47 protein-coding genes (2 of these 47 cut by a window edge) are annotated in these 57,361 nt (G+C 70.7%); 19 read left to right on the top strand and 28 right to left on the bottom strand.

Annotation, left to right across the window (positions count from 1 at the left end; all coding sequences use genetic code 11):
* From IF78_RS0126130 to IF78_RS0126145, 4 genes are all read left to right on the top strand, one after another.
* Nucleotides 1-2,098, top strand: the 3' portion of a protein-coding gene (locus IF78_RS0126130) for a sensor histidine kinase (RefSeq protein ID WP_031485212.1). Its footprint begins 1,169 nt before the window's first position; only the last 2,098 of its 3,267 coding nucleotides appear in the window; the start codon falls outside the window, past its left edge; the stop codon is at nt 2,096-2,098.
* Between the two features lie 10 nt (nt 2,099-2,108).
* A complete protein-coding gene (locus IF78_RS0126135; RefSeq protein WP_004983065.1) occupies nt 2,109-2,522 on the top strand; it encodes a roadblock/LC7 domain-containing protein in 414 nt (137 codons plus the stop codon).
* 93 nt (nt 2,523-2,615) lie between these two features.
* A complete protein-coding gene (locus IF78_RS0126140) occupies nt 2,616-3,188 on the top strand; it encodes a DUF742 domain-containing protein (protein ID WP_031485215.1) in 573 nt (190 codons plus the stop codon).
* Nucleotides 3,169-3,750: a GTP-binding protein gene (locus IF78_RS0126145; protein ID WP_026248371.1), complete on the top strand. Its 582-nt coding sequence runs from the start codon at nt 3,169-3,171 to the stop codon at nt 3,748-3,750. The genes IF78_RS0126140 and IF78_RS0126145 overlap by 20 nt, the downstream gene beginning before the upstream one ends.
* Nucleotides 3,751-4,106: 356 nt before the next feature.
* Here IF78_RS0126145 and IF78_RS0126150 read toward each other — a convergent pair whose 3' ends face one another.
* From IF78_RS0126150 to IF78_RS0126160, 3 genes are all read right to left on the bottom strand, one after another.
* Complete coding sequence (locus IF78_RS0126150) at nt 4,107-4,298, bottom strand: acyl-CoA carboxylase subunit epsilon (RefSeq protein ID WP_031485219.1); 192 nt, start codon at nt 4,296-4,298, stop codon at nt 4,107-4,109.
* 46 nt (nt 4,299-4,344) lie between these two features.
* On the bottom strand, nt 4,345-5,928 hold the full coding sequence (locus IF78_RS0126155; protein ID WP_031485221.1) for an acyl-CoA carboxylase subunit beta: 1,584 nt from the start codon (nt 5,926-5,928) through the stop codon (nt 4,345-4,347).
* Between the two features lie 154 nt (nt 5,929-6,082).
* Nucleotides 6,083-8,410: a polysaccharide lyase 8 family protein gene (locus IF78_RS0126160; protein ID WP_031485223.1), complete on the bottom strand. Its 2,328-nt coding sequence runs from the start codon at nt 8,408-8,410 to the stop codon at nt 6,083-6,085.
* 141 nt (nt 8,411-8,551) lie between these two features.
* Between IF78_RS0126160 and IF78_RS0126165 the strand changes: the two genes are divergently transcribed.
* Nucleotides 8,552-9,106 carry a YceI family protein gene (locus IF78_RS0126165; protein WP_031485226.1) on the top strand — a complete coding sequence of 185 codons (555 nt, stop codon included), beginning with the start codon at nt 8,552-8,554 and terminating at the stop codon, nt 9,104-9,106.
* Between the two features lie 43 nt (nt 9,107-9,149).
* Here IF78_RS0126165 and IF78_RS0126170 read toward each other — a convergent pair whose 3' ends face one another.
* Complete coding sequence (locus IF78_RS0126170) at nt 9,150-9,725, bottom strand: YdeI/OmpD-associated family protein (RefSeq protein ID WP_031485228.1); 576 nt, start codon at nt 9,723-9,725, stop codon at nt 9,150-9,152.
* 398 nt (nt 9,726-10,123) lie between these two features.
* Here IF78_RS0126170 and IF78_RS0126175 point away from each other — a divergent pair, with 398 nt between their 5' ends.
* Together IF78_RS0126175 and IF78_RS0126180 are read left to right on the top strand one after the other, a co-directional pair.
* On the top strand, nt 10,124-11,314 hold the full coding sequence (locus IF78_RS0126175; RefSeq protein ID WP_037641244.1) for a Cmx/CmrA family chloramphenicol efflux MFS transporter: 1,191 nt from the start codon (nt 10,124-10,126) through the stop codon (nt 11,312-11,314).
* A 143-nt stretch (nt 11,315-11,457) separates the two neighbouring features.
* Complete coding sequence (locus IF78_RS0126180) at nt 11,458-11,688, top strand: hypothetical protein (protein ID WP_031485232.1); 231 nt, start codon at nt 11,458-11,460, stop codon at nt 11,686-11,688.
* Between the two features lie 89 nt (nt 11,689-11,777).
* Here the strand turns inward: IF78_RS0126180 and IF78_RS0126185 are convergent, their stop codons facing one another.
* Together IF78_RS0126185 and IF78_RS0126190 are read right to left on the bottom strand one after the other, a co-directional pair.
* Nucleotides 11,778-13,376, bottom strand: coding sequence for a solute symporter family protein (locus IF78_RS0126185; protein ID WP_031485235.1), 1,599 nt, complete (start codon nt 13,374-13,376; stop codon nt 11,778-11,780).
* Nucleotides 13,377-13,393: 17 nt separating this feature from the next.
* The gene (locus IF78_RS0126190; protein ID WP_234439895.1) at nt 13,394-13,723 is read right to left on the bottom strand and encodes a DUF485 domain-containing protein; all 330 of its coding nucleotides are present in this window, start codon (nt 13,721-13,723) and stop codon (nt 13,394-13,396) included.
* 509 nt (nt 13,724-14,232) lie between these two features.
* Between IF78_RS0126190 and IF78_RS0126195 the strand changes: the two genes are divergently transcribed.
* Complete coding sequence (locus tag IF78_RS0126195) at nt 14,233-15,015, top strand: serine protease (RefSeq protein ID WP_031485239.1); 783 nt, start codon at nt 14,233-14,235, stop codon at nt 15,013-15,015.
* Between the two features lie 296 nt (nt 15,016-15,311).
* Nucleotides 15,312-15,485 (top strand): hypothetical protein, encoded by a 174-nt coding sequence (locus IF78_RS48555; RefSeq protein ID WP_158751508.1) that lies wholly within the window; start codon nt 15,312-15,314, stop codon nt 15,483-15,485.
* Nucleotides 15,486-15,862: 377 nt separating this feature from the next.
* On the opposite strand, the gene IF78_RS0126205 is transcribed toward IF78_RS48555, so the two are convergent.
* The 9 genes from IF78_RS0126205 to ureA form a co-directional block, all read right to left on the bottom strand.
* The gene (locus IF78_RS0126205; RefSeq protein WP_031485241.1) at nt 15,863-17,209 is read right to left on the bottom strand and encodes a hypothetical protein; all 1,347 of its coding nucleotides are present in this window, start codon (nt 17,207-17,209) and stop codon (nt 15,863-15,865) included.
* 102 nt (nt 17,210-17,311) lie between these two features.
* Nucleotides 17,312-20,335, bottom strand: a complete 3,024-nt coding sequence (locus tag IF78_RS0126210) for a glycoside hydrolase family 3 protein (protein WP_031485243.1) — start codon at nt 20,333-20,335, stop codon at nt 17,312-17,314.
* 195 nt (nt 20,336-20,530) lie between these two features.
* Nucleotides 20,531-22,135: a citramalate synthase gene (gene cimA / locus IF78_RS0126215; RefSeq protein WP_031485245.1), complete on the bottom strand. Its 1,605-nt coding sequence runs from the start codon at nt 22,133-22,135 to the stop codon at nt 20,531-20,533.
* A 309-nt stretch (nt 22,136-22,444) separates the two neighbouring features.
* Complete coding sequence (locus tag IF78_RS0126220) at nt 22,445-23,710, bottom strand: TolB family protein (RefSeq protein WP_031485247.1); 1,266 nt, start codon at nt 23,708-23,710, stop codon at nt 22,445-22,447.
* 290 nt (nt 23,711-24,000) lie between these two features.
* On the bottom strand, nt 24,001-24,549 hold the full coding sequence (locus IF78_RS0126225) for a TetR/AcrR family transcriptional regulator (RefSeq protein WP_051828187.1): 549 nt from the start codon (nt 24,547-24,549) through the stop codon (nt 24,001-24,003).
* Between the two features lie 53 nt (nt 24,550-24,602).
* On the bottom strand, nt 24,603-25,097 hold the full coding sequence (locus tag IF78_RS0126230) for a hypothetical protein (RefSeq protein WP_031485251.1): 495 nt from the start codon (nt 25,095-25,097) through the stop codon (nt 24,603-24,605).
* A gap of 9 nt (nt 25,098-25,106) precedes the next feature.
* The gene (locus tag IF78_RS0126235) at nt 25,107-26,189 is read right to left on the bottom strand and encodes an agmatine deiminase family protein (RefSeq protein ID WP_031485253.1); all 1,083 of its coding nucleotides are present in this window, start codon (nt 26,187-26,189) and stop codon (nt 25,107-25,109) included.
* An 11-nt stretch (nt 26,190-26,200) separates the two neighbouring features.
* Nucleotides 26,201-27,913, bottom strand: coding sequence for an urease subunit alpha (locus IF78_RS0126240; RefSeq protein WP_031485256.1), 1,713 nt, complete (start codon nt 27,911-27,913; stop codon nt 26,201-26,203).
* Complete coding sequence (gene ureA / locus IF78_RS0126245; RefSeq protein ID WP_031485258.1) at nt 27,910-28,614, bottom strand: urease subunit gamma; 705 nt, start codon at nt 28,612-28,614, stop codon at nt 27,910-27,912. Before ureA ends, IF78_RS0126240 begins: the two co-directional genes overlap by 4 nt.
* Before the next feature lie 137 nt (nt 28,615-28,751).
* Between ureA and IF78_RS0126250 the strand changes: the two genes are divergently transcribed.
* Entirely contained in the window at nt 28,752-30,194 is a 1,443-nt protein-coding gene (locus IF78_RS0126250) for a cytosine permease (protein ID WP_031485260.1), read from the top strand.
* A gap of 80 nt (nt 30,195-30,274) precedes the next feature.
* On the opposite strand, the gene IF78_RS0126255 is transcribed toward IF78_RS0126250, so the two are convergent.
* Nucleotides 30,275-31,363: a branched-chain amino acid aminotransferase gene (locus IF78_RS0126255; RefSeq protein ID WP_031485261.1), complete on the bottom strand. Its 1,089-nt coding sequence runs from the start codon at nt 31,361-31,363 to the stop codon at nt 30,275-30,277.
* Nucleotides 31,364-31,666: 303 nt separating this feature from the next.
* A complete protein-coding gene (locus IF78_RS0126260; protein WP_031485263.1) occupies nt 31,667-32,710 on the bottom strand; it encodes a 3-isopropylmalate dehydrogenase in 1,044 nt (347 codons plus the stop codon).
* Between the two features lie 142 nt (nt 32,711-32,852).
* On the opposite strand from IF78_RS0126260, the gene IF78_RS0126265 reads away from it, so the two are divergent.
* Entirely contained in the window at nt 32,853-34,445 is a 1,593-nt protein-coding gene (locus IF78_RS0126265) for a purple acid phosphatase family protein (protein WP_031485265.1), read from the top strand.
* Between the two features lie 70 nt (nt 34,446-34,515).
* Here IF78_RS0126265 and IF78_RS50475 read toward each other — a convergent pair whose 3' ends face one another.
* Together IF78_RS50475 and IF78_RS0126275 are read right to left on the bottom strand one after the other, a co-directional pair.
* Nucleotides 34,516-34,647 carry a hypothetical protein gene (locus IF78_RS50475; RefSeq protein WP_107050015.1) on the bottom strand — a complete coding sequence of 44 codons (132 nt, stop codon included), beginning with the start codon at nt 34,645-34,647 and terminating at the stop codon, nt 34,516-34,518.
* A gap of 279 nt (nt 34,648-34,926) precedes the next feature.
* The gene (locus IF78_RS0126275; RefSeq protein ID WP_031485267.1) at nt 34,927-35,484 is read right to left on the bottom strand and encodes a GNAT family N-acetyltransferase; all 558 of its coding nucleotides are present in this window, start codon (nt 35,482-35,484) and stop codon (nt 34,927-34,929) included.
* A gap of 107 nt (nt 35,485-35,591) precedes the next feature.
* Between IF78_RS0126275 and IF78_RS0126280 the strand changes: the two genes are divergently transcribed.
* Nucleotides 35,592-35,798: a DUF5988 family protein gene (locus IF78_RS0126280; protein WP_031485270.1), complete on the top strand. Its 207-nt coding sequence runs from the start codon at nt 35,592-35,594 to the stop codon at nt 35,796-35,798.
* Between the two features lie 59 nt (nt 35,799-35,857).
* Here the strand turns inward: IF78_RS0126280 and pruA are convergent, their stop codons facing one another.
* Together pruA and IF78_RS0126290 are read right to left on the bottom strand one after the other, a co-directional pair.
* A complete protein-coding gene (gene pruA, locus IF78_RS0126285; protein ID WP_031485272.1) occupies nt 35,858-37,489 on the bottom strand; it encodes an L-glutamate gamma-semialdehyde dehydrogenase in 1,632 nt (543 codons plus the stop codon).
* Between the two features lie 37 nt (nt 37,490-37,526).
* On the bottom strand, nt 37,527-38,453 hold the full coding sequence (locus tag IF78_RS0126290; protein ID WP_031485273.1) for a proline dehydrogenase family protein: 927 nt from the start codon (nt 38,451-38,453) through the stop codon (nt 37,527-37,529).
* A gap of 142 nt (nt 38,454-38,595) precedes the next feature.
* Between IF78_RS0126290 and IF78_RS0126295 the strand changes: the two genes are divergently transcribed.
* The 5 genes from IF78_RS0126295 to IF78_RS0126315 all read left to right on the top strand — a co-directional run bounded on the left by IF78_RS0126295 (nt 38,596) and on the right by IF78_RS0126315 (nt 44,874).
* Nucleotides 38,596-39,837 carry a PucR family transcriptional regulator gene (locus tag IF78_RS0126295; RefSeq protein ID WP_425314630.1) on the top strand — a complete coding sequence of 414 codons (1,242 nt, stop codon included), beginning with the start codon at nt 38,596-38,598 and terminating at the stop codon, nt 39,835-39,837.
* A 113-nt stretch (nt 39,838-39,950) separates the two neighbouring features.
* Nucleotides 39,951-41,441 (top strand): ABC transporter substrate-binding protein, encoded by a 1,491-nt coding sequence (locus IF78_RS0126300; RefSeq protein WP_031485278.1) that lies wholly within the window; start codon nt 39,951-39,953, stop codon nt 41,439-41,441.
* A complete protein-coding gene (locus tag IF78_RS0126305) occupies nt 41,438-43,231 on the top strand; it encodes an ABC transporter permease subunit (RefSeq protein WP_051828173.1) in 1,794 nt (597 codons plus the stop codon). The genes IF78_RS0126300 and IF78_RS0126305 overlap by 4 nt, the downstream gene beginning before the upstream one ends.
* Nucleotides 43,221-44,210 (top strand): ABC transporter ATP-binding protein, encoded by a 990-nt coding sequence (locus IF78_RS0126310; protein ID WP_234439896.1) that lies wholly within the window; start codon nt 43,221-43,223, stop codon nt 44,208-44,210. The genes IF78_RS0126305 and IF78_RS0126310 overlap by 11 nt, the downstream gene beginning before the upstream one ends.
* Nucleotides 44,203-44,874, top strand: coding sequence for an ATP-binding cassette domain-containing protein (locus IF78_RS0126315; RefSeq protein ID WP_031485285.1), 672 nt, complete (start codon nt 44,203-44,205; stop codon nt 44,872-44,874). The genes IF78_RS0126310 and IF78_RS0126315 overlap by 8 nt, the downstream gene beginning before the upstream one ends.
* Here the strand turns inward: IF78_RS0126315 and IF78_RS0126320 are convergent.
* Entirely contained in the window at nt 44,861-45,445 is a 585-nt protein-coding gene (locus IF78_RS0126320) for a TetR/AcrR family transcriptional regulator (protein ID WP_031485286.1), read from the bottom strand. The genes IF78_RS0126315 and IF78_RS0126320 overlap by 14 nt on opposite strands.
* Nucleotides 45,446-45,530: 85 nt before the next feature.
* On the opposite strand from IF78_RS0126320, the gene IF78_RS0126325 reads away from it, so the two are divergent.
* Nucleotides 45,531-47,084 carry an MFS transporter gene (locus IF78_RS0126325; protein ID WP_031485288.1) on the top strand — a complete coding sequence of 518 codons (1,554 nt, stop codon included), beginning with the start codon at nt 45,531-45,533 and terminating at the stop codon, nt 47,082-47,084.
* Nucleotides 47,085-47,149: 65 nt separating this feature from the next.
* On the opposite strand, the gene serA is transcribed toward IF78_RS0126325, so the two are convergent.
* The 6 genes from serA to IF78_RS0126355 all read right to left on the bottom strand — a co-directional run bounded on the left by serA (nt 47,150) and on the right by IF78_RS0126355 (nt 57,199).
* Complete coding sequence (gene serA, locus IF78_RS0126330) at nt 47,150-48,739, bottom strand: phosphoglycerate dehydrogenase (protein WP_031485290.1); 1,590 nt, start codon at nt 48,737-48,739, stop codon at nt 47,150-47,152.
* Nucleotides 48,740-48,969: 230 nt separating this feature from the next.
* Entirely contained in the window at nt 48,970-49,968 is a 999-nt protein-coding gene (ilvC, locus tag IF78_RS0126335) for a ketol-acid reductoisomerase (RefSeq protein WP_031485291.1), read from the bottom strand.
* A gap of 129 nt (nt 49,969-50,097) precedes the next feature.
* Nucleotides 50,098-50,622, bottom strand: a complete 525-nt coding sequence (ilvN, locus tag IF78_RS0126340; protein ID WP_031485293.1) for an acetolactate synthase small subunit — start codon at nt 50,620-50,622, stop codon at nt 50,098-50,100.
* Nucleotides 50,623-50,644: 22 nt separating this feature from the next.
* Nucleotides 50,645-52,501, bottom strand: a complete 1,857-nt coding sequence (locus tag IF78_RS0126345) for an acetolactate synthase large subunit (protein WP_031485296.1) — start codon at nt 52,499-52,501, stop codon at nt 50,645-50,647.
* A 237-nt stretch (nt 52,502-52,738) separates the two neighbouring features.
* Nucleotides 52,739-55,801 carry a putative bifunctional diguanylate cyclase/phosphodiesterase gene (locus IF78_RS0126350; RefSeq protein ID WP_031485297.1) on the bottom strand — a complete coding sequence of 1,021 codons (3,063 nt, stop codon included), beginning with the start codon at nt 55,799-55,801 and terminating at the stop codon, nt 52,739-52,741.
* A 447-nt stretch (nt 55,802-56,248) separates the two neighbouring features.
* Nucleotides 56,249-57,199, bottom strand: coding sequence for a 2-hydroxyacid dehydrogenase (locus IF78_RS0126355; RefSeq protein WP_031485299.1), 951 nt, complete (start codon nt 57,197-57,199; stop codon nt 56,249-56,251).
* A gap of 76 nt (nt 57,200-57,275) precedes the next feature.
* On the opposite strand from IF78_RS0126355, the gene IF78_RS0126360 reads away from it, so the two are divergent.
* Nucleotides 57,276-57,361 carry the 5' end (the start) of an aldo/keto reductase gene (locus IF78_RS0126360; RefSeq protein ID WP_031485301.1) on the top strand. It continues 913 nt past the right edge of the window, so 86 of the gene's 999 nt are visible here — the first part of the coding sequence; its start codon is at nt 57,276-57,278; the stop codon falls past the right edge of the window.

Raw genomic sequence — 57,361 nt, forward strand, 5'->3', positions numbered from 1 at the left:
GCTGCTCGCCGCGTTCATCCTGGCCGGCATGGTGGCCCGCCAGATGTCCCGCTCGATGCGCCAGCTGCGCAACGCCGCCTTCGGCATCGCCGAGCAGCGTCTGCCGATGCTGGTCGACCAGCTCTCGCGCACCGACCCCGGCCGCGTGGACACCCGGGTCGCGCCCATCCCGATCAACACCCGGGACGAGATCGGCGAAGTCGCCCGCGCCTTCGACCAGGTCCACCGCGAAGCCGTCCGGCTCGCCGCCGAGCAGGCCCTGCTGCGGGGCAACATCAACGCGATCTTCACCAACCTCTCCCGCCGCAACCAGTCGCTGATCGAGGGCCAGCTGACCCTGATCACCGACCTGGAGAACAACGAGGCCGACCCGGACCAGCTGGAGAACCTCTTCCGCCTGGACCACCTCGCGACCCGTATGCGCCGCAACGGCGAGAACCTCCTCGTCCTCGCCGGCGAGGAGCCCGGCCGCCGCTGGGACCAGCCGGTCCCGCTGGTCGACGTCCTGCGCGCCGCCTCCTCCGAGGTGGAGCAGTACGAGCGCATCGAGCTCTCCGGCGTCCCGGAGGCCGAGATCCACGGCCGCGCCGTGACCGACCTCGTGCACCTGCTGGCCGAGCTGCTGGAGAACGCGACGACGTTCTCCTCCCCGCAGACCAAGGTTCGCGTGACCGCCACCCGTCTCCCCGACGGTCGGGTCATGATCGAGATCCACGACAAGGGCATCGGCCTCACCGCCGAGGACTTCGCCGACATCAACCACAAGCTGGCCAACCCGCCGACGGTGGACGCCGCGATCTCGCAGCGCATGGGCCTGTTCGTGGTCGGCCGGCTGTCCGACCGGCACGGCATCCGCGTCCAGCTCCGCCCCTCCGGCGAGCAGGCCGGCACCACCTCGCTGGTCATGCTGCCGGACGCGATCACGCACGGCGGTGGCGGCGAGCAGCAGCCGGCCCAGGACGAGTTCACCGTCTCGCAGATCATCCCGGAGCAGAACTTCCAGGGTGAGAACTTCAACCAGCAGCCGATGCGTACGGCCGCGGAGCTCGGCTTCGACGACAGCCGCTACACCGAGGTCCCGGACGACATCCGCGAGCTGGACCCCGTCGGCCGCTCCCTGATGCGCGAGGAGCGCCGTGCGGCCCTGGAGGCCCAGGCGCACGGACAGCAGCCCGGCCAGGAGGCCTCTGAGAGGTCCGGGTACGACGAGTTCACGGGTCAGCCCGGCTACGACGGCCAGAACGGCTTCCCCGAGCAGCCCGGCGGGTACGACCCGCAGCCGGCGTACGAGGAGCAGCGGCAGACGTCGTACGAGGAGCAGCAGGCGGCGTACGAGGAGCAGCAGCGGGCCGCATACGACGAGCCGCAGCGGCAGTCGTACGACGACCAGTACTTCGCGCCGAACGGCGGCCAGCCGCGCAACGACACCTTCTCGTCCGGCGGCGGCTACCCCGAGCCCTCGTATCCGGAGCCGGCCCGCGAGGAGCCGACGGCCGCGAGTGCCTCCGCGCCGGAGAGCTTCCCGGCCTTCGAACAGCGGCGTCAGCAGGACGACTGGCCGCAGTCGAACGGCTACCGCAACGGGTACCCGGACCAGTACGCTCCGGAAACGGAATCCGCGCAGGCCGATGACGCGAACGAGCGGGACCGCGTAGGCTTCGACCGTCCGGGACCGGCTCCCTCCGCCGGCCACGCGCTGACCGACGCCGGTCTTCCGCGTCGCGGGTCCGTCGCGAACGGCACCAACGGCGCACGGCCCACGCGGCAGGAAGCGCCGGCCCCCACACCGGACAGCAACGGCGACAGCAGCTGGCGTTCGCAGAACGACGACCGCTGGCAGCAGGCCGCGCAGCTCCGGAAGCCCAAGGCAGGCGGGGTGACCTCCTCCGGTCTGCCGCGGCGGGTTCCCAAGGCCAACCTGGTCGAGGGAGCCGCCGCAGCCACCCCACAGGGCGGCCCACAGGTCTCCCGCGCTCCCGAGGACGTCCGGGGCAGGCTGAGCAACCTGCGCCGGGGTGTCCAGCGGGGTCGCAGTGCGGGAAGTGAAACGAACGGCCAGGGCTTCGGTCCTGACAGCACCTACAACCAGGAGCGTTAGTGTGAGCCCGATGAGCCAGGCGGCACAGAACCTGAACTGGTTGATCACCAATTTCGTGGACAACACCCCCGGGGTGTCGCACACGGTGGTGGTCTCCGCCGACGGACTCCTTCTGGCGATGTCCGAAGGCTTTCCCCGCGACCGCGCCGACCAGCTCGCGGCCGTCGCCTCCGGTCTGACGTCTCTGACGGCAGGCGCCTCCCGCATCTTCGAGGGTGGCAGCGTGAACCAGACGGTTGTGGAGATGGAGCGGGGATTCCTCTTCATCATGTCCATCTCCGACGGTTCGTCGCTCGCGGTCCTCGCACATCCCGAGGCGGACATCGGCCTCATTGGGTACGAGATGGCGCTTCTGGTCGACCGTGCCGGTACGGTCCTGACACCGGATCTGCGGGCGGAGCTCCAGGGCAGCCTGCTCAACTAACAGACAGTCGGTGCGTTTTGGCGTCCCGGGGCCGTAAGGTTTCGGGACGCGGCTCCACATGATGGGTGCCAGGCACAGTCGGAGGAGGAGAAAGTGGCAACACCCCCAGACGGTTCGTCAGCGGGCAACTGGTCGTACGGCCCTGCCCAGGGGCACGGCGACGGTTCCCAGAACCGGTACAACTTCCCCTCCACGCCGAGCCAGCGGCAGCCGTACGCCCCTCAGGGCCCCGGGCCCTCGCCGTACGACCAGCCGTCGGCCCCGCGCATCCAGCCGGTGCAGCCGCAGCGACGCGCCCCTGAGCCGGCGCCCGCCGGGGCGTCGAACAACCCACTGGTGCGCCCGTACGCCATGACCGGCGGCCGGACGCGCCCGCGCTACCAGCTCGCCATCGAGGCGCTGGTGCACACCACCGCGCAGCCGCACCAGATGCAGGGCCAGCTGCCCGAGCATCAGCGGATCTGCAACCTCTGCCGGGAAATCAAGTCGGTAGCCGAGATCTCCGCGCTCCTGACGATCCCTCTCGGCGTGGCCAGGATCCTCGTCGCCGACTTGGCGGAGGCGGGACTGGTCGCCATCCATCAGCCCGGCGGCGACGAGAACGCCGGCGGCCAGCCAGACGTGACACTGCTCGAAAGGGTGCTCAGTGGACTTCGCAAGCTCTAGCGGAGGGCCTTCCCGCTCCACCACGTCCGCGAAGATCGTGGTGGCTGGCGGCTTCGGCGTGGGCAAGACCACGTTCGTCGGCGCCGTCTCGGAGATCAACCCGCTGCGCACCGAGGCCGTCATGACGTCCGCTTCGGCGGGCATCGACGACCTCACCCACACCGGAGACAAGACCACGACGACCGTGGCCATGGACTTCGGCCGTATCACCCTGGACCAGGACCTGATCCTGTACCTCTTCGGTACGCCCGGCCAGGACCGCTTCTGGTTCATGTGGGACGACCTGGTACGCGGCGCCATCGGCGCGATCGTCCTGGTGGACACCCGCCGACTCGCCGACTGCTTCCCCGCGGTCGACTACTTCGAGAACAGCGGCCTGCCCTTCGTGATCGCCCTCAACGGCTTCGACGGCAACCAGCCGTACAACCCGGACGAGGTCCGTGAAGCCCTGCAGATCGGCCCCGACACCCCGATCATCACGACGGACGCCCGCCACCGCGCGGACGCGAAGTCGGCACTGATCACGCTGGTCGAGCACGCCCTGATGGCACGCCTGCGGTAGGTAATCGCTTATTCGGCCACTGGGCTGCCACGGACGGTTTTCTGCCGTCTGCGGCAGCCCAGTGGCTTGTCCCACCTAGGCCCTGTCGTTTGGATCAGCTCGGCTGCGAGGATCGGTTCCGCTCGGCCGACCCGAGCGGGGCGATGGGGGTGCCCCCGCGCGAGCCGGTTCGAGCGTGGGGGAGCACACCGGGATGATCCAAACGACAGGGCCTAAGGGGCGCGGGGAACTGCGCGAACGGCCCCCGACTACCCGCAGCCGCCCCCGAGACCGCACCCCCCGAGCTCTCGCGCGCAAAAAACCGACGGCCCCGCCCTCCCCCTCGGGAGAACGGGGCCGTACAAGCGCCGCAGGCCTCAGCGCCAGCTGTGCGGGGCCCGGAAGCCCGGCTCGCGCTCCAGGCGGCGCCAGCCCGCCTTCGCGCGGCCGCGGTGAGTCGGGGTCGTGGAGGGCTGGGCGGCGGCACGGGCCAGGAGGATCGCGGTGATGGCCGCGACTTCCTCGGGCTCGGCGTGGCCCTTCTCGACGCGAATATCAGGGAGGTTCATGGGTGTCAGTCTCCGTGAGAGAGGTTTCCGCAGCGGTACCGGTGGGTTACTGCGGGGGGTTGCCGTGCTTGCGGGACGGCAGGTCGGCGTGCTTGGTCTGGAGCATCGCCAGGGAGCGGACGAGGACCTCGCGGGTCTCCGCGGGGTCGATGACGTCGTCCACGAGGCCACGCTCGGCCGCGTAGTAGGGGTGCATGAGCTCGGACTTGTACTCCTTGACCATGCGGGCCCGCATGGCCTCGGGGTCCTCGGCATCGGCGATCTGCCGGCGGAAGATGACGTTCGCCGCACCCTCCGCGCCCATCACGGCGATCTCGTTCGTCGGCCAGGCATAGGTGAGGTCGGCGCCGATGGACTGGCTGTCCATCACGATGTAGGCACCTCCGTACGCCTTGCGCAGGATCAGCGAGATCCGCGGCACGGTCGCGTTGCAGTAGGCGTAGAGGAGCTTCGCGCCGTGCCGGATGATTCCGCCGTGCTCCTGGTCGACGCCCGGGAGGAACCCGGGGACGTCCAGGAAGGTGATGATCGGGATGTTAAAAGCGTCACACATCTGGACAAAGCGCGCAGCTTTTTCCGACGCCTCGATGTCCAGGACACCGGCGAGCACCTGCGGCTGGTTGGCGATGATGCCGACCACCTGGCCGTCCAGGCGGGCCAGCGCGCAGATGATGTTCCGCGCCCAGCGCTCGTGGACCTCCAGGTACTCGCCGTCGTCGACGATCTCCTCGATGACCTTCGCCATGTCGTACGGCCGGTTGCCGTCCGCCGGGACCAGGTCCAGCAGCACCTCGCTGCGGCGGTCCGGCGCGTCCGTGGAGTCCACGCGGGGCGGGTTCTCGCGGTTGTTCTGCGGGAGGAGGGAGAGGAGGTAGCGCACCTCGGCGATGCAGGTCTCCTCGTCGTCGTACGCGAAGTGGCACACACCGGAGGTCTCCGCGTGCACGTCCGCGCCGCCGAGCCCGTTCTGGGTGATCTCCTCGCCGGTCACCGCCTTGACCACGTCCGGGCCGGTGATGAACATCTGCGAGGTCTCACGGACCATGAAGACGAAGTCCGTCAGCGCCGGGCTGTACGCCGCGCCGCCCGCGCACGGGCCCAGCATGACGCTGATCTGCGGGATCACCCCGCTCGCCTTGGTGTTGCGCTGGAAGATGCCGCCGTAGCCGGCGAGGGCCGAGACGCCCTCCTGGATACGGGCGCCAGCACCGTCGTTCAGGGAGACCAGCGGCGCGCCGGCCGCGATGGCCATGTCCATGATCTTGTGGATCTTGGTGGCGTGGGCCTCGCCCAGCGCGCCGCCGAAGATGCGGAAGTCATGGGCGTAGACGAAGACCGTACGGCCCTCCACCGTGCCCCAACCGGTGATGACACCGTCGGTGTACGGCTTCTTGGCCTCCAGGCCGAACCCGACCGCCCGGTGCCGGCGCAGCTGCTCGACCTCCCGGAAGGACCCCGGGTCCAGCAGCAGCTCGATCCGCTCCCGGGCGGTCAGCTTGCCCTTGGCGTGCTGCGCCGCGGTCGCCTTCTCGCTCGGGCCGGCCAACGCCTGCGCACGGATCTCGTGCAGCTCGGCGGTCCGCCCGCGCGCGTCGATCGGCTCACCCGGTGCCTCTTCCAAAACGGTCATGTAGCGACCTTACGAAGGACACCAAGGAAAGCGAGCCGTTGACTCCGTACAGTCCTCCGACCGATTTCCTGGTGCCCCTGAACAGAACCATGGCGGCGTGCAGCCCTTCCGACTGCTCAGAGGGCCTGCGCGTTGTGGGGGTCGTACAAAGCCGTCACCAGAGAGCCACCTCACAACGGTGGCTCTCGCATACCATCCCCGGAGTGACGCGGAGGTGCAGTCGGCGGCCTGTGGAGAGGACCTCGACCGAGTTGTCGGCGCGCAGGATCCGTCGGACGGGGCGGTCCCAGACGATGTCCAGCGGCTCGCCGGTGCGCGGCGGCTCGCTCACGCAGAGGGTAGCGGTACCGCCCCGGCGGCGGAGCAGCACACTCGCCCCGGCGGAGGCGGTGAGCGGGCCCGCCGTGCCCGGCTGCCAGAAGTTGGCGGCGGTCATGCCCAGGGAGGGGACGCGGACGGCCTGGCAGGCGGTGTCGTTGGCGAGGACCGAAAGCCACCTCGGGTCGGCGGCACGGGCGGCCACCTCGTCGCGGTGGGCGCCGGGCATGAGCAGGTAGACGTAGGTCGCGTCGGTGGGGTCCGTGCCGTGGTCCAGCCAGAGGGTCTGCCAGCGGCGGGTGCGGCGCTCCGTCGTACCACCGGTGTTGATGTCGGCCCAGGCTCCGGTGCGGTCCTCGCGCAGGGTGTGCAGCTCGCCGTACGGCACCACCCAGCCGCCGTGGCCCTCCAGGTGCGCCCAGCCTCCGCCGCGTACGAAGGCCTGGTCGCCACCCTCCCCCAGGTTGCGGTTGTCGATGACCGTCTCGACGGGGACTCCGTCGGAGCAGCTGATCCCGGCCCCGAGGCAGATCACCGCGTCCGCGGCGCAGAACCACGACTTACGGGCTTCGAGCGTCGACCCCAGCCCCTTCAGGTGCTGCCCGATCGCCGCGTACTCGCCGTCGGTCGCGCCGCCGACCCACCGCACGTCCGGCTTGGGGGCGCCCCACTCGCCCCCGGCCCGGTCGGGAAGGCGGAGGGACGAGACCGTCGTGCCCGGGAGGCGGTACCAGTCCACGGTGGGCCAGTACCAGTCGGTGTACTGGTCGCCGAGGCCGTCCGCCCACCAGGAGAGCATCCCGGCGCCGGTGTGCCAGCCTCGCGGGTTCTCGCCGTTGCCGCACTCGTAGTGGGCGATGCGGTCGCCGGCCATGGCGATGTTCGCCACGAAGCGTGGGCGGCGGTGGACGGCGCGGTCCATGGCGGCGAAGAGGTGGTGGCCGATGGGTTCGGGAGCGGCGGTGGCCGGTGATGCGGCGACGGTGTGCAGTCGGGCGAGGTCGGCGACGTCGAACTGACGCGACGTCAGGATCGGTGTGACGGTGTCCCGTTCGATCCACCCCTTGATACGGCCGTACCAGCGCTCCCGTTCCGCCGCGCCCGCGCCGCCCGCGAGGAGAGCGATCGCGGCGATGATCGCGTGCCCGTGGTAGTGGTCGCCGCGCATGACCTGCCGGTCGTCGCTCTTGAGATAACCCCGGCTGATGGCACGGCCGTTGACGCTGTCCATGACCAACCCGTCGTGGATGAGGGGCGCGTAGGCGCGCTCGACGCTGTCGAGGACGATCTGCTTGTTCGGGTCGGTCACCTCCCACTCGGATCCGGCGAGCAGGGCGAAGAGGCGGCCGAGGCCGTCGAGGAGGACCTGGCCGTAGGTGCCGGAGTAGGCGACCCAGGTGTGCTGGACGAAGGAGCCGTCGGCGTAGAGGCCGTCGCCCTTCGTGACGTACGGGAAGACCGGGGAGAGCGCGTCACGGGCGAGGGTGATCTTCGCCGGGGACCGGCCGAGGATGCCGCGCAGGGCGACGCTGCGGCACAGGTCGACGCGGTTGGCACCGGTGGAGGTGCCGGAGTAGTCGGTGAGCATCGCGTCCGGGACGAAGTGGTCCACGGCCGCGCAGGCGGCGGCTCGCTGGACGTCGGTGAGCTGGTCGTGGAGGGCGGCCGTGATGTCCATCAGGAGGCGGGGGCTGCCGATCTGCCATTCCCACCAGTTGCCGTAGCGGGAGGTGGAGGGGTTGTAGACGGTGGCGGACAGGTGGTCGAGGCCGCGCAGGACGTCGGCGAGCAGGGCCGGGTCGGCGGTGGAGCCGGTGCCGGGCTGGACGTAGGCCTGGGTCATGGTCCACAGGCGGCTGTAGCTCCGGGTGATGCCGGCGGGTGGGTCGTAGGGGGTGCCGGGCCAGAGGGAGGTGGGGGTGGGGGCCATGGTGGCCCGGAAGCCGCGGGCGAGGGTGCCGGTTTCGGCGAGGCGGGAGGCGTACGGCTGTGCCGTCGGGTCGTAGCCGGCGCCGAGGGCGATGTCGAGCCAGCGGCGGCGGAGGGCGTCGTAGGGGTCGGCGACGGCGGCGCGGGCAGCGGGAGCGGCCGCGGTCATGAGCGCCATCGCGAGTAAGACGCTTCGACGGTCGGGGCCCATGGGGACTCTTCGCTGTGGGTTCATGCACTGGGCATCTACCACCTCAGCGTAATCACGCCAACACCTTGCGACACTCTGCGGGTGATGTTGAATCTCGAACGGAATAGGTCTACGGTCGGTCGCGTTGATGTAGTTCAAGATTCAACATCACCGAGGGAGCACGTCATGACGAACACCGACCTGACCGCACTGACCGGCGACTACACGATCGACACGGCCCACTCCGCGATCGGCTTCACCGTCCGCCACGCCATGGTCACCAACGTCAAGGGCAAGTTCCTCGACTTCAGCGGCTCGCTGCAGTTGGACGGGAACGACCCGTCCGCGTCCAAGGCGTCCATCGACGTCAAGATGGACAGCATCGACACCGGCTCCGCGGATCGCGACGGTCACCTCAAGAGCGCGGACTTCTTCAAGATCGAGGAGTTTCCGACGATGACCTTCCGCTCCACCTCGGCGGAGGCGCTCGGCGGCGACGACTACCGCATCACCGGCGACCTGACGATCCTCGGCACCACCAAGCCGATCACCATCGACCTGGAGTTCAACGGCGCCGCCAAGGACCCGTTCGGCAACGAGCGCGTCGGCTTCGAGGGCAAGGCGGAGCTGCTGCGTTCGGAGTGGGGGCTGACCTGGAACGCGGCGCTGGAGACGGGTGGGGTGCTGGTCTCGGACAAGATCAAGCTGAACATCGACATCTCGGCGATTCGGAACGCGTGACGCCTCCGCGTCCCTTCCACGACGGCGCCGGTGCGCCTCCCGCTCACCGGCGCTTCGTCAATTCCCGGAGAATCGCGGCGACTTGGGTCGCCCGGCCGTGCGGGGTCCGGGCGCGCAGGAGGCCGAGCATGATCTGGTAGCGCTCGGTCCTGCCGAGCTTCTCGAACGCGGCCCTGGCGCGGGGATCGTCCTCCAGCGCCGCGGTCAGCTCGTCGGGGACCCGAGCGTTCCGCTGCGACTCGTACGCCGCCGCCCACCGCCCGTCCGCCTTCGCGGCCTCCACCTCCGCGAGGCCGGCGGGCCGCATCCGTCCGGCGGCCGTCAGCTCCTCCACCCGCCGCACATTGACCATGGACCAGAGGCTGCCCGGCCGTCGCGGGGTGATCCTCTGGAGAAAGTGCGCGGCGTCGAGCCCCTTGCGCTGACCGGTGATCCAGCCGTGGCAGAGGGCCACGTCGTTGACCTCGGCCGCGGTGACGGACGGGATGCCGGAGCCCTTTTTGGCGACCTTGATCCAGAGGTCGGGGTGCTCGGGGGTGGCGGGGTGGGTGGTCAGCCAGGAGTCGAGGGCGGCGGCGGATTCGAAGGGGTTGGGTTCCGTGCCGTCGGAAGCGGTCATATGGGCACCATAGGCGCGGAACAGGCCAGATTCCGTCCTGTATCGCCCTGCGGCCCAGTAGAGGGCAGTTGTTGAGCAGGTCTGCGTCGGGAGGGGTCCCGGAACATCCGTCGACTCGCCATGACGGCGGGAGGACGACTTCCGGGCGCACAACGACCTGCTCAGCGAGGACGACGAGATCACCTTCATGGAAAAAACCGGTGGCTCCTGTCCCCGCGCCCGCATAGCCTGCCCCCGTGTCCAGCCCCGAAGCCTCCAGACTTCGGCCACCGGCTCTCCGGTGGCTGCTCGTGATGCCGGGCTGATCACGGCCCCTTCCCTTCAGGGCTCACTCCGCTGCCGGACGGCCGTATCGACGTGCCGTTCTCGTCTTCGACTTCGGGTTGCGGAGTTTCTTCATGCCGTTTGCTCTATACCTGCTGGGCCTTGCCGTCTTCGCCCAGGGGACATCCGAGTTCATGCTGTCCGGGCTGGTGCCGGACATCGCCCGGGATCTGGGGGTCTCCGTGCCCGCCGCCGGTGCGCTCACCTCGGCCTTCGCCGTGGGGATGGTCGTCGGGGCGCCGCTCATGGCCGGGCTCGCGCGGCGGTGGTCGCGGCGGGGTGCGCTGCTCGGGTTTCTGGTCGTCTTTCTCGGCGTGCATGTCGTCGGGGCGGTGACCGACAGTTTCGGGGTACTTCTCGCCACGCGGGTCGTCGGGGCGCTCGCGAACGCCGGGTTCCTGGCCGTCGCCCTCGTGGCCGCCGTCCACCTGGTCGAGCCGGACGCCAAGGGGCGGGCCACGTCCACCCTGCTCGGTGGGGTCACGCTGGCGTGTGTGGTGGGGGTGCCCGCGGGGGCGCTGCTCGGTCAACTCTGGGGGTGGCGTGCGGCGTTCTGGGCGGTGGCGCTGGTGTCCTTGCCGGCTGTCGTGGCCGTGGCGCGGTCCGTGCCCGGCGGTGCGGACCACTCCGACCGTCCCGCCCTGCGGGGTGAACTGCGGTCGCTGCGCAGCCCTCGGCTGCGCATCACGCTGCTGCTGGGCGCCCTGGTGAACGGGGCGACCTTCTGCGCCTTCACCTATCTCGCTTCCCTGGTCATCGAGGTGACGGGGCTGGGGAGCGGGTGGGTGCCCGTCACGCTCGCATTGTTCGGGCTGGGCGCGTTCGTGGGGGTCGGTGTCGGGGGGCGGTTCGCCGACCGGTGGCCCGGGGTCGTGCTGGGCGCGGGCGGGATCGCCCTGTGCGTCGGTTGGTGTGCCTTCGCGCTCGGTGCCGGGAATCCGGTCGTGGCACTCGGGCTCGTCTTCGTGCAGGGTGCCCTGGCCTTCGGCGTCGGGTCCACGCTCATCTCCCAGGCTCTGTACGCGGCGTCCGACGCGCCCACGCTGGGCGGTGGATTCGCTACGGCCGCGTTCAACGTGGGTGCGGCGCTAGGGCCATGGCTCGGCGGTACGGCCATCGGGGCCGGGCTCGGATACCGCTCGCCGGTGTGGGTCAGCGCGGTGCTGGTCGCGCTGTCGGAGGGGGTGGCGGGCGTGGTGGTCCTGGGTGCCCGGCGATATCGGGAAGCGCGTCAGGGTCGTACTCGGGCATCCTGGCCGGCATGACCGCACCATCCCAACCAGCTCAGGGTTCCGTGGTGGGGCCGGGCACCGCCTGGGTCCGCATCACCGCGTACAAGGTCGAAAAGGGCTGTCTCCGGCCTCTGGCCGCCGTTCGGGCTTGACTGCGTGAGCGCGGTATCGACTGGATGCCATTGCGCGCGGACGAGGTCCGCGTGGATCGGGTGTGCGGCCCGGGAGCCGATGGCCGCTGGCGTTCGTCGGTCATCATCCACGTCGACGCCGGCGCACTGTGGCCGCTCGGGCTGCACCCCGATCAGCCGGCCTCGGTTGTCAACGGCCCCTCTCCGCCCGGCTGGTGGCATGCCGCCGGGGAGCGGTACGCCCGGCAGCACTCGGGCGGCAGGCCCGCATCCTGACCGGGCGTGGCCGGGGGAACTCACACCCCCCGCCTTCACCGGGGCTGGAGAGGCGCCCCGTCGGGCAACCCCACCAGCCCCGGGACGCATCACCGCTCGTCGGCACCGACCAGCGCACGGACCTCGAACTCCTCGAAGACCTCGGGCGCTTGGCGCTTGCTCAGCACGGAGCCGAGCCAGCCCAGCAGGAAGCCCGCCGGGATCGACACGATGCCGGGGTTCTGCAGCGGGAACCAGGCGAAGTCGGCATTCGGGTAGAGCGAGGTGGAGGTGGCGGAGACGATCGGGGAGAACACGACGAGGAGCACCGAGCAGGCCAGACCGCCGTACAGGCTCAGCAGCGCGCCACGTGCGGTGAAGCCCTGCCAGAACAGGCTGTAGACGATCGTCGGCAGAATGGCGGACGCCGCGATCGCGAAAGCGAGGAATGCGAGCGTTGCGGTGCTCGTGCCCCAGGACAGCAGAGCCAGCAGCATGCCCATGACGCCGATGGCGGCCGCGGAGAGCCGGGCGACGGCCACCTCTTCCGTCTCGGTCGCCTTCCCCTTGCGGATCACCGCGCCATAGAGGTCGTGCGCGATCGAGGAGGCCGCGGCGAGGGTGAGTCCGCCGGCCACGCCCAGCAGCGTGATGAAGGCCAGGCTGGACAGGAGCGCCACGAGTACGCCGCCGCCGAGCTCGTAGCCGAGCAGGAGCACCGCCGCATCGCCCCTGGGGTCGACGTCCGCGATCTGCTCCCGGCCCACGATCGCGGTGGCGCCCAGGCCCAGCACGCCCGCCATCAGGCATACGAAGCCGATCAGCCCCACCGCCCACACCACCGAGCCGCGCAGGACACGCGTGGTGCGCGGGGCGAGCAGCCGCATCATGATGTGCGGGAGAGCGGCCAGACCGAGCACGATGGCCAACTGCAGGCTGAAGAAGTCCAGTTTGTTGGTGGTGCTGCCGCCGTAGCGCAGCCCGGGGCCGAGGTAGCGCTCGCCCAGGGCGCTGTTGTCGGCGGCTGACGACAGGAGTCGGTCGATGTTCCAGCTGAAGTGGTGCAGCACCATCACGGCGGTGATGCCCACCCCGGCGACCAGCATCACGGCCTTGACCACCTGGATGACCGTGGCACCCGGCATGCCGCCGATCGCCGCGTAGACCACGACGATGGTGCCGATGACCACCACGCACATCGCCCGCGCCGTCCCGCTCGGGGCGCCGATGAACTGCGCCAACAGGGCGATGCTGCCCACGAGTTGAGCGACCAGGTAGAGCAGGCACACCGCCAGGGTGCACAGGGCGAGCGCCAGCCGGACCGATCGCTGTCCCTGGGGCAGCCGCGACGCCAGGGTGTCGCCCAGCGTGAACTTGCCGGAGTTGCGCAGGGGTTCGGCGATCATCAACAGCGCCATCATCCAGGCGACCACCGTGCCGCCCAGATAGAGCAGGCCGTCGTAGCCGGTCAGCGCGACGATTCCGGTGCTGCCGAGCAGCGTCGCGGCCGACAGGTAGTCACCGCACATGGCGAGCCCGTTGCGCAGCGGCGACATGTCGCGGTCGCCGAGATAGAACTCGCTGATCTCGTCCCGCTGCGGGGCCGTCAGCAGCACCGTGAACAGGGTGACCACGACGACGGTGATGAAGAGGACGAGCGTCAGCTGAAGAGTGGCCCGGTCGGTGACGCTCGCCGCGTGATTCACCAGTTGACCGGCGGCTTGCGTCACCACGTGCCGAACCGCCTCTCCGCGGAGGCGCGGCCCTGCTGTGCCTGTGCCTGCGCCTCTGCCCGCGCCCGACTGTCGTGCAGTTGGGCCCGCAGGCGCTGGGCGACCGGGTCGACCCGTCGGCGCATGTGCCGGACGTAGAGCCAGATCGTCACGGCCATGAGGAGGAACTGACACAGGCCCAGAGCCAGCCCGATCGTCAGGTGGCCGGCCAGCGGCTGGTTCATCAGGCCGGCGGCGAAACCCGACAGCAGGACGTACGTGAGGAATCCACCCACCGAGACGAGCGTCGCCGCCGTGCCGAAGGAGCGGTGGGCGCCGCGCATCGAGCGGAATTCAGGAGAGTTGCGTATCGACTCCGGGCTTGTGGGTTCAGGCCCCGGCGGGAAGAGCGGATAGTAACTCTCATTTGGGGGTGGATAGAGGGACATAATGCACCTTCTTCGCTGCCTTATGTCGCGCACGTGACTGGCCTGAACTGCGGAGACATGGCCACAGGGACAGCCGTGGGGAGTGAGTCACGCTGCGGTCGCGGACCGTGAGGACGGGGGAACGGAGTATGTCAGCGCGACGCTTGAACTATCAACCAGGTTGCGAAACAGGAAGATCGGACTTTCGGGTTCCGCTTCGCGCCCGAGCCTCCCGGCGGTCATGGGTCCACCGTCCACCGTGGCCGGAAATTGCCCCTTGTGGTGACGCTCACAGGATTCCCATAATCCAGCAACACAATTGACCGGCGCATGTCAGTAGAAGCTCACTCCCCCTGCTTGGCATGCCCCCGACATTCCAGCGCTTTCCACGTTCGTATGTCCAACCCCCCACGGAAGGCATCACGTTGAAGAAGCTCATCACCGCGCTCAAGAGATGCGCGGCCCTCGGCGCCGCCGCTCTCGCGATCGTCAGCCTTCAGCCCGTCTCGGCCGCGCACGCCGCCGACCAGCGCGTCGTCGGTGGAACCCGCGCCGCTCAGGGCGAGTTCCCGTTCATGGTCCGGCTCTCCATGGGCTGCGGCGGCGCGCTCTACACCCAGCAGATCGTGCTCACGGCCGCGCACTGCGTGGGCTCGACCGGCCCCAACACCAGCATCACCGCGACCGCCGGCGTCGTGGACCTGCAGTCCACCAGCGGCCGGGTCCAGGTCCGTTCCACGTACGTGTACCGGGCCCCCGGCTACAACGGCAACGGCAAGGACTGGGCGCTCATCAAGCTCGCCCAGCCCATCAACCTGCCCACGCTGAAGATCGCCACGACCACGCAGTACAACACCGGCACCTTCACCGTGGCCGGCTGGGGCGCGGCCACCGAGGGCGGTGGCCAGCAGCGCTACATGCTGAAGGCCAACGTGCCGTTCGTCAGTGACGCCACCTGCCGTTCCTACAGCGGCTACAGCGGCCTCGTCGCGAGCGAGGAGATCTGCGCCGGCTACGCCTCGGGCGGCGTCGACACCTGCCAGGGCGACTCCGGCGGCCCGATGTTCCGCCGCGACGCCTCCAACGCCTGGATCCAGGTCGGCATCGTCAGCTGGGGCATAGGCTGCGCCCGGCCGAACGCCCCCGGCGTCTACACCGAGGTCTCGACGTTCGCGTCGGCGATCGCCTCGGCCGCGTCGTCCCTCTGATCCGACAGCCTCACGGGCCCGGTGTCCTCGGACCGTCCTCGGACGCCGGGCCCGCGTGGCCGGTTCCGGCGCCCTCGCCGCGGTGCCGCGGTGCCTCTGTCCGCGGCGACCGGATGGCAGTTCGCCCTGGCGCTGTGGGCGGTGCCCGCGGTGCCGGCCGCGGCGGTGTGGGGCCTGTTGGCCGCGCCCGGAGCGGGCGGTAGGCATCGCCGGATGCCGCCCGCGGCGCCGAGGAGCGCGGGCGGACCTTACTGGGCTGACCGCTCGCCTGGTGGATCTCGGCGTTCCTCGGGCCGGTGCCGCTGATCTTCTACGCGCTGGTCGCGTGGCTGCCGCAGATCATGCAGGCGAGCGGTCACCCACGCGGTGAGGCCGGGCTGATGATGTCGGTGATGCGGGCCATCGGCATCCCGCTGGGTTCCTCGTCCCCGTCACCGCCGCCCGTATTCGCGGCCGGCGGCTCCTCGTGATCGCCGTGACGGCGGCGAAGCTCTCTCCCTCGCGGGCCTGCTGCCGGCCCCCACATTCGGCTGGGCGTGAGTGTGCCTGCTGGGTGGGGCTATCTGCTGGCCGACCTCGGCCCGCCGGCCATAGGGCTCCTCCACGACGTCACCGACGGCTGGCGCGTGCCCCTTGCCGTGCTGATCGCCCTGCTGGTGCCGGAGGCGATCGTCGGGCTCCTCGCCGGCCGCCCCGGACACGTACGCCCCTGGGGCCGCGAGGACGCCCCGCCGAAGCACACCGATGCACGCGCAGGCGGTCAGCCGGCGCGATGTAGCCGGGATCTCGAAACCCTCGGCCCGCGAACCGTCCGCCCTCGAGCCCTCGGCACCCTAACCCTCAGCCGTCAGAACCCTCCCCCATCGAACCCACCCCCACCGAAGTCCCCACCGCCGAACCCGCCGCCCCCGAAGTCCCCGGCGTCGAAGTCCGCCCCGGACACGTCACCGCCCTCGTAGCCGCCACCGCCGTATCCGTAACCCGCCCCGTAGTCGGCCGCGTAGGCCGGCGCGGCCATCATGCTGCCCAGCATCGTGCCGATGAGGAGGCCGGGGAGGATGCCGCCGCCGAAGTAGCCGCCTGCCCAGGGGCCGTAGGCGGGTCCGGCCTCCCAGTACGGGCGGCGGCCGTACTCCGTGTCGACCTCGCGGACCACGGGGTCGCGGCCCTCGGCCAGACGGGTGCGGTCGGCCGAGCAGACGGGGACTTCCCGGGCCGTGCCACCCGGCGGTGTCCAGGTCTCGTCGGCCACCGCCGGGCCATGCCGCGGGTCGAAGAAGCACGGCGGCCGGCGTTCCGGAAGCGGCCGGTGCTCCCGGCGGGCGGCCAGTTGGGTGAGGGAGAACCGGCCGTCCGCCAGGGCCTGGGTGACCGCCTTGACGTCCTCCGGCTTGCGGGCCCCGTCCATGAGCCGCTTCGCCTGCTCGTAGGCGTCCAGGGCGTGTTCGTAGTCCGCGCGCATCGCGTCGTCGGCGGCGGGCTCGGCCGGGTGGAAGTCCAGGCGGTCCAGTTCCTCGCCGAAGGCGGTGATGTCCTCGTCGACGACGACCCGCAGCTTCTCCAGCGCCGCCCGCTGCTCCTCCTCGTGGCGCCGCCGGTTGCGCCGGACCAGGGCGTACGCGCCCGCGCCGCCCGCAGCCAGGACCGCGGCGACGGCGATCAGACCGCCGGCGTCCACGCCCGCGCCGTCCCCGCCGTCGCTCCAACTGGCGGGTGCCGTGCCGCCCACGTTGAGCAGCGCGGCGTCGACGAAGTCGTTCAGCTGGGCCTTGGGGTCACCGGCGGACTGCACCGACGTGACCAGGTTGTTCACCGCCTGCTCGGACAGCACGGCGGAGTCGGCCGCCGCGTCGAAGCGATCATCGACCCGGACGCCGTACAGGCCCGTGACACCGGTCTCCGTACGGAGGTTCAGCAGGAGGTTCTCGGTCGGCTGGTCGGCCGGGAGGACGGCGACGAAGACCGGTTTGTCGGCGTCCTCGATCTTGTCGGCGAGCGCTTCGGCATCCGCCGACGACAGCTGGTCCGAGGCGGCGGGGTCCACATAGACGGGACCGTCGCGCCACGCCTCGGCGACCTGGGAAAGGTCCGTGGCCGCATGTGCGCCGGGCGCGCCGGCCGTGAGCACCGCGACCGTCGCGGCGACCGGCACGATCAGCAAGCGCATGAGGCCCCGGACGAGCGGAGTCCTCATACCTTCGACGCTACCTGATGGGACGGGCAAAGGCGCCGGTCCCGGTGGCTGGATTCCCACCGGGACCGGCGCTTCGCGGAGAGCCCGCCGCCGTACGACGGATCAGGCCGCCCGGTAGGCCGCGCTCAACTTCTCCACCGCGGCGCCGTACCGGCCCGTGAGCAGCAGGTGGTCGGCCTCCGCGAAGGGCTTGGCCACCGCCTGCGTGATCTCGGTGCCCGCCCGCTGCTGGACGATCAGCCGCGCCTTGGTCACGAGCGCCCGGCCCGCCGCCTCAGCCCCGGCCTTCTCGGCGGCCGCGGCGGCGATGCCGAGCGCCTTGAGGGTCACGGCGCCGCCCTCGGGCACCTTGGTCAGCGTGGTCAGGCCCCAGCCGTACGGGAACCTCGGGTCGTACGACGCGTCCCCGACGTTGATCGGCAGCTGTGCCTCCGACTTCGGCCAGGTGACGGGGAGCTGCCCGGTGAAGGGCCGTCTGCCGTAGAGGACGTCCGCCACGCCGTCGCCCTCCGTGCCCGGCAGCCAGGAGGCGACCAGCGCGTCGATCCCGGCCGGCGTCTCGTCGTCGACGATCTGCGGCCGCCCGGAGACGATCAGCACCGCGCACTTCATGGCGCCGCACACCCTGTCCACGGCGGCTCGGTCGGCGGCGCTCAGCCGCAGATCGTGGCCGTTGCCGACGTCGCCGGCACCCTCGGCGTACGGGGTCTCGCCGACGACGACCACGCCGACGTCGTGGCCGGTCAGAGGCTCGGACGCGTCTTTGGAGTACGTCAGCCGCGCGGAGTTCTTCCGCATCGCCTCCAGGATCGTCGTACCGGGGGTGATGTCCCCGGACGAGCCCTGCCAGGTGATCGTCCAGCCGCCGCTCTGGTTGCCGATGTCGTCGGCGTTGGATCCCGCGACGTAGACCTTCTGCGACTTCTTCAGGGGCAGGGCGCCCCCGGCGTTCTTCAGCAGCACCTGCGACTCGGCCACCGCCTGCCGTGCCACGGCCCGGTGCTCGGCCGAGCCGATCTTCGAGGCGCCGCTCGTGTCGGCGTACGGCTTCTCGAAGAGTCCGAGGCGGAACTTCTGGGTGAGGATGCGAGATACGGCGTCGTCGATCCGCTTCTCGCTGATCCGCCCGGCCTCGACCTCCTTCACGAGCGTGGTGTGGAAGTCACGGAAGGCGTACGGGGCCATGATCATGTCGAGGCCCGCGTTGACCGACGTACGGATGTCGGAGGCGTAGTCGCCGGGGATCTGGTCGATGCCGTTCCAGTCGCTGATCACGAAGCCGTCGAAGCCCATGCGGTCCTTCAGCACGCCGTTGATCATGTCGGCGCGGGCGTGCATCTTCACCGGGCCCTGTCCGTCGCCGATGAGGTCGAGCGAGGAGTACGACGGCATGACCGTGCCGACACCGCGTGCGACGGCCGTCTCGTACGGCGCCAGGTGGACGGCCTCCAGCTGCTGCCGGGTGACCTTGGTGACGCCCTGGTCGATGGTGTACGTGCCGGTGGTGGAGGAGCCGTACTCGGTGCCGCCGTCGCCGACGAAGTGCTTGGCGGTGGCGAGGACCTTGTCGGCGTCCTTGAGGTCCTTGCCGTTGGCGGCGCCTTGGAGGCCCTGGATGACCGTCTCCATGGAGTCGACGAGGGCCGGGTCCTCGCCGAAGGACTCGTACGCCCGTCCCCATCGGTCGTCCCGCGTCACGCACAGGCAGGGCGCGAAGTCCCAGGGGATGCCGGTGGCCCGGGTCTCGGCGGCCGTCACCGCGCCGGCCCGCTGGGCCAGCCCCGGGTCGCGGGTCGCGCCGAGCCCGATGTTGTGCGGCATGATCGTGGCGCCGACCAGGTTGTTGTGGCCGTGCACCGCGTCGACACCGTAGATCAGCGGGATCTGGAAGCGGGTCGCCTGTGCCCTCAGCTGGAAGCCCTCGATCATCCTGGCCCAGGCGTCGGCGGTGTTGGGCGTCGGAGTGGAGCCGCCGCCGGACAGGATGGAGCCGAGGTCGTAGGCGGCCACGTCTCCCGCGTTCGCCAGTGCGCCGCGCTCGGCCTGGGTCATCTGGCCGGCCTTCTCCGCCAGGGACATGCGTGACACGAGGTCGGCGACGCGCTTCTTCACCGGCAACCTGCTGTGGAGATACGGCAGTCCGTGCGCGTCCACGACGATCTGCGGGGTCTCGGCCGGGGCCTTGGCGCCGGTGACGGTCAGCTTCAGCGGGATCGTCTCGGCGGGCTCGGCGGACCCGTCCTCGAGGGTGGGGACGCGGATCTCGCGGGTGGTGCCGGAGGCCGTGCCCGCGGGGAAGGTGACGGTGCCCTTGACCGGGGTGTAGTCCCTGCCGGGTTCGGCGGTGCCGCCGGTGGTCTCGTAGGTGACGGTGACGGGTTCGGCGATGGGGGCGGAGCCGGTCGTGGCCACGGTGAGCCGTGCGGTCGCCGTGCCGCCCTCGTCGGTGGGGATGACGGCGGAGCCGGGGAGGACGGAGGCCGTGCGCGACTGGTCGGCCTTGCCGTACAACTCGACGCCGTCCATGGCGAATTCGGCCTTGGTGGCCACGGGGAGGGTGACGGCGTATCCCCAAGTCTCGGTCAGGCCGAGGATGTGGTCGATGCCGCCGACTGGCTGGTAGTCGGTGCGATAGGTGAAGTCGGTGAACGGCAGTTCGATCTGTTTCCAGCCGCTGAAGTCGTCGGTGAAGGACGTCGTCCACAGCTCGGAGGCCTCGCCGTTGGCGCCGCCGTCCTTGAGTTCGAAGGCGATCCTCTTGCCGTTGTTCTGACCGTCCCACCAGAAGCGGATGCCCTTGTGGGCGGACCAGTCGTGGGCGGGTTCGGCGTGGGCGTAGGTGTGGCTGAAGCCGCCGTAGCCGCTGATGTCGTACGTACCGGAGAGGACCCGCTCGCCCTCGGGGGCGTCGTCGCGTGCCGCCAGTCGGAGGGCCGGCGGGTCGTCGTTGTCGCTGCCCCAGGTGAAGACGCCCTCGGCGGGCGGGTTCGCGAAGGGGACCTCGCCCTCGAAGCGGTCGACCGGGACCGGGGCGGGGTCGTCGGCGCCGGACGCGGGGGCGGCGGTGGTGAGCGGGAGCAGGGTGGTGAGGAGTACGGCGGAGGCGAGCAGGGCGGTTCTTCGCATGGAACGTCCCTCGGCTCTCAGGGTCCACAGATGACTTAGCTCACGCCTTGAGTTAACTGGGGGCACTGGTTGGCGTCAAGACTTCACGTCAGAACCGGCCAGCACTCAAGTCCTGGCCGGATCAACGGGGTTGTCGCTTCAGTTTGTGAACGCGCGACCCTCCTGACGCGTATACGAAGCGGCCAACCGCCACCTCTACTCCGCCGGCGTCACCCCGGCCCGCAGCAGCCCGTACGTGTACGCGTCCTCCAGCGCCTGCCACGACGCGGCGATGACGTTCTCGGCGACGCCGACCGTGGACCACTCCCCCGCCCCGTCGGACGTGGAGATCAGGACACGGGTGGTGGACTGGGTGCCGTGCACGCCCTCCAGGATGCGGACCTTGTAGTCGACCAGGTCCAGCTTGGCGAGCTGGGGGTAGATCTTCTCCAGCGCGACACGCAGGGCGCGGTCGAGGGCGTTGACCGGGCCGTTGCCCTCCGCCGTGGCGACGATGCGCTCGCTCTTGGCCCACAGCTTGACCGTGGCCTCGTTGGCGTGGGTGCCGTCGGGGCGGTCCTCGACGATCGCGCGCCAGGACTCGACCTGGAAGTAGCTGAGGGGCTTGCCCTCGACCTCCGCCCTCAGCAGCAGCTCGAACGACGCGTCCGCGGCCTCGTAGGTGTAGCCCTTGAGCTCGCGTTCCTTCACCCGCTCCACGACCCGGCCGACCAGCTCGCGGTCGCCCCCGAGGTCGATGCCGAGTTCCTTGCCCTTGAGCTCGACGGAGGCGCGGCCCGCCATGTCGGAGACCAGCATCCGCATGGTGTTGCCGACCTGCTCGGGGTCGATGTGCTGGTACAGGTCCGGGTCGACCTTGATCGCGGAGGCGTGCAGGCCGGCCTTGTGCGCGAACGCGGAGACGCCGACGTACGGCTGGTGCGTGGAGGGGGTGAGGTTGACGACCTCGGCGATGGCGTGGGAGATGCGGGTCATCTCGCGCAGGTGGCCGTCGGGAAGGACCTTCTTGCCGTACTTGAGCTCAAGGGCCGCCACGACCGGGAAGAGGTTGGCGTTGCCGACGCGCTCGCCGTAGCCGTTGGCCGTGCACTGGACGTGGGTCGCGCCCGCGTCGACGGCGGCCAGCGTGTTCGCCACCGCGCAACCCGTGTCGTCCTGGGCGTGGATGCCGAGGCGGGCGCCCGTGTCGGCCAGGACGGTCGATACGACTGCCTGGACCTGGGCGGGGAGCATGCCGCCGTTGGTGTCGCAGAGGATGACGACGTCCGCGCCGGCCTCCGACGCCGTACGGACGACGGACTTCGCGTACTCCGGGTTGGCGCGGTAGCCGTCGAAGAAGTGCTCGCAGTCGACGAAGACGCGGCGGCCCTGCGAGCGGAGGTAGGAGACGGTGTCCTGGACCATGGCCAGGTTCTCGTCGAGGGTGGTGCGCAGGGCCAGTTCGACATGGCGGTCGTGGGACTTCGCGACCAGGGTGATCACCGGGGCACCGGAGTCCAGGAGGGCCTTGACCTGTGGGTCCTCGGACGCCTTGCCGCCCGCCCGGCGGGTGGCGCCGAAGGCGACCAGCTGGGCGTGCCGGAAGTCGATCTCCTGCTGGGCGCGGGCGAAGAACTCGGTGTCGCGCGGGTTGGCGCCGGGCCAGCCGCCCTCGATGAAGCCCACGCCGAACTCGTCCAGGTGACGGGCGATGGCCAGCTTGTCGGCGACGGTGAGGTTGATGCCCTCCCGCTGGGCGCCGTCGCGCAGGGTGGTGTCGAAGACGTGGAACGAATCGTCGAGCTCGCTGGTAACCGTCATGGTCGTAAGGCTCCTGATGTATGGATCTCGGTCTACCGGAATGACCGGTTCCACCGCCCCCACCTATGGTCCCTCACGCTCTCCGCCCGGCTGCGGGTGGGCCGGGAAACAGAAAAACCCCTCGCGGGTGCGAGAGGTCTGCGCGCGGGTCGAGGACGACGGTGTCCGCCCGTACCTGGTCGTACGTGGCGGTCACTGCGGACCGGCGCGCCTGCTGCCAATAATCATGGCGAACGAGAGCACGGGGGCAGTCTGGCACAAGTCGCCCCCGTGCTCACCGTCCGTCTCAGGATGCGAGCACTGGGTTGATCACCGTAGGCGGCGGACGAAGCCGTCGGTCACGCCGTTGGTGTCACCGGAGACCAGTTGGGCCGAGGCGGAACCGAGGCCGAGGAGCTTGCCGCCGCCGAACGACGTGGCGTAGACGTCCCCGTCGGTGACGGGGCCACCGGTAGCGGACTCGCTCGCGAGGCTCGAGGTGCCGGTGCGCAGGTCCCGTACGTAGATGTTGTCGTGGCCCTGCGGGGCCCGGAACCCGTACGCGACGTGGCGGCCGTCGCGGCTGATCTGAGGACCGGCGATGACCGCGGGGCCGCCCGTGCCGTCGTGGACGATGCCGCGTGTGGTGTCGGTCCGCAGATCGCGCACATACGTGCCGGTGTTGACCGCGGCGCCGTCCGGCACCAGATCGTCGCCCCGGTAGGTGAAGGCGATGTGGCGGCCGTCCGCGGAGAGCGAGGGGTCCAGGCCGTAGTACTGGCCGGGCGTGCCCTCAGGTGTGACGTCGACCCGCTCCTCGGCGCCGGTGCGGCGATCGTGGACCAGCAGCGCGCCGCCCCCGCCACGCGGTTCGTTCTGGTTGTACGCCACGTAACGCCCGTCCGCGCTCATGTCCAGGTGGTAGGAGCCCCGGCTCGGGTGGTCGCCGTTGGTGACGCGCTCGACGGTGCCGGTGCGGCGGTCGGTGACGTACACGGCGGGGTAGATCACCGTCTGGCCGGCCTCCATCCGGTTCGGCCTGGCGTTGAAGGCGACGTACCGGCCGTCGTCGGAGATCTCCGCGCCGCCGTGCGCGTATGCGGAGCCGCCGTCCGGTGTCGTGCTGACCCACTCGGTGCGGCCGGTGACGCGGTCGTGGACGTAGACGTCCCGGGCCCAGTACTCCTTCGGCGCGGGCCAGTCCCTGAGGTTGTCGGCGGTCGAGACCAGGACGACGTACCGGCCGTTCGCGCTGATGGCCGCGGGTCCGGTGCCGCTGTCGGCCTGGGTGCCGTCCGACGCCACGCTGATCCGCTCCACCCGGCCGGTGCGCAGGTCGCGTACGAAGGTGTCCGCCACGCCGTTGGTGTCGCCGGGCACGAGGTTCGGCGCCTCGGACTCGAACGCGGCATAGCGGCCGTTCGCGCTGAGGTAGGGGCCCCCGGCGTGGCTCGTGCCCTGTTCCCCCGTGTTCGAGAGCGTGATCCGCTCCGTGGACGGGGCCTGCGGTGCGGCGCCCGCCGTGGTTCCCGTCAGCGCCACCGCGACCGCGACGGCGACAGTGGTGAGGGCGGCACGCCGCTTGGTCCTGTGCATGGTTGTTCCCCCGTGATTGGTCGTGGTCATTGAGCTGTCCTCAGGAAGACGTCCGCCACCCCGCTGGTGTCTCCCTCCACCGGATCGGGTGACGCCGACTCGACGGCGACGCGCTGACCAGGGTCCACGACCGGCTGTCCCATCCCCGGACACCCGTGCGGCTCTGGACATGTTCCCCCCTGTGGTCCCCGTGGGCGCTTACCCCCGGCCCACGCGGAGGCTCCCAAGAGGCAAACGCACCATGCGCTACCGGGTCAATCCGTCGTATTGCGTACAACCTGGACGTGTGCTCAGGTGTCCGCGAGGAGGCTGTCGTCGAGGAACTCCCGTACGTGGCGCAGAATCCCCGTCCGGTCCGCGCCGCGCAGTCCGATCGCCACGTGGATGGAGAAGCCGTCCAGCAGCGCCCGCAGCCGGGCGGCGAAACGGTCCGGGTCGACCGACCGGAACTCGCCCCTCGACACGCCCTCGGCCAGCAGGGCCACCAGGTCGCGGTGCCAGGCGCCCTCGATCGCGGCCTGGCGGTCACGGGCGTCGTCGTCGGCGTTCTGCGAGCGGTTCCAGACCTCCAGCCACAGCGTCCAGTGGGGGTCGCGGTGACCGTCGGGGACATACAGGTCGACGTAGGCGTCGAGCCGTTCCCGCACCGTCGCGGACCCCCGCGTCAGCAGCCGGCCGCGCTCGGCGCCCAGACGGCCCTCGCTCCATTCCAGGGTCTGGAGCAGCAGTTCGTCCTTGGAGTGGAAGTAGTAGAGGAGATGGCCGCTGCTCATCCCGAGCTCACGGCCGAGCGCCGCCATGGTGAGCTTCTCCAGACCGCGCTCGGCGATCATCTCCATCGCGGCGACGAGGACGTCCTCGCGGGGCGGGGCGGGGGTACGGCGGCGGGTGGTCACGCGGCGGCCTCCACGCGGACGGCGTCCGGGACGAACCGCGTCTCGCCGGGGATGCAGCAGTCAGCGGCCACGATGGCGACCTCGGCCCCGCAGGCGCACACGTGGTTGACCCCTCGGGTGCCGTCCGGGCCGCAGCATCCGACGAGGCGCGTGCCGTCGGGGTGGGGCGCGAGGCCGACGGCATCGAGCGGGTGCAGGACGTAGGTGCCGCGCGGTCCCGCGGAGAGCAGCAGTCCCCGCGCGTCCGACTTCCACCCCCCGCCCGGGGAGACCCCGGCGTACTCGCCTGCGGGCCCGTCGTACGGCACGTACGGCGCGCCGAAGGGATGCGGATCGACGGCGTACGTCCCGCGCGGCACGCTCGGCGGGCCGGGCCGTGGGTCGTCCAGGTCCGGCAGCCCGTCCCCACCGGGATACGGGGGCATCTCGTCGAGCCGCCGGACCGGCTCGGTCAGCCGGGTTTCGCAGGTGGCGCAGAGCAGTACGTTCACCCGTACGTTCTACCGGACCACGGCCTTCGGCTGCTGCTGGGTGACGCAGTGGATGCCGCCCCCGCCCGCGAAGACGGTCCGCGCGTCGACCAGCGTCACCGTCCGCTCCGGGAACAGCCGCCGGAAGATGCCGGCCGCGATCTCGTCGCGCGGGTCGTCGAAGCCGCAGAGCACGACTCCGCCGTTGCAGAGGTAGTGGTTGATGTAGGAGTAGTCGGCCCAGTGCCCGTCGGCCTCCAGGACGGTCGGGGCGGGGATCTCGACGACCTCCAGGCGGCGGCCGCGCGCGTCCGTCTGCGAGCTCAGCAGGCCGACGATCTCCTTGGTCACCTCGTGGTCGGGATGCGCCGGGTCCGGCTGCACATGGGCCACGACCACACCGGGCCGGGCGAAGGCGGCGACGATGTCGACGTGGCCGAGCGTGCCGAAGACGTTGGGGGTCCCCCCACGCCTTTCGGCCAGTGGGGGAGGATAGTCGCCGGTGAGTCCGCGCGGCAGCCAGATCGCCTTGCGGGTGCCGAGCATGGCGTGGATCTCGGCCTCCACCTCCTCCCGCGTCCAGTGCGGGTTGCGCTCCGGGCCGAGCTGGACCGTCTCGGTGAGCAGGACCGTCCCCTCGCCGTCCACATGGATCGCCCCGCCCTCGTTGACGAGTTTCGAGGCGTACGTTCTCGTCGAGCCCGCCAGGTCGGAGACATGCGCGGCGATCTTCGCGTCGTGCTCCCAGCTGGCCCATTCCTGGGCGCCCCAGCCGTTGAACGTCCAGTCCACGGCGGCGAGTTCCCCGCTCCCGTTGGTCAGGAAGGTGGGGCCGATGTCCCGCATCCACGCGTCGTCGAGCTCTCGTTCGACAGTCTCCACACCTGGTCCGAGCAGCGTCCGGGCCTCCTCGGACTGTCCCGGGCCGCACACCACCGTCACGGGTTCGAAGCGGCGGACGGCTCGGGCGACCGACGCCCAGGCCAGGCGGGAGGCCGCCAGGTCCTCGGGGTCCTCGAAGGTCACGTTCGGCCCCGGCCACGCCATCCAGGTGCGCTCGTGCGGGGTCCATTCGGCGGGCATGCGGAAGCCGTCGGCGGCAGGTGTGGTCATCTGTGGGGTCCTTAGAGGAAGTACAGGCGGTTGAGGGAGACGGATTCGGCCGGCTCGGAGCGCAGCGGCTCGCCGTCGAGGGTGACCAGGCCGGTGCGCTGGTCGACGTCGACGGCTCCGGTACGGGAGTTGAGGCGCAGGTCGGCCGGCCCGATGCCGCGCGTGCCGCGCACGGCGACCCTGCGGCGCCGGGTGGGCATGCTGTCGTTGCCCTGATCGACGGCGGCCTGGGCGACGAAGGCGACCGAGATGTCGGCGGGTGTGGCGCCGTACGCCCCGAACTGCGGCCCCAGCACGAGGGGTTCGCAGGTGTCCGTCGCGGCGTTGGGGTCGCCGACCACGCCGTACGCCGGGAAACCGGACTTCAGCACCAGCTGCGGCTTGGCCCCGAAGTACTCCGGCCGCCACAGCACGATGTCGGCGAGCTTGCCGACCTCCAGCGACCCCACCTCGTGGGCGAGGCCGTGCGCGATGGCCGGGTTGATGGTCAGCTTGGCCATGTAGCGCAGGACGCGCTCGTTGTCGTGGTCGTCGTCCGGGGCGCCGAACTCGGCCTTCATCTTCCCGGCCATGGCGAAGGTACGGCGGACCGTCTCCCCGGCCCGCCCCATGCCCTGCGCGTCCGACGAGGTGATGCCGATCGCGCCCAGGTCGTGCAGCACGTCCTCGGCGCCCATCGTCCCGGCGCGGATGCGGTCGCGGGCCATCGCGGCGTCGCCGGGCAGGTCGGTCTTCAGGTCGTGGACGGAGACGATCATGCCGTAGTGCTCGGCGACGGCGTCCCGGCCGAAGGGCAGGGTGGGGTTGGTGGAGGAGCCGATGACGTTCGGGACCCCGGCCATCTTCAGCACGTTCGGGACGTGTCCGCCGCCGCAGCCCTCGATGTGGAAGGCGTGGATGGTGCGGCCCTCCAGGACGCGCAGGGTGTCCTCGACCGACAGGCACTCGTTCAGCCCGTCGCTGTGCAGGGCGACTTGGACGTCGTGCTCCTCGGCGACGCGCAGTGCCGTGTCCAGCGCCCGGGTGTGGGCGCCCATGTCCTCGTGCACCTTGAAGCCGGACGCGCCCCCCTCGGCCAGGGCCTCCACCAAAGGCGCCTGGTGAGACGACGAACCCCGCCCCAGGAAGCCGATGTTGACCGGCCACGCGTCGAAGGCGCCGAACGCGTGCCGCAGCGCCCACGGCGAGTTGACCCCGACGCCCCACACCGGCCCGAACTCCTGCCCGATGATCGTGGTCACGCCCGCGGCCAGCGACGCCTCCATGACGCGCGGCGACAGCAGATGGACGTGTGTGTCGACGGCCCCGGCGGTGGCGATGAGCCCCTCGCCGGACACGATGGACGTGCCCGTGCCGACCACGACGTCGACCCCGTCGAGGGTGTCGGGATTCCCGGCCCGCCCGATCGAGCAGATCCGCCCCTCCCGGATCCCGATGGAGACCTTCCGGATCCCCAGCGCCGCGTCGATCACCACGACATTGCTGACGACCACGTCACAGGTCTCCCGGACGGCGGCCGCCTTGAGGTGCAGCCCGTCCCGGGCGGTCTTGCCGAACCCGGCGAGGAACTCGTCGCCGTGGCGCTGGGAGTCGGACTCGACGCGGATCGTCAGACCGGAGTCGCCGAGCCGGACCCGGTCACCGGCGCGGGGGCCGTGGGTGGCGGCGTACTCGTACGGGGTGAGGCGTCGGGCCTCGGCGGGGTGGCCTCCTGGGCGGCTCATCGCCGGTCCTCCTGATCAGATGTTTCCGATACGCCGAGGTAGCCGCAGGCGGCGGCGCGGCGCAGTGCCTCCTCGCGGGCGCCGGGCGCGTCCAGCGGCCCGTCGACGAGCCCCGCGAACCCGATCGCGATCCGCTCGCCCCCGATCGGGACCAGCCCGACCCCGGCGCTCTCCCCCGGCCCGAACCGCACGGAGGACCCGGCGGGGACGGCGAGCCGCATGCCGTACGCCGCCGCTCGGTCGAAGTCGAGGCGCGGGTTGGCCTCGAAGAAGTGGAAGTGGGAGGTGACGGAGACGGGCACGGTCGCGGTGTTGGTGACCGTCAGCCGTACGACCGCCTCTGGCTCGGCGTGTTCCGGCCCCGGCAGCAGTGCGCCGGGAGCCCGCGCACCAAGGCCGCCCCCGATGGGGTCGGACACGACCGCGAGCCGCGAGCCGTCGTCGAACACCGCCTCGACATGTACCTCGGTGACGATGTCCGCCACGCCCGGAAGCACGTCGCCCGGCCCGAGCGCACGGCGGGCGCGCTCGATCGCCTCGGCGAGCCGGGCCCCGTCCCGGGCGGCCTCGCACACGGTGTCCGCGACGATCGCGGTCGCCTCCGGGACGTTCAGCCGCAGCCCGCGGGCCCTGCGCGCCCGGGCCAGCTCGGCGGCTCCGAAGAGCAGCAGCCGGTCACGTTCCGTGGGGGTCAGTCTCACGACGCGGCACCTCCTTGCCAAGCAGACTTTAGAGCATCACTCTAAACATGAAATTCCCAGGATCGAAAGGTTGACAGCAAACCCCAAGCACCTCACATTGAACGTCACTCAAACCGAGGTAGTCGAGGGAGACACCCATGCCGATGGAACAGCGCGGAGTCGACACCATCCCCGAGGAGGAACGCACGAGCGGCCCACGGGACCTCGTCTCGATCCTCCTGGGCTCGAACCTCTGTCTCGGGGTGATCATCTTCGGCTGGCTGCCCCCGTCCTTCGGCCTGGGCTGGTGGGCATCGGTGAGCTCGATCGTGGTCGGCACGGTGGCCGGCATCGCCCTCACCGCTCCGCTGGCCCTGATCTCCCTGCGCACGGCGACGAACCTGTCCACCTCCTCCGGCGCCCAGTTCGGCGTCCGCGGCCGCCTGGTCGGCTCGGTGGTCGGCCTCCTTCTCGCCCTCGGCTACACGGCCCTGACCGTGTGGATCGGCGGCGATGTGATGGTGGGCGTGCTGGAACGGCTGTTCGGGCTGCCGGCGAGCGGGGTGTCGTACGGCGTGGTGTACGGGCTGCTGGCCGCGGCGACCGTGGCGGGCGCGGTGTACGGCTACCGGGTGCTGCTCGCCATGTCCCGCGTCCTCGCGATCGGCATGACGGCCCTGCTGGTCCTCGGCGTGATCGCCTACGCCCCGCACTTCACGACGGCCGCGCTGCCGGAGACGGGCGGCTATCTGCTGGGCGGCTTCTGGCCGACGTGGCTGCTGGCGACGGTGGCGGCCGGCCTGTCCGGCCCGATCGCCTTCATCACGCTGCTCGGCGACTACACCCGCTACATCTCCCCGGCCCGCCACTCCGCACGCCGGGTGCTGCACGCGACCTGGCTCGGCCTGCTGCTGGGACTGCTGGTCCCGCAACTGTTCGGCACCTTCACGTCGTACGCGGCCCGGGCTGCCCTCGACTACGCCGGACCGCTCGTCTCCGCGTCCCCGGCCTGGTACCTGGTCCCGCTCCTGCTGGCCGCCTCGGCGGGTTCGGTCGGCAACGCCGGCCTGATGCTCTACTCCATGGGCCTCGACCTGGACGCCATCGTGCCGCGCGCGTCCCGGGCGACGGCCACCTACACGGTCGCGGTGATCGCCACGGCCTGCGTGTTCATCGGCCACTACTACTCGTCCGCGCAGGACGCGATGACGTCCTTCGTACTGCTGCTGACGGCGATCGGCACGCCTTGGGCCGTCATCACCCTGATCGGCTTCGCACGGTGCCGTGGGGTGTACGACGCGGATGCCCTCCAGGTGTTCAACCGGCGGGCGCGGGGCGGGATCTACTGGTACCGGGCCGGCTGGAACATCCAGGCGACGGTGGCCTGGGCGCTGGGCGCGGTGGTCGGTGTGCTGGCGGTGGCGCTGCCGTCGTACGAGGGGCCGCTGGTGAGTCTGACCGGCGGGGTGGACTGCAGCTTCCTGTTGTCGGGGGCGGTGGGCGGCGTGGTGTACCTGCTGTCGGCCCCGGCTTCTGTGAAGGCGGAAGCCGAGGCCGACAACTCAGTGCCGGTCGGCGAAACCAGCCCGTCCGGCGTTTGAGGACGAGGCCCGTTCAGGGCCGCAGCGGGGGTCTGGGGGCGGCAGCCCCCAGACCCCCGGCCTCGACGCCGAGCGACGGGTCAGCCCAGCTTGTGCATCCACCCGTGCTGGTCCACGGCAGTGCCCCGCTGGATGTCGAGGAGCGCCTCGCGCAGCTTCAGCGTGACCTCGCCGGGCTCCCCACCGCTCTGCTGCCACTGCGCACCCGTACGCTTCACGGTGCCGACCGGCGTGATGACGGCGGCCGTACCGCAGGCGAAGACCTCGGTCAGGGTGCCGTTCTCGGAGTCGCGCTGCCACTGGTCGACGGAGACGCGGCCCTCCTCGGCCTCGTATCCGAGGTCACGGGCGACGGTGAGGAGGGAGTCCCGGGTGACGCCTTCCAGGATGGACCCGGTGAGCGACGGGGTGATGATCTTGTCGCCGTACACGAAGTACAGGTTCATGCCGCCGAGTTCCTCGACCCACTTGCGCTCGACCGCGTCGAGGTAGCACACCTGGGCGCAGCCCTCGGCTGCGGCCTCGGCCTGGGCCAGCAGGGACGCGGCGTAGTTGCCGCCCGTCTTGGCGTCGCCCATGCCGCCGGGCACGGCGCGGACATGGTCCTCGGAGACCCAGATGGACACCGGCTTGACGCCACCGGGGAAGTAGGCGCCGGCCGGGGAGGCGATGACCATGAACAGGTACTCACTGGCCGGCTTCACACCCAGGCCGACCTCGGTCGCGAACATGAACGGCCGCAGGTAGAGGGACTCCTCGCCGCCGTGCGCCGGGACCCAGGCCTCGTCCTGCTTGACCAGCACGTCGCACGCCTCGATGAACGTCTCGACCGGCAGCTCCGGCATACCGAGCCGGCGCGCCGAGGCCTGGAAGCGCTTGGCGTTCTTCTCGGGGCGGAAGGAGGCGACGGTCCCGTCGGGCTGACGGTAGGCCTTCAGGCCCTCGAAGATCTCCTGCGCGTAGTGCAGGACCATGGTGGCCGGGTCGAGGGAGATCGGCGCGTACGGCACGAGCTCGCCGTCGTGCCAGCCACGGCCCTCGGTCCACTTGATCGTCACCATGTGGTCGGTGAAGTGGCGGCCGAACCCCGGGTTGGCCAGTATCGCCTCGCGCTCGGCGGCGGCGAGCGGGCTGGCAGAGGGCTTGAGCTCGATCGTGGGCGTCGTCATGAGTGGATGTCCTTCACCGGTTTTGATTGTGGCGGGCCGCGCTCACGCCAGTACTGCCAGTGGCCAGTGCTAGGACGTCCGAGCATTCGTTCATTCCGCGGCTCCGCGTTCGATTATCGCAAGCGGCTGCCGTGGAAGAAATCGGCCGGTACGGCGTGATCGGCGTGAATCGCGACCCAGGGGCTGATGGTGTCACCCGGCGGCGGACATGGGGAAGCCGCCGGGTGCGAAGTGACCCGACGGCTTCGAAAAGGGTTCGAGTGGCTGGGGGTCCCCCCACGCCTTCAAGGCAGTGGGGGAAGGTCAGCCGGCTACTCGTACGGCCAGCGCGTCGCCGATCTCCGACGTGCTGCGGGCGGGCTTGCCGGCGCGCTCACCGAGGTCGGCCGAGACCGCGTCCTCGATACGGGCGGCCTCCGCCTCGTAGCCGAGGTGGCGCAGGAGCAGGGCGACCGACAGGACCGTGGCGGTGGGGTCGGCCTTGCCCTGGCCGGCGATGTCGGGCGCGGAACCGTGGACCGGCTCGAACATGGACGGGAACTCGCCGGACGGGTTGATGTTCCCGCTCGCCGCCACGCCGATGCCGCCGGAGACGGCCGCTGCGAGGTCGGTGATGATGTCGCCGAAGAGGTTGTCGGTGACGATGACGTCGAAGCGCTCGGGCTGGGTGACCAGGTAGATGGTCGCCGCGTCGACGTGCATGTACTCGGTGGTGACCTCGGGGAACTCCTCGGCCACCTGGTTGAAGATGTTCGTCCACAGGTGACCGGCGAAGGTCAGCACGTTGTTCTTGTGGATCAGCGCGAGCTTCTTGCGCGGGCGGGCCTGCGCACGGGCGAAGGCGTCCCGGACGACGCGCTCGACGCCGAAGGCCGTGTTCACGGAGACCTCGGTGGCGACCTCGTGCTCGGTGCCCTTGCGGATGGTGCCGCCGTTGCCGGTGTACGGGCCCTCGGTGCCCTCGCGGACGACGACGAAGTCGATGCTCGGCTCACCGGCGAGCGGGGTGGCCACACCCGGGAGGAGCTTCGACGGACGCAGGTTGACGTGGTGGTCGAAGGCGAAGCGGAGCTTGAGCAGGAAGCCGCGCTCCAGGACGCCGGAGGGGACGCCCGGGTCGCCGATCGCGCCGAGCAGGATGGCGTCGTGCTGCTTCAGGGCGTCGAGGTCGGCGTCGGTGAGGGTCTCACCGGTGGCGTGGTAGCGCCGGGCGCCGAAGTCGTACTCCTTGGTCTCCAGCTTCACATCCTGCGGGAGGACGGCGGAGAGGACCTTCAGGCCTTCGGCCACGACCTCCTGGCCGATGCCGTCACCGGGAATCACTGCGAGATTGAGGCTGCGAGACATGTCGGCACCCTACTCCTCGTCCCATGGGATGACATGCCGCGTCCGGGATACGGACAGCCGGATGGGGGACGGCGTTTGCGCGTCGACTCACGTTCACCCGTATGTAGGGCGGGTGTTGGCGTCCGCTGGGAAGTTTCCCTCCATGGACATACCCGACTTCGGCATCCCGCCCCAGCTCGCCCGCCGTATGAGCATGGCGGAACAGCACGAGTACCTGCGTACGAAACTGACCCGGCGCCGCACGCTGGTGACCGCGGGCGCCGTGGCGGGTGGGTTGCTGACGGGCTGCGCGGGTTCGGAGTCGGGGCCCGGGTCGGGGTCGGGCACGTCCGGTGCGACGGCTTCCGCCTCGGCGTCCGCCTCCGGGCACACGCAGGTGCCGGGCGCGGCCGTCGCCCCCTTCGGCCGCCATCTCGCCTTCGGCGCCGACCCGAAGACACAGATGCGGGTCTCCTGGCAGGTCCCGGTCCCGGTGAAGAAGCCGTACGTCCGGATCGGGACCCGGCCCGACGAGCTGGGCCGCAGGATCGAGGCCGAGGTGCGCGATCTGCACACGCCGGGGCTCACGGGCATCCGCGCGGCCCTGGACCAGTACTACGTGCACGCTGCCCTGGACGGCCTCCTCCCCGGCACCACGTACTACTACGGCGTCGGCCACGACGGCTTCGACCCCGCCTCGGCGGCGCACCGCAGGACGATCGCGTCCTTCCGCACGGCGCCGTCCCGCCCGGAGAGGTTCGTCTTCACCGCCTTCGGCGACCAGGGCGTCAGCAAGGCCGCGGCCGCCAACGACCACATCCTGCTGGCCCAGAAGCCCGCCTTCCACCTGCACGCCGGCGACATCTGCTACGCCAACGTCAAGGGCCGGGGCGAGGAGTCGGACGGCTACGACCCCGCCTTCTGGGACCTGTTCCTCAAGCAGAACGAGGAGGCCGCGCGGTCGGTGCCGTGGATGGTGACGACCGGCAACCACGACATGGAGGCGTGGTACTCCCCCGAGGGCTATGGCGGCCAGCTGGCCCGTTGGTCCCTGCCGGACAGCGGCTTCGACCCACGCAGGGCACCGGGCGTGTACGCGTTCACGTACGGCAACGTCGGCTTCGTGGCGCTGGACGCCAACGACGTGTCGTACGAGATCCCCGCCAACTTCGGCTACACGGGCGGCAAGCAGACGGCGTGGCTGGACGACAGACTGACGTCGCTGCGCGCGGACCCGTCGGTCGACTTCGTCGTCGTCTTCTTCCACCACTGCGCGTACTCGACCTCGTCGCACGCCTCCGACGGCGGGGTGCGCGACGAGTGGCTGCCGCTGTTCGCCAAGCACCAGGTGGACCTGGTGATCAACGGGCACAACCATGTCTACGAGCGGACCGACGCCATCAAGGACGGGGAGGTGGGCCGGCGCGTGCCGATCGGCGCGTCGACCGACCCGACGCGGGACGGGACCGTGTACGTCACCGCGGGCGGCGGCGGCAAGGAGCTGTACGGGTTCCCGGCGGGCGTGAAGGAGAGCTACGAGGGCCACGTGCGCGACCACGACTCCGTCGACACCTTCGAGTGGGCGAAGTCGCGGGCCTCGAAGGCGGAGACCGTGGAGTGGTCGCGGGTGCGCTACCGGGGCTTCTCCTTCCTCAAGGTGGAGGCGGAGAGCGGTACGGCACCGAGGCTCAAGGTGTCGGCGCTGGCGCAGAGCGGGGACCGCATAGACCATTTCGAGGTGCGGCGCGGAGCGTGAGTCCGCGCCGCACCCCGGCGGGTGCGGCTCCCGGCTCCAAGGGGTGACGCGTGAGGCGACGTGCGGCGGCTCAGTGGCCGGTCGAGCCGCCGTTGTCGCGGCGGTCGAGGGCGCGCTGGAGGGCGGCCGCGGCGTTCTTGCGGTCGGACTCGTTCGTCCGGGAGATGTGACGGACTCGACGGCGGGCGGTCGTCTCGGCCATGAGGAATCGACTCCTTCTGAATCCTGGAGTGCACAGACTGAAATCCTGGAGTGCACAAAGGGGTTGCGAGACGCCGGATGGGGCGGGGAGCGGTGCCGCAGGGGTTGCCTGCACGGGGCCCGGCTCACGACCGCCATTCGCTTGATCGAGCGAGACGTTCGGCTTCTACAAAGCTAAGCGAGGACGGGGCATCTGTCTCCACAATTACTCGGACTTCCTACTATCTGAGACGGTGGACTAGGTCACACGCCGCTGACCTGCGCTTATGCCGTCACCCCGTCAGAGCACATCCCCGTCCCGCCAGTCGAAGACCAGCTCGAAGGCAGGGTCGAGAGGACCGGCGAGGGCGGGCCGGACGAACGTGCTCCCCTCCTCGTCCGGCAGGCGCACGACGCCCTGCGGGCCCAGCGCGCAGACCCGCCCGCTCCACACCTCCCAGCCCCGGGCGGTGTACAGGGCGGCTCCCTCGTCGCTCGCGGACAGCATCCCCGCGTCGTACGCCCGGTCGATCACCCGCTCCAGCTCCGCCATCACGCGACCGCCCAGCCCGGTGCGGCGCGCGTCCGGGCGTACGGCGACCGCCTCCACGTACCCGACGCGCAGCCACCGGTCCCGGTGCCGTACCCGCCGCATGACCACCGACCCGTGCGCGAGGAGCCGCCCCTCGTCGTCGTGGACGAGGGCGTGCATGCCGCCGAGCCCGTGGTCCCAGTCCTCGTCGGAGAAGTCGCCGTCGAAGGCCTCGTCCAACAGGGCGCGGATCTCCCGTAGTTCGGCGCGGGTGAGGTCGGCGGTGTGGGAGGTGCGGGGCGGGCGGGCGGATGCGGTGGTGGTCATCCGGCCAGTATCGGCACCGCGGACGGGCGGCCGTCGGGAATCGCCCACTCGGCTGATCCTGCGCCCGGCACGGGACGGACGCCTACGGCAAGGGGAACGGTGAGGTCATGAACGACACGGCGAAGGTGTTCCTCGAAGGCGGCCCGGACGATCTGCCCGAACGGATCGTCCCGACCCCGTCCCCCGGCCCTGATGTGAAGATCAAGCTCCGCGGTGGGTACGAGCACTTCCGGCCGACCTCGCGGCAGGCGGACACCGCCGAGGGATCGCTGCCCGTGTACGAGTGGTGGGAGCGGACGGAGATCGCCGAGTAGCACGAAGGGCCGGGTCGAGCACGAAGCTCAAGTCCCGGCCCTTTCGCGTGGGTTGGCCGTCAGCCCATGTGCGGGTAGGTGTAGTCGGTCGGCGGGACCAGCGTCTCCTTGATGGCGCGGGTCAGCGTCCAGCGCATCAGGTTCTGCGGGGCGCCGGCCTTGTCGTTGGTGCCGGAGGCACGGCCGCCACCGAAGGGCTGCTGGCCGACGACGGCACCGGTCGACTTGTCGTTGATGTAGAAGTTGCCGGCCGCGTAGCGCAGCTTCTCCATCGTGTACGCCGCCGCCGCGCGGTCGCCCGAGATGACCGAGCCGGTCAGCGCGTAGGCGGACACCGACTCCATCTGCTCCAGCATCTCGTCGTACTTGTCGTCCTCGTAGACGTGCACGGCGAGGAACGGGCCGAAGTACTCGGTCGTGAAGACCTCGTTCTCCGGGTCGTTGCACTCGACGACGGTCGGGCGGACGAAGTAGCCGACCGAGTCGTCGTAGGAGCCGCCCGCGACGATGGTGCAGGTCGGGTCGGACTTCGCGCGGTCGATGGCGGCCTTGGTCTTGGCGAAGGCACGCTCGTCGATCACGGCGCCGATGAAGTTGGACAGGTCGGTGACGTCACCCATGGTGAGGTAGTCGACCTCGGCCGCGAACTCCTCCTTGAAGCCGGAGTTCCAGATCGACGCCGGGATGTACGCCCGGGAGGTCGCCGAGCACTTCTGGCCCTGGTACTCGAAGGCACCGCGGGTCAGCGCCGTCTTCAGCACCGCCTTGTCGGCGCTCGGGTGGGCGACGACGAAGTCCTTGCCGCCGGTCTCGCCGACGATGCGCGGGTAGGAGCGGTACTTCTCGATGTTGCTGCCGACCGTCTTCCACAGGTACTGGAAGGTCTTGGTCGAGCCGGTGAAGTGGATGCCGGCGAGGTCGCGGTGCTCGAGCGCCACCTTGGAGACCTCGATGCCGTCGCCCGTGACGAGGTTGATGACGCCCTTGGGCAGACCGGCCTCCTCGAGGAGCTGCATGAGCAGCACGGCGGCGTGGGTCTGGGTCGGGGACGGCTTCCAGACGACGACGTTGCCCATCAGCGCGGGGGCGGTGGGCAGGTTGCCCGCGATCGCCGTGAAGTTGAACGGCGTGATCGCGTAGACGAAGCCCTCCAGCGGGCGGTGGTCGAGGCGGTTCCAGACGCCCGGGGAGTTCGCCGGGGGCTGCTCGGCGAGCAGGTCACGGGCGTACTTGACGTTGAAGCGCCAGAAGTCGACCAGCTCGCAGGGGGTGTCGATCTCGGCCTGCTGGGCGGTCTTGGACTGGCCGAGCATGGTGGAGGCGGCGAGGGTCTCCCGCCACGGACCCGCCAGCAGCTCGGCGGCACGCAGGATGATCGCGGCACGGTCGTCGAACGACATCGCACGCCAGGCCGGCGCGGCTGCGAGGGCCGCGTCGATGGCGTCCTGGGCGTCCTGCTGGGTGGCGTTGCCGTAGGTGCCGAGGCGGGCCTTGTGGTTGTGCGGCTGCACGACGTCGAACCGCTCACCGCCGCCCATCCGCTTCTCGCCGCCGATGGTGCAGGGCAGGTCGATCGGGTTCTCGGCCAGCTCCTTGAGCTTGACCTCCAGCCGGGCGCGTTCGGGCGAGCCGGGGGCGTAGCCGTGCACCGGCTCGTTGACGGGGGTGGGGACCTGGGTCACAGCGTCCATGGGTTCCGTAACTCCTTACTGAGCGGGTGAGTTGGGCTCAGCCCTTGCTGATCATCGAGCGGACGAAGAAACGCAGGTTGGCGGGCTTCTCCGCGAGCCGCCTCATGAAATAGCCGTACCAGTCGGTGCCGTAGGCGGTGTAGACGCGCATGCGGTGGCCCTCGGCGGCGAGGCGCAGGTGTTCGTCGCTGCGGATGCCGTACAGCATCTGGAACTCGTACTCGTCGAGCTTTCGCCCGGCGCGCCGCGCGAGTTCCTGGGCGATGGAGATCAGACGCGGGTCGTGGGAGCCGATCATCGGGTACCCGGCGCCCTCCATCAGAACCTTCAGGATCCTGACGTACGCCTTGTCGATCTCGTGTTTCTGCTGGTAGGCGACCTCGGCGGGCTCCTTGTAGGCGCCCTTGACGAGGCGCACCCGGCTGCCGCTCGCCGCGAGGCGGCGGGCGTCGGCCTCGGTGCGGAAGAGGTAGGCCTGGATGACGCAGCCGGTCTGCGGGAAGTCCCTGCGCAGTTCCTCGTGGATGGCGAACATCGAGTCGAGGGTGGTGTGGTCCTCGGCGTCGAGGGTGACGGTCGTACCGATCGCGGCGGCGGCCTCCACGACGGGCCGGACGTTGGCGAGGGCCAGCTCGTGGCCGCCCTCCAGCGCCTGTCCGAACATCGACAGCTTCACGGACATCTCGGCCCTGGCACCCAGCTCCAGCTCCTTGAGCCGGTCGATGAGCTCCAGATAGGCGTCCCGGGCGGCCGCGGCCTGCTCCGGGCGGGTGATGTCCTCGCCGACGACGTCCATCGTCAGCTCCAGGCCCCGGTCGCTGAGCTCCCTGATGATCGGCACGATCTCGTCGACGGTCTCGCCCGGGATGAAGCGGTCGACGACCTGCTTGGTCACCGGGGCCGCCGAGATCAGGCGTCGCATCCGGTCGCTGCGCGACGCGGCAAGAATCACGGGACCCAGCACGGGGCACCTCCACAGACAGCAGAAACGCAGCCGAATCCCAACCATTCGGAGACGGCGCGGAGAACCACCGTGAAACCTAAGGATCCCTCCGATCGTCGGCCATCGACAGCTGTCACGCATCCGTGCCGCAGATCTCAGACAGATGTATGAAGACCCTGCGGTCGTGCGGGAGAATGCCCCAGTGACAGCCGACTACAAAGGCGACTACCAGGAGCTGGTCGACGAGATCTCGGAGCTGCTGGGCGTGCCCGCGACCCTGGAGAACCGGGACTTCGAGCTGATCGCCTTCGGTGCGTACGACAGTGAGGGCGAGCTCGACGCGTCGGCCCTGGACCCCGTGCGCACCCGCTCGATCCTGACCCGCCGCTCCACGGCGGCCGTCCGCACCTGGTTCGAGGGATTCGGCATCACGCGCGCCACCGGCCCGGTGCGGATCCCGCCGACCCCGGAGGCGGGGGTGTATCGCGGACGGATCTGTCTCCCCGTACGCCACAGAAGTGTCGTCCTCGGCTACGTCTGGCTCCTGGACGACGACCCGGGCCCGACGGACGCGCAGCTGACGGCCGCCATGGAGGTGACCGCCCGCATCGGCGCCCTGCTCGCGGACGAGGCGCAGCACGGGGCGGACCTCAGCCGGGAGCTGCGGGCCGCGCTGACCGCCGAGCGCGGCTGGCAGGAGGAGATGGCCGTCGCCGAGCTGCGCACGGCCCTGGGCTCACGCGCGGACGGTGTCCATACGGTGGTCTGCGTGACCCCCTGGCCGTCGGCCGACCCGGACGACGCACCGTCCGTGCGGACGGTGCCGCATGCCACCGCGCTGTGCACGGTGCCGTGGGGGTCCGCCGGACAGAGCCTGGCGGTGCTCGTACGGCTGCGCTCGTCGGAGGTGCGGACGGCGGCGCTGGCGGCGGCGTCCCGGCTGCTGCGGGAAGCCCCGGCCCAGCCGCTCGCACGGGGCCCGGCCCGGGTGGCGGCGGGCCTCGGCGAACCGCGCACCGGTCTCGCCGAGCTGGGCACCGTCTGGCAGGAGGCGTCGGCCGCGGCCCGCGCGGCACTGGCGGAACCGCGGCTCGGCCCGGTCGCCGAGTGGTCGCGCATCGGCCCGTACCGCCTGCTGACCTCCCTGTCCCCGCAGGCGCTCCCCGACCCCGCGGTGGCCCCGCTCCTCTCCCCCGCCCACCAGGAGCTCGCCCGCACCGCCGAGGTCTACCTCGACTGCGCGGGCCAGGCCGGCCGCACGGCCGCCGAACTGGGCATCCACCGCCAGACCCTGTACTACCGCCTCTCCCGCGTCGAACAGCTCACGGGCCTGGACCTGGACGACGGCGAGGACCGGCTGCTGCTGCACATGGCGTTGAAGGGGGCGCGGCTGCGAGGCAGTTGAGGACGGCACACGGAGCCGCGGACCGCACGGATCCGCGCTTATGAAAACGATTGTCATCATGCTACGGTTCGTATCGCGTTCAACCTTTGACCACGCCTTTACCGGAGTGTCCCGTGCGCCTCCCCGTTCGTCCCCTGTCCCTCACCGCGGCCGTCGCGGCCTCCGCCCTGCTCACCGGCTGCTTCACGTCGGCGGGGTCCGAGGAGGCGACCGCCGAGGGCAAACGCATCCGTGTCGCGCACATGCTGCCGCCCCGCTCGGCCCTGTCCCCCCTGAGCGACGACGCCTTCAAGCTCTCGCGCTGGTCGACCGCCGAGACCCTGGTGAAGCTCGACAAGGAAGGCGACGCCCTGCCCGCGCTCGCCACCGAGTGGCAGCAGTCGGGCCGTACCTGGACCTTCGACATACGCGAGGGCGTCACCTTCCACGACGGCACGAAGCTCGACGCGAAGGCCGTCGTGCGGTCGCTCACCCAGGCCGCCGGCGCCTCCCCCAAGCCCCGCATCCTCGACGGTGTGGAGCTGACCGCGAAGGCCGAGGACGCCGACACGGTCACGGTCACCACCGGCACCGAGGACCCCCTCGTCCCGCAGCGGCTGAGCTCGCCCCAGTTGTCGATCCTGGCCGCCAAGGCCTACCGGGGGAAGACGGTGAACCCCGTCGGCGCCGGCACCGGCCCCTTCGAACTCGTCAAGGTCAACGGCACCTCCTCCGCCACGCTCGACCGCTACGACCAGTACTGGGGCGGCAAGGCCAAGGCCCCGGGAATCGACGTCACGTTCGTACCGGACGGGACGGCCCGCGCCGCCGCCCTGCGCACCGGCGAGGCCGACATCGTCGAGGCGATTCCCGTCTCGCAGGCCGCAGTGCTCGACCAGGACCTGATCACCGAGGTCCCCATGCCGCGCACCAACACCCTCTACCTGAACACCGAGAAGGGCGCCTTCAAGGACGCCTCGCTGCGCGCCGCCGCCCGGGAGGCGATCGACGCCAAGACGATCGTGGAGGGCGTGTACGAGGGGCGGGCGGATGTCGCCAAGGGGCTGCTCGGTCCCGCGCTGCCATGGGCGGCCGACCTGCGCACGCCCGTCAAGCACACGAAGGCCGGCAAGCCGAACGGCACGACGATCACCATCGGCACCTTCACCGACCGGGCCGAACTGCCCGAGGTCGCCGCCACGCTGCAGCAGCAGCTGCAGAAGGCCGGGTTCAAGGTGAAGCTCGACGTCCGCGAGTACGCCAACATCGAATCCGACGCCCTCGCGGGCAAGTTCGACGCGTTCATCCTCTCCCGCGCCACCGTCCTGGACTCCGGAGACCCGGCCGCCTACCTGTACAGCGACTTCGCCTCCGACGGCTCCTTCAACCTCTCCCAGCTCGCCGACTCCTCCGTGGACGCCGAGCTGAAGAAGGCCGGCGAGACCAAGACCGGCGACGCCCGCCGCAGGGCAATCATCGCGGCCGAGGCCGCCGTACTCGCCGCCGACGCCGCCGTGCCGATGCTCCACGAGCGGGTGATCCAGGGCGACGCCGCCGGTGTCGTGGACGCCGCCCACGACCCGCGTGAGCGTGAGCTCGTCACCGTGGACACCTACGTCAAGTGAAGCCCGCCATAAGGAAGTCGGTCGGTGCGGCCGGGCTGACCCGCTTCGTCTGTCTCGTCGCCGTCGTGGCCACCGTCGGGCTGCTGCCCTGGCTCTCGCAGAAAGACCCGGCGCTCACCGTGCTGCGCGCCCGGTCGGCCGAGCAGGAGGCGACCGAGGAGGCCCTGTCCGCGATCCGCGAGGACCTCGGACTGGACGCCGGTCCCCTCTCCCTGCTGGGGAGTTGGGCCTCGGACCTGCTGCGCGGCGACTTCGGCACCTCCTGGGTGTCGGGCACCGAGGTCCTGCCGTCGGTCGTGGCCGGCCTCCAGGTGTCGCTGGCCCTGATGGGCGCGGCGCTCGGCGTGGCGGTCGTACTGGCCGCGCTGCTGGTGGCGCCGGTGCTGGTGCGGGGGCGCGGGTCGGCCGGGGCGTTCGCCGCGATGCTGGCCGCCGTACCGGAGTTCCTGCTGGCCACGGTCGCGCTGCTGGTGTGCGGGGTGTGGCTGGGATGGCTGCCTACGGCCGGCTGGGCGGGCCCCGAGTACCTGGTGCTGCCCGCGATCGCCCTCGGCGTCCCGGCGGGCGGTCTGCTCGGGCGGCTGGTCGCGGACGCGCTGCCCGCCGTGCTCGACGAGCGGTGGGTGGAGCTGTGGCGGGGTGCGGGAGTGAGCCGTAGGAGGATCTCGGCGGCCGCCCTCAAGCGCGTACTGCCGCCCCTGGTACCGCAGTTCGGGATGGTCGCCGTCGGCCTGACCGGAGGCGCGGTCGCGGTGGAGATGGTGTTCGCGGTGCCCGGCATCGGCCGTACGGCGCTCGGCGCGGCCAAGTCGCAGGATCTGCCGCTGCTCCAGGGCTCGGTGCTGGCCCTGCTGCTGCTCGGCCTGCTCGCCGGCGCGGCGGCGGCGCTCACCCGGCGACGGCTGCTGGGCCCCGCCCTGCGTGACGCCGGCCTGACGCTGCCCCCGGCGCGCCCGGTCCGTACCCACCCGGCGATCCCGTTGACGCTGTTCACCGTCCTCGCCGTGACCATCGGCTGGGGCCTGCTGCGCGACCCGTACACGGTGAACACGACCGCCCGCCTCACGGCCCCCTCCTGGGCGCACCCGCTCGGCACCGACGCCCTCGGCCGCGATGTGCTCGCCCGGCTCGGCCACGGCGCCGCCTCGACGGTCGGCACGGCCGCCGCCATCTGTGTGCTGAGCCTGCTGGTCGCGCTCGCGCTGGGCTTCCTGCCCGGCGTCGCGGCGGGAGCCGCGGACATCGCCAACGCCCTTCCCCCGGTGATCGTCGGCATCCTGGTCGCGGCGGCGGCCGGTCCCGGCACCGGTGGCGCGGCCCTCGCCGTCGCCCTGATCTCGTGGCCCGCGCTGTCCGCGCACGCGGCGGCGCTGGTGCAGGAGGTACGGGCGTCGGCGTTCCTGACCGCCCAACGGGCCATGGGGGCAACCCCGTTGTGGATCCTCACCCGGCACGTCCTGCCGTCCGTCGCCGCCCCCGTCGCCCGCCACGCCCTGCTCCGCCTGCCCGGCATCGCCCTCGCCCTGGCCTCCCTCGGCTTCCTGGGGCTGGGCGCGCAACCGCCCGCCCCCGAGTGGGGCCTGCTCCTCGACGAGTCCCGCGCCTACGTCGAACGCGCTCCCTGGGCAGCCCTCGCCCCGGCCGTCGCGTTGGCCCTGCTGGCGGGTCTTGCGGTGTCGGGCGCGGCGGCCGTGCAGGGTCGCAGGGTGCGGCGAGTCGCACCGGGAGTGAAGAAGCCGACGGCGAAGTCGCCTGCGACAACGAAGAAGGAGGCCTCCGTTGCCGTCTGATGTGCCTCTCTCGCCCGACGCACCGTTCCCACCCGATGCGCTCCTCTCCGTGCGCGACCTGCGGATCGCCTTCGACGGCGTCGAGGTCGTGCGGGGCCTGTCCTTCGACGTCCGCCCGCGCGAAGCGCTCGCGATCGTCGGCGAGTCCGGCGCGGGCAAGTCCCTCACGGCCCGTGCCCTGCTGGGCATGCTGCCCCGGGGCGCGACACGGAACGGGACGATCGAGCCCGACCTCGCCGCGCATCGCGGCCGCCGTATCTCCTTGGTCCCGCAGGACGCCCTGTCCGCCCTCTCCCCCGTACACCCGGTCGGCGACCAACTCGCCGCCGCCGTACGGTCGGTGGCCCGCGTCTCCCGCAAGGAGGCCCGGGCGCGGGCGGTCGCCGCGCTCGACCGGGTCGGCATCCCGGACGCCGCCCGCAAGGCACGGGCGTATCCGCACGAGTACTCCGGCGGCATGCGGCAGCGTGCGGTCATCGCCATGGCGACGGTCAACGAACCGGACATCGTCGTCGCCGACGAGCCCACCACCGCCCTGGACGAGGAGCGCCGCGACCAGGTGCTACGGGTGCTCGCCGAGCAGCGGGAGGCCGTGGGCGCCGCGCTCGTCCTGGTCACCCACGACATGGACGTCGTACGGGACCACGCGGACCGGGTGCTGGTGATGTACGCCGGCCGCCTCACCGAACTCGGCCCGGCGGAGGAGGTGCTGGCCCGCCCCCGGGCCCCGTACACGGCAGGCCTGCTGGCCTCCCTCCCCCAGCACGCACCCCCGGGCCGGCGCCTGCCCGCCCTGCGCGGCACCCCACCCGCCCCGGGCTCCCTCCCACCGGGCTGCGCCTTCACGCCCCGCTGCCCCCTCGCGGCGGACGCCTGCCACACGGTGGAACCAGAACCGCAGGAGGTGGAGAAACGCCTGGTGGCCTGTCACCGCTGGCCTGAACTCCCGCACCCGGCAACGGAGTTGTTCCATGAGTGACGCCCTGCTCGACGTCCGCGACCTCGTGGTCCGCTACGGCGACACGACCGCCGTCGACCACGTCTCCTTCACCCTGGCCCCCGGCGAGACCCTCGCCCTCAACGGCCCCTCCGGCTGCGGCAAGTCCTCCACGGCCCAGGCCGTCCTCCAGCTGCGCCGCCCGGACGCCGGTGAAGTCGTCTTCGAGGGCCGGGAGTTGACGACCCTCACCGAACGCGAGCTGCGCCCGGTCCGCCCGCGCATGCAGCCCGTCTTCCAGGACCCGTACGGCTCACTGAGCCCCCGCCACCGCATCGGCGACGCGGTGGCGGAACCGCTGCGGATACAGGGTCGCCGGCCCACCCCTGATCAGGTGGCCGAACTCCTCGACCGGGTCGGCCTGGACCCGTCGTACGGCGACCGCCGCCCGCACGAACTCTCCGGCGGCCAGTGCCAACGCGCCGGAATCGCCCGCGCACTCGCCTCCGAGCCGCGCCTGCTGGTCCTCGACGAACCGGTCTCGTCCCTCGACCCCTCCGTCCGGGCCGGCGTACTGAACCTGCTCGCCGACCTCCAGGACGACCTCGGGCTCGGCTACCTGTTCATCTGCCACGACCGGGCTGTCGTACGGCATTTCGCGGACCGGGTGGTGGAGATGCGCGAGGGGCGGGTCATTTCCGGGTAGCGGCCTCGATCACCTGGCGGAGGCCTTCGGTGAGTTCGTCGGCGCTGGGTGCGGTCTTCGGGTCGAAGGTCCACTGCGCGATGAGGCCCGTCATCAGGGTCAGATAGAACTTGCCGAGCGTGTCCACGGCCTCGTCCCGGACATCCTCCTCCCGCCCGCCCATGAGCAGCGGGATGATGCCGCGCCCGGCCTCCAGCTGGGCATGCGCCAGATAGTCGCGCACCTCGGGCAGCTGGTCGCCCATGGCGATGATCTCCACACTGAGGCGCCACACCGAGCCGGGCTCCCGCATGGTGCCGATGATGTTCGACCACACCTGCCGGAAGCGCTCGAGCGAGCCCGGCTCGGCGCTGACCCCTGCGGTCCCTTCCCCCTCGAAGGCATCGCCCAGCCCCTCGACCAGCGACACGTACGCCTGCGCCAGCAACGCGTCCTTCGAGCCGTAGTGGTAGCCGATCGACGCCAGGTTGGTCCCCGACTCCTTGACGATGTCGCGCGCCGTCGTGCGCACGAACCCCTTCGCCAGCAGGCAGCGCTTGGCGCCCTCGAGCAGATCCTCACGGTGTCCCATGACACCCCACCCTACCCCGGATCCATACGCTCGTCCTATACAAGCGTTCTAGACAAGCGTTTAAGACGCGTGTACGTTCACCGCCATGACAACAAACGCGACGAGCACCGCCACGCCCACGCCCCCACCCGCCCGCGCCGGCCGCCGTGAATGGACTGCCTTCGGCGTGCTGATGCTGCCGCTGCTGCTGGTCTCGATGGACGTCTCGGTGCTCTACTTCGCGATCCCGGCGATCAGCGCCGATCTGGAACCGAGCGGCACGCAGCAGCTGTGGATCTTCGACATCTACGGCTTCGTCCTGGCGGGCCTGCTGATGACGATGGGCTCGCTCGGCGACCGCATCGGCCACCGCCGCCTGCTGCTGATCGGCGCCGCCGCCTTCGGTACGGCCTCCCTGGTGGCGGCCTACGCCAACAGCGCCGAGACGCTGATCGCGGCCCGCGCGGTCCTCGGCATCGGCGGCGCGACCCTGATGCCGTCGACGATGGCGCTGCTCCGCACGATGTTCACCGACCCCACCCAGCGCGCGAAGGCCATCGGCATGTGGTCCGGCGTGATGACGGCCGGGATCGCGCTCGGCTCGGTGATGAGCGGGTTGCTCGTCGAGCACTTCTGGTGGGGCTCGGTCTTCCTGGTCAACCTGCCCGCGATGGCCCTGCTGTTGATCCTCGGCCGGATGCTGCTGCCCGAGTCGAGGAACCCCGCGCCCGGCCGCTTCGACTGGCTGAGCGTGCCGCTGTCGATGGCGGCGGTGCTCCCGGTGATCTACGGCCTGAAGGAGATCGCGGCGGAGGGCTGGAACGTGCGGTACGTGATGTCGGTGACGGTCGGCCTGCTCTTCGCCGCGCTGTTCGTCCACCGCCAGCGCACGGCGGCGTCACCGCTGATCTCACCGGAGCTGTTCCGGGGCCGCGGTTTCAGCCCTGCCGTCGCCCTCAACCTCGTCGCCGCCTTCGGCATGATGGGCTCGGCGTACTTCACCACGCAGTACATCCAGTCCGTCCTGGGCAAGAGCCCCTTGGAGGCCGCGCTGTGGAGCCTGCTGCCGTCGGTGCCCATCGGGCTCGCGGCCCCGGTCACCGCTCAGCTCGTACAGCGGGGCGTCCCCCGGGCATACGTCGTCGCCGGGGGCTTCGTGGTCACCGCGTGCGGCTATGTGATGCTGACCCTGGCCGGCACGGACTCCCTCTGGCTGCTGCTGGCCGCATGCGCCGTCCTGGCCTGCGGGGTCGTCGCCGCCATGTCCCAGCTGGCCGATCTGGCCCTGAGCACCGCCCCGGTGGAGAAGGCGGGCGCTGCTTCCTCCCTGCTGGAGACCGGCACGGAGTTCGGCGGCGCGCTGAGCATGGCCTTCCTCGGTTCCATCGGCGCGGCGATCTACCGCCAGGAGATGCCGGCATCGGCACCGGACGCAGCCCGCGAGACGCTGGGGGGCGCCCTGGCGGTCGCGGACCAGGTCCCGGGACTCGCCGCGGCCGCCCGCGAGGCGTTCACCAGCGGGATGCAGGGGGCGGCGATCGCGGGGGCGGTGCTGTTGGTGGGGGCGGCGGTGCTGGCGGCGGTGACCCTGCGGCGGGTGCAGGTGGGGGAGCCCACATGCGAAACGCCGGACGGACAACTCAGCCCGTCCGGCGTTTGAGGACGAGGCCCCTTTCGGGGCCGAAGCGGGGGATCCGGGGGCGGCAGCCCCCGGATACGGCAACCTCAGGCCAGGTTCACCGCACGAGCGGACGTCGCCCCGATCTCCGCGGCGACCTCGGTCAGCACTCCGGCGGGCACCGTGTCGTCCACCGTCAGCACGGCCAGCGCCTCACCGCCGGCGACGGCACGCGAGACCTGCATACCGGCGATGTTGATGCCCGCCTCGCCGAAGATACGACCCACCGTGCCGACGACACCCGGACGGTCCTCGTACTTCAGGACGACCATGTGGTCGGCCAGCGCGAGGTCCACGTCGTAGTCGCCGACCGCGACGATCTTCTGCAGGTGCTTGGGGCCGGCCAGCGTGCCGGAGACCGACACCTCCTCGCCGTTGCCGAGCGTGCCGCGAACGGTGACGACGTTGCGGTGGTCGGTGGCCTCCGAGCTGGTGGTCAGCCGCACCTCCACGCCGCGCTCCTGGGCGAACAGCGGGGCGTTGACGTACGACACCGTCTCGTCGACGACGTCCTCGAAGACACCCTTGAGGGCGCTGAGCTCCAGCACCTTCACATCGTGCTGGGTGATCTCGCCGTACACCTCGACGTCGAGGCGGACCGCGACCTCGCCGGCGAGCGCCGTGAAGATACGGCCCAGGCGCTCGGCGAGCGGCAGACCCGGCTTGACGTCCTCGGCGATGACACCGCCCTGGACGTTCACCGCGTCGGGCACGAGCTCACCGGCGAGGGCGAGACGCACCGAACGGGCGACGGCGATACCGGCCTTCTCCTGGGCCTCGTCCGTCGAGGCACCGAGGTGCGGGGTGGCGACGACCTGGTCGAACTCGAAAAGCGGGGAGTCCGTGCAGGGCTCCTTCGCGTACACGTCGAGACCGGCACCGGCGACCCGGCCCTCCTTGAGGGCGGAGTACAGAGCCTCCTCGTCGACGATCCCGCCGCGCGCGGCGTTGACGATGCGCACGCTCGGCTTGACCTTGCGCAGCGCCTCGTCGCCGATGAGGCCGACGGTCTCGGGGGTCTTGGGCAGGTGGACGGTGATGAAGTCGGAGACCTCGAGCAGCTCGTCCAGCGACAGCACTTTGACACCCATCTGCGCGGCGCGCGCGGGCTGGATGTAGGGGTCGTAGGCGACGACCTTCATCCCGAACCCGGACATGCGCTGAGCGACCAGCGCACCGATCCGTCCGAGACCCACGACACCCAGGGTCTTCTCGGCGAGCTCCACACCCGTGTACTTGCTGCGCTTCCACTCGCCGTTCTTCAGCGCGGCGTTGGCCTGCGGGATGTGGCGGGCGGTGGCGACGAGGAGACCGCAGGCCAGTTCGGCGGCGGTCACGATGTTCGAGGTGGGGGCGTTGACGACCATCACGCCGGCCTTGGTGGCGGCGGAGACGTCGACGTTGTCCAGGCCGACGCCGGCTCGCGCGACGACCTTGAGCTTGTTCGCGGCGGCGATGGCCTCGGCGTCGACCTTGGTGGCGGAGCGGATCAGGATCGCGTCCACGTCGGCGATGGCCGGGAGCAGCTCGGCTCGGTCCGCTCCGTTGCAGTGCCGGATCTCGAAGTCGGGGCCGAGCGCGTCCACGGTCGCGGGCGACAGCTCTTCGGCGATGAGTACGACGGGTTTCGAGCTCACGTGAGTCCTCACAAGTCCAATGCGGACGGCCGTCCCGACGGCCGCAAGCGAGGGAGGGTGGTGGCCGCGTGGAAGACGCACGACGCTGTGGGCCTGACGCGTATGTTGTGCGCCAGTGTAGTGGCGCGGCAGAGGCCGTCCTGCGCCTCCGCGGAAGGATCACCCGTCCGTGATGCGACGGGTTGGACAAAGGGGCCGGAGCGGCATGCTCCGGCCCCGTCCGCTGAGGCTTACGCCTCCTCGTTCACCCAGCTCATGAGCTTGCGCAGCTCCTTGCCGGTGGTCTCCAGCAGGTGCTCGGAGTCCGCGGTCTTGTACTCGTTGTACTTCTTCAGACCGCCGTGGTACTCGTCCATCCAGGCCTGGGCGAAGGTGCCGTCCTGGATCTCGGCGAGGACCTTCTTCATCTCGGCCTTGGTGGCGTCGGTGATGATCCGCGGACCGGTGACGTAGTCGCCCCACTCGGCGGTCTCCGAGATCGACCAGCGCATCTTCTCCAGGCCGCCCTCGTACATGAGGTCCACGATCAGCTTCAGCTCGTGCAGGCACTCGAAGTACGCGATCTCCGGCTGGTAGCCGGCCTCGGTCAGCGTCTCGAAACCGGCCTTGACCAGGGCGGCCGTACCACCGCAGAGGACGGCCTGCTCACCGAACAGGTCGGTCTCGGTCTCCTCGGTGAAGGTCGTCTTGATGACGCCGGCGCGGGTGCCGCCGATGCCCTTGGCGTACGACAGGGCGAGCGCGAAGGCGTTGCCGGAGGCGTCCTGCTCGACGGCCGCGATGCACGGAACGCCGCGGCCCTCCTCGTACTGACGGCGCACCAGGTGGCCCGGGCCCTTCGGGGCGACCATGCAGACGTCCACGCCGGCCGGGGGCTTGATGAAGCCGAAGCGGATGTTGAAGCCGTGGCCGAAGAACAGGGCGTCGCCGTCGTTCAGGTTCGGGGCGATGTGCTCCTCGTAGACCTGGGCCTGGATCGGGTCCGGCACCAGGATCATGATGACGTCGGCCTCGGCGGCGGCCTCCGACGGCGTCACCACGCGCAGGCCCTGCTCCTCGGCCTTCGCCTTGGACTTGGAGCCCTCGTGCAGACCGACGCGGACGTCGACACCCGAGTCACGGAGCGACAGCGCGTGGGCGTGGCCCTGGCTGCCGTAACCGATGACCGCGACCTTGCGGCCCTGGATGATGGACAGGTCGGCGTCGGCGTCGTAGAACAGCTCGGCCACTTTGGGTTCTCTCCTTGTGTGCAGGTGTTGCGTCCCACCGTATGACGGCGGGGGGAAGGGAAGTTTCGGGGTCTCGCTATACGGGCGGAATCCGGACGGCCGGTGTCACCCGACCGTCCGAACGCGTCCCTATGCCGAGCGGTCGAGCGCCCGCAGCGACCGGTCCGTGATCGAACGCGCGCCGCGTCCGATCGCGATCGTGCCGGACTGGACGAGCTCCTTGATGCCGAACGGCTCCAGCATCTTCAGCATGGCCTCCAGCTTGTCGCTGGAGCCGGTGGCCTCGATGGTGACGGCCTCCGGCGAGACGTCGACCGTCTTGGCGCGGAACAGCTGGACGATCTCGATGATCTGGGAGCGGGTCTCGTTGTCGGCGCGCACCTTCACCAGAACGAGTTCGCGCTGAACGGCCGAACCGGGCTCCAGCTCGACGATCTTCAGCACGTTGACCAGCTTGTTGAGCTGCTTGGTCACCTGCTCCAGCGGCAGGTCCTCGACGTTCACCACGATGGTGATGCGGGAGATGTCGGGGTGCTCGGTGACACCGACCGCGAGCGAGTCGATGTTGAAGCCGCGGCGGGAGAAGAGGGCGGCGATCCGGGCGAGGATGCCCGGCGTGTTCTCCACCAGGACGGAGAGCGTGTGCTTGGACATGGTCTTTTTACGTCTCTCTCGCTCAGTCGTCTTCGTTGTCGCCGAAGTCGGGGCGGACGTCCCGGGCGGCCATGATCTCGTCGTTGGAGGTGCCGGCGGCGACCATCGGCCACACCATCGCGTCCTCGTGGACGATGAAGTCGACGACGACGGGGCGGTCGTTGATGGAGTTCGCCTCTTCGATGACCTTGTCGAGGTCGGCCGGGTTCTCACAGCGGATCGCGTAGCAGCCCATGGCCTCCGACAGCTTCACGAAGTCGGGGACGCGGGTGCCGGCGCTCGGCTGCTTGCCGTCCGCCTCCGGGCCGGAGTGCAGCACGGTGTTGGAGTAGCGCTGGTTGTAGAACAGGGTCTGCCACTGGCGGACCATCCCGAGGGCGCCGTTGTTGATGATGGCGACCTTGATCGGGATGTTGTTCAGGGCGCAGGTGGTGAGTTCCTGGTTGGTCATCTGGAAGCAGCCGTCGCCGTCGATCGCCCAGACGGTCTGGGCGGGGGCTCCGGCCTTGGCGCCCATCGCGGCCGGCACCGCGTAGCCCATCGTCCCGGCGCCGCCGGAGTTCAGCCAGGTGGCGGGCTTGTCGTACTGGATGAAGTGCGCGGCCCACATCTGGTGCTGGCCGACGCCCGCCGCGAAGATCGTGCCCTCGGGGGCGAGTTGGCCGATGCGCTCGATGACCTGCTGCGGGGACAGCGAGCCGTCCTCGGGCTGGTCGTAGCCGAGCGGGTAGGTCTCACGCCAGCGGGAGAGGTCCTTCCACCAGGCGCTGTAGTCGCCCTGGTGGCCCTCGGCGTGCTCCTTCTGGACGGCCTGGACCAGGTCGGCGATGACCTCCCGGGCGTCCCCGACGATCGGCACGTCGGCGGCCCGGTTCTTGCCGATCTCGGCCGGGTCGATGTCGGCGTGGACGATCTTGGCGTACGGCGCGAAGCTGTCCAGCTTGCCGGTGACGCGGTCGTCGAAGCGGGCGCCGAGGGCGACGATCAGGTCGGCCTTCTGCAGCGCGGTGACGGCGGTGACCGCACCGTGCATGCCCGGCATCCCCACGTGCAGCGGGTGGCTGTCGGGGAATGCGCCGAGCGCCATCAGGGTGGTGGTGACGGGCGCTCCGGTCAGTTCCGCGAGGACCTTCAGCTCGGCGGTGGCGCCGGCCTTGATGACACCGCCGCCGACGTAGAGGACGGGCCGCTTGGCGTTGGTGATCAGCTTGGCGGCCTCGCGGATCTGCTTGGCGTGCGGCTTGGTGACGGGCCGGTAGCCGGGCAGGTCCATGGTGGGCGGCCAGGAGAAGGTGGTCTTCGCCTGGAGGGCGTCCTTGGCGATGTCGACCAGGACCGGGCCGGGGCGGCCGGTGGAGGCGATGTGGAACGCCTGCGCGATGATCCGCGGGATGTCCTCGGCCTTGGTGACGAGGAAGTTGTGCTTGGTGATCGGCATGGTGATGCCGACGATGTCCGCCTCCTGGAAGGCGTCCGTACCGATCGCCTTCGAGGCCACCTGCCCGGTGATCGCCACGAGCGGCACCGAGTCCATGTGGGCGTCGGCGATCGGCGTGACCAGGTTGGTGGCGCCGGGGCCGGAGGTCGCCATGCAGACGCCGACCCGGCCGGTGGCCTGCGCGTAGCCGGTGGCGGCGTGGCCGGCGCCCTGCTCGTGGCGGACCAGGACGTGGCGGACCTTGGTGGAGTCCATCAGCGGGTCGTACGCCGGCAGGATCGCACCACCCGGAATGCCGAATACCGTGTCGGCGCCGACCTCCTCGAGCGAACGGATGAGGGACTGCGCACCCGTGACGTGCTCGGGGGCGGACTGCTGTCCTCCGGATCGGGGCCGCGGCTGCGGATTATGGGCCCCGGTGGCCTGCTCGGTCATCGGCATTCTCTTCTCGATGCTGAGGGTTTTTGCGAGGTTTGAGCGGAGTTTCGATGCTGCACGACTGGTGCCTGTGCAACAAAAAACCCCTCGTGCCGTAAGGCAAGCGAGGGGAGCGCGTCGGGTGTGGAGGCTGGGAGTTCCGGGTCTGTCCGGACGTCACCAGCTTCAGCCGACGCGCTTTCCAAGTACGAGGATTCGGGTGCGCATGGCACTGACCCTCCCCCCGCCGCCCACTCACTGTCAAGTGGGTGGGACGGGAGTCTCATTATGTGAGCGAAGGGCACTTCCGCCTCCGAGAACAGCGGCCACCCCACTGGTGTACACCCCCGAACCCCCTTCCATGGCTCGTTCACCTCCGGGGCGCCACAGCCCCTGCGGCTCTCTCGCGCCTCCCGCGAACGCGGGCTCCACCGGTCCGTGCGGGACCGGATAGTGGCCGGAACTGAGCGCCCGGCGCAGCCGGTACTCGTCCAGCGGCCCGGAGAACGCCATGCCCTGCCCGTGCGTGCATCCCATCGCGCGCAACGCGACCACCTGCTCCGGCAGATCCACGCCGTCGGCCACGGACTGCAGGCCGAGGTCGCCGGCGATCCGCAGCAGCCCACTGGTGATCTTGTGCAGCCGCGCGGACTCGACGACCCCCTCGACCAGACCGCGGTCGAGCTTGAGGATGTCGACGGGGAGCCGGCGCAGGGCCGTGATCGCGCCGTATCCGCTGCCGAAGCCGTCCAGGGCGACCCGGACGCCGAGTCTGCGCAGGCCGCTCAGGCGGCGTTCCAGTTCGTCCAGCGGGATACGGGGATCGAGGTCGGACATCTCGATGATCAGCGACCCGGACGGCAGCCCGTGCCGGGTCAGCAGCGCCTCGATCGAGCCGAGCGGCATCGACCGGTCCAGCAGCCGGCGTGCGCCCATCCGGACGGCGACGGGTACGGCGAGCCCGGTCGCGGTGCGTTCCGCGGCCTGCTCGACGGCCTCCTGAAGCATCCAGCGGCCCAGTTCGGCGGTCTTGTCGCTGTCCTCGGCCACCCGCAGGAACTCGGCGGGCGTGAACAGCACCCCTTGCGAGGACCGCCAGCGCGCCTGGGCGGCGACCGAGGTGATCCGGCCGTCCGCGAGGCACACCACCGGCTGGTGCAGGAGGGCGAACTCGCCGTCGTGCAGCGCGGCACGCAGGCGCGTGGCCAGTTCCGCCTTGCGTACGACGTCCTGCTGCATCTGCGGCTTGTACAGCTCGACGCGGCCCTTGCCGCCCGCCTTGGCGCGGTACATGGCCAGGTCGGCGTTGCGCAGCAGCTCGCCCGCGCCGAGGCCCGGCTCGGCGAAGGCCACGCCGATGGAGGCGTTGACCCGGACATCGTTGCCGTCGATGAGATACGGCTGCGACAGCGTCACCCTGAGGCGGTCGGCGAGCTCCAGGATGTGGCGTTCACGGGCGGCGCGGTCCCGGGTGTTGTCCCCGACGATCAGGGCCGCGAACTCGTCGCCGCCCAGCCGGGACGCGGTGTCCCCGTGCCGGACCGCCTCCTGGAGTCTGCGGGCGGCCTGGACGAGCAGTTCGTCCCCGGCCTGGTGTCCGATCGTGTCGTTGACGCCCTTGAAGCCGTCGAGGTCGATGAAGAGGACGGCCGTGTTGCGCAGGGCGAGGCCCCGGTCGGTGGCGCGGCGGCCGGACAGTGCCTGCTGGACGCGCTTGGTGAACAGCGCGCGGTTGGGCAGGTCGGTGAGCGGGTCGTGCTCGGCGTTGTGCTGGAGCTGCGCCTGCAGGCGCACTCTTTCGGTCACGTCCCGGCTGTTGAAGATGAGGCCGCCGTGGTGCCGGTTGACGGTCGACTCGACGTTGAGCCAGCCGCCCTCCCCGGACCGGAAGCGGCATTCGATGCGCGTAGTGGGTTCCTCAAGTGGGCTGGCGGCGAGGAAGCGGCGCACCTCGTGCACCACGCAGCCCAGGTCCTCCGGGTGGATGAGATTGGCCAGTTCGGTACCCACCAGCTCCTCGGCGGTACGGCCGTAGACCCCGGCGGCGGCCGGGGACACGTACCGGAGGATGCCGTTGGTCGCGGCGATCATGATGACGTCGCTGGAGCCCTGCACCAGGGAGCGGAAGTGGTTCTCCTTCTGCGCCAGTTCCTGGGTGAGGGTGATGTTGTCGAGCAGCATGATGCCCTGGCGCACCACGAGGGCGAGCACGACGGTGCCGCCGGTGATGAGCACGACGCGGTCGACGCTGCGGCCGTTGAGGACGTTGTAGAGGATCCCCAGTGTGCAGACGGCGGCGGCGAGGTACGGCGTGAGCGCGGCCAGGGAGCCGGCGATCGGCCGGGTGACCGGGTACCGGGTGTGATCACCTCCCTGTACGGGCGTGTGGTGGTGGCTCACGGTGCGCTGTCCGGGTACGTGCTCGTGCACCACGCGCGTGTGCCCCGTGTGGTGCCGGTCGGTCTCCTCGTGCCCGCGCCGGGGCGCGGCCCAGGGGGCGTACGCCAGGAGCAGCGAGCCGGCGAACCAGCCGGCGTCGAGCAGTTGGCCGGAGCGGTAGCTGTTGTGCAGCAGCGGTGAGGTGAACAGGGCGTCGCACATCACGGTCAGGGCGAGCGCGCCGATCGCCGTGTTGATTGCGGTGCGGTTCGCCGACGAGCGGCGGAAGTGCAGCGCGAGCACCATGCTGACCAGGGCGATGTCGAGCAGCGGATAGGCGAGCGAGAGCGCGGTGTGCGCCACGCTCGCGTTCGAGTCGATCTTGGCCGCCTGGGCCAGGGCGAGGCTCCATGCCAGCGTCAGCAGGGAGCCGCCGATCAGCCAGGCGTCCAGCCCGAGGCAGATCCAGCCGGCCTTGGTCACCGGTCGCTTGGCGAGCACCAGGAGCCCCACGATGGCGGGCGGCGCGAAGCACAGGAAGAACCCGTCGGCGTAGGAGGGGCTGGGCACGGGCAGTCCCAGGACGACCTCGTACCACCCCCAGACCAGGTTGCCGAGGGCAGCCATCGCCGAGGAGAGGGCGAACAGCAGCCAGGCGGGCCGAAAGCGGATACGGCTGTTACGGGCGTAGCGGAAGCAGGACACGGCGGCGGCGCCGGCCGCGGCGGCCAGCCCGAAGTCGCCCATGATCAGTGCCAGTTGGTCCGAACCCCAGCCGATCGCGGAACCGACGGCGTATCCCGCGCACACCAGGGCCAGAACGAGTTGCGGCAGCAGCCCCGAGCCGCGACCGCAGGACGACAGACGGGGCAGCATCGCGGACGGCGAGGGCCGTGCGCGCAGCGCCGAGTCGAGGGTGGTCGTGGGGGGCGGCGGGCTCACCATGCCCTCCCGGTCCGCGCCGCTCCCGGGTCCCGAGCGTCCCGGGGCGCCGGCTGCTCATGCCGCCTGCGGCCGCTGTGCCTGCGCTGGTGATGGCTGTGACGGCAGCCGTGGCTGCCGTGGTGGCCGCGTCTGCGCGCGACCGTACGCCAGGGTCGCCGCCGGCGGCCCCGCCGCGTCGGTTCGCTCGTCCATTGGCCGTGCATCGCCCGTCGCCCCCCTCACAAATCTGAAATGTCCATCCCCGGCGCCGACGGTGGCGGCGCAACCCCTGTCCGGACGATACACCAGTCTCGTCACTCAGGGACATAGTGCCTCTACGCTCCGTGACGACCTGGGCATATGCGAGTACGGACCGCTTCCACAGGGTTGCGGAGGGTACTCGAACCGGATGTAGAGGCCGTTACGCGCGGCGTGCGCGGCACCCGCGCGATGCTCGGCCCGTGAGCGTCACGCGCGCGTCGCGCCCGTCGTAAGGATCACGTTGCGCAAGGGCTCCCGGTTCACGTAACGACTCAACTGGTCCACCAGTAGCCGCTTGGCCCGCGGCAGGAACGCGGACGTCGGCCCGCCCACATGCGGGCTGATCAGCACGCCCGGCGCACGCCACAAGGGGTGTTCGCGCGGGAGCGGTTCGGGGTCGGTGACGTCCAGGGCGGCGGTGATGCGCCCGGTCTCCAGCTCGGCGAGCAGCGCCTTGGTGTCGACCACGGCTCCCCGGGCGACGTTGACCAGCAGCGCGCCGTCCTTCATCCGGGCGAGGAAGTCGGCGTTCACCAGGTGGCGGGTGGTGTCCGTCAGGGGCGTGGACAGGATGACGACGTCCGCTTGCGGGAGCAGGGCGGGCAGTTCGGTGAGCGGATGCACGGGTCCGCGCGCCGTGGTGCGCTCAGAGCGCGCGACGCGCGCCACCCGCGCCAGTTCAAAGGGCGCGAGCCGGTCCTCGATCGCGGCCCCGATCGAGCCGTATCCCACGATGAGGACGTTCTTGTCGGCCAGCGCGGGCCGGAAGCCGCCGAGCCACTCCCCCTTGTCCTGCGCCCGCACGAAGTCGGGGACACCGCGCAGTGAGGCGAGGATCAGGGTGAGGGTGAGTTCACCGGTGCTCGCCTCGTGCACCCCGCGCGCGTTGCACAGCCGCACGCCCGGCCGAAGGTGCCTGAGACCGGGCTCCACGTGGTCGGTGCCCGCGGAGAGGGTCTGGACGACCTCCACGGAGCTCATCCGCGGCAGGGGACGCTGCCCGAGCCCGGGCGGCTTCATGTAGGGGACGACGTAGAAAACGCACTCGGCGGGGTCGGCGGGAAAGTCCTCGGCGCCGTCCCAGAAGCGGTAGTTCGGCCCCTCCGGGAGGCCCTCGATCTCTTCCGGCGGGATGGGGAGCCATACGTCAGCAGTCATGGTCAGGAGGCTATGTGAGGCGAAGGGAAGTGCAGAGGTTAGGTTGGGGTGCCGGAAGAGGGAGGGTTACGGCCAGGTGGAGCGCAGGACGATCGGCGCGGCGGCACTCGCGGTGGGAGCCGTCGGGCTCGGGTGCATGCCGATGAGCTGGGCGTACAGCTC

This window comes from Streptomyces bicolor, assembly GCF_000719285.1.
Taxonomy (GTDB): domain Bacteria; phylum Actinomycetota; class Actinomycetes; order Streptomycetales; family Streptomycetaceae; genus Streptomyces; species Streptomyces bicolor.

What these genes read in the sequence shown, in the direction of transcription:
- IF78_RS0126135 (WP_004983065.1), top strand. Translation starts at nt 2,109, where the DNA reads ATGAGCCAGGCGGCACAGAACCTGAACTGGTTGATCACCAATTTCGTG.
- IF78_RS0126150 (WP_031485219.1), bottom strand. Translation starts at nt 4,298, where the DNA reads ATGAACCTCCCTGATATTCGCGTCGAGAAGGGCCACGCCGAGCCCGAG.
- IF78_RS0126155 (WP_031485221.1), bottom strand. Translation starts at nt 5,928, where the DNA reads ATGACCGTTTTGGAAGAGGCACCGGGTGAGCCGATCGACGCGCGCGGG.
- IF78_RS0126160 (WP_031485223.1), bottom strand. Translation starts at nt 8,410, where the DNA reads ATGAACCCACAGCGAAGAGTCCCCATGGGCCCCGACCGTCGAAGCGTC.
- IF78_RS0126165 (WP_031485226.1), top strand. Translation starts at nt 8,552, where the DNA reads ATGACGAACACCGACCTGACCGCACTGACCGGCGACTACACGATCGAC.
- IF78_RS0126170 (WP_031485228.1), bottom strand. Translation starts at nt 9,725, where the DNA reads ATGACCGCTTCCGACGGCACGGAACCCAACCCCTTCGAATCCGCCGCC.
- IF78_RS0126175 (WP_037641244.1), top strand. Translation starts at nt 10,124, where the DNA reads ATGCCGTTTGCTCTATACCTGCTGGGCCTTGCCGTCTTCGCCCAGGGG.
- IF78_RS0126180 (WP_031485232.1), top strand. Translation starts at nt 11,458, where the DNA reads ATGCCATTGCGCGCGGACGAGGTCCGCGTGGATCGGGTGTGCGGCCCG.
- IF78_RS0126190 (WP_234439895.1), bottom strand. Translation starts at nt 13,723, where the DNA reads ATGCGCGGCGCCCACCGCTCCTTCGGCACGGCGGCGACGCTCGTCTCG.
- IF78_RS0126205 (WP_031485241.1), bottom strand. Translation starts at nt 17,209, where the DNA reads ATGAGGACTCCGCTCGTCCGGGGCCTCATGCGCTTGCTGATCGTGCCG.
- IF78_RS0126210 (WP_031485243.1), bottom strand. Translation starts at nt 20,335, where the DNA reads ATGCGAAGAACCGCCCTGCTCGCCTCCGCCGTACTCCTCACCACCCTG.
- cimA (WP_031485245.1), bottom strand. Translation starts at nt 22,135, where the DNA reads ATGACGGTTACCAGCGAGCTCGACGATTCGTTCCACGTCTTCGACACC.
- IF78_RS0126220 (WP_031485247.1), bottom strand. Translation starts at nt 23,710, where the DNA reads ATGCACAGGACCAAGCGGCGTGCCGCCCTCACCACTGTCGCCGTCGCG.
- IF78_RS0126225 (WP_051828187.1), bottom strand. Translation starts at nt 24,549, where the DNA reads ATGGAGATGATCGCCGAGCGCGGTCTGGAGAAGCTCACCATGGCGGCG.
- IF78_RS0126235 (WP_031485253.1), bottom strand. Translation starts at nt 26,189, where the DNA reads ATGACCACACCTGCCGCCGACGGCTTCCGCATGCCCGCCGAATGGACC.
- IF78_RS0126240 (WP_031485256.1), bottom strand. Translation starts at nt 27,913, where the DNA reads ATGAGCCGCCCAGGAGGCCACCCCGCCGAGGCCCGACGCCTCACCCCG.
- IF78_RS0126250 (WP_031485260.1), top strand. Translation starts at nt 28,752, where the DNA reads ATGCCGATGGAACAGCGCGGAGTCGACACCATCCCCGAGGAGGAACGC.
- IF78_RS0126255 (WP_031485261.1), bottom strand. Translation starts at nt 31,363, where the DNA reads ATGACGACGCCCACGATCGAGCTCAAGCCCTCTGCCAGCCCGCTCGCC.
- IF78_RS0126260 (WP_031485263.1), bottom strand. Translation starts at nt 32,710, where the DNA reads ATGTCTCGCAGCCTCAATCTCGCAGTGATTCCCGGTGACGGCATCGGC.
- IF78_RS0126265 (WP_031485265.1), top strand. Translation starts at nt 32,853, where the DNA reads ATGGACATACCCGACTTCGGCATCCCGCCCCAGCTCGCCCGCCGTATG.
- IF78_RS50475 (WP_107050015.1), bottom strand. Translation starts at nt 34,647, where the DNA reads ATGGCCGAGACGACCGCCCGCCGTCGAGTCCGTCACATCTCCCGGACG.
- IF78_RS0126275 (WP_031485267.1), bottom strand. Translation starts at nt 35,484, where the DNA reads ATGACCACCACCGCATCCGCCCGCCCGCCCCGCACCTCCCACACCGCC.
- IF78_RS0126280 (WP_031485270.1), top strand. Translation starts at nt 35,592, where the DNA reads ATGAACGACACGGCGAAGGTGTTCCTCGAAGGCGGCCCGGACGATCTG.
- pruA (WP_031485272.1), bottom strand. Translation starts at nt 37,489, where the DNA reads ATGGACGCTGTGACCCAGGTCCCCACCCCCGTCAACGAGCCGGTGCAC.
- IF78_RS0126295 (WP_425314630.1), top strand. Translation starts at nt 38,596, where the DNA reads ATGTATGAAGACCCTGCGGTCGTGCGGGAGAATGCCCCAGTGACAGCC.
- IF78_RS0126315 (WP_031485285.1), top strand. Translation starts at nt 44,203, where the DNA reads ATGAGTGACGCCCTGCTCGACGTCCGCGACCTCGTGGTCCGCTACGGC.
- IF78_RS0126320 (WP_031485286.1), bottom strand. Translation starts at nt 45,445, where the DNA reads ATGGGACACCGTGAGGATCTGCTCGAGGGCGCCAAGCGCTGCCTGCTG.
- IF78_RS0126325 (WP_031485288.1), top strand. Translation starts at nt 45,531, where the DNA reads ATGACAACAAACGCGACGAGCACCGCCACGCCCACGCCCCCACCCGCC.
- ilvN (WP_031485293.1), bottom strand. Translation starts at nt 50,622, where the DNA reads ATGTCCAAGCACACGCTCTCCGTCCTGGTGGAGAACACGCCGGGCATC.
- IF78_RS0126345 (WP_031485296.1), bottom strand. Translation starts at nt 52,501, where the DNA reads ATGCCGATGACCGAGCAGGCCACCGGGGCCCATAATCCGCAGCCGCGG.
- IF78_RS0126350 (WP_031485297.1), bottom strand. Translation starts at nt 55,801, where the DNA reads ATGGTGAGCCCGCCGCCCCCCACGACCACCCTCGACTCGGCGCTGCGC.
- IF78_RS0126355 (WP_031485299.1), bottom strand. Translation starts at nt 57,199, where the DNA reads ATGACTGCTGACGTATGGCTCCCCATCCCGCCGGAAGAGATCGAGGGC.